The 57,671-nt window shown below is 35.0% G+C and carries 49 protein-coding genes and 1 pseudogene (1 of these 50 running past the window's edge); 18 read left to right on the plus strand and 32 right to left on the minus strand.

Translation table 11 applies throughout. The features are described from left to right. Positions 1-62: 62 nt before the first annotated feature. The 5 genes and pseudogenes from hisE to AVL50_RS04750 all read left to right on the plus strand — a co-directional run. Positions 63-335 (plus strand): annotated as a pseudogene (gene hisE / locus AVL50_RS04730) (phosphoribosyl-ATP diphosphatase); the annotation flags it as partial. Between the two features lie 66 nt (positions 336-401). After that, complete coding sequence (locus AVL50_RS04735) at positions 402-752, plus strand: hypothetical protein (protein WP_062615330.1); 351 nt, start codon at positions 402-404, stop codon at positions 750-752. Between the two features lie 399 nt (positions 753-1,151). Continuing rightward, positions 1,152-2,657 carry a helix-turn-helix domain-containing protein gene (locus AVL50_RS04740; RefSeq protein WP_256366103.1) on the plus strand — a complete coding sequence of 502 codons (1,506 nt, stop codon included), beginning with the start codon at positions 1,152-1,154 and terminating at the stop codon, positions 2,655-2,657. A 278-nt stretch (positions 2,658-2,935) separates the two neighbouring features. Next, complete coding sequence (locus AVL50_RS04745; protein ID WP_062615332.1) at positions 2,936-5,536, plus strand: TonB-dependent receptor; 2,601 nt, start codon at positions 2,936-2,938, stop codon at positions 5,534-5,536. 6 nt (positions 5,537-5,542) lie between these two features. After that, positions 5,543-6,394 (plus strand): DUF4249 family protein, encoded by an 852-nt coding sequence (locus tag AVL50_RS04750; protein WP_062615333.1) that lies wholly within the window; start codon positions 5,543-5,545, stop codon positions 6,392-6,394. On the opposite strand, the gene AVL50_RS04755 is transcribed toward AVL50_RS04750, so the two are convergent. Genes AVL50_RS04755 through AVL50_RS33475 form a run of 3 tightly spaced genes read right to left on the minus strand, consistent with a single transcriptional unit; the run spans position 6,389 to position 8,475 of the window. Next, positions 6,389-6,931: a hypothetical protein gene (locus AVL50_RS04755; RefSeq protein ID WP_062615334.1), complete on the minus strand. Its 543-nt coding sequence runs from the start codon at positions 6,929-6,931 to the stop codon at positions 6,389-6,391. The two genes, AVL50_RS04750 and AVL50_RS04755, sit on opposite strands and share 6 nt — an antisense overlap. A 2-nt stretch (positions 6,932-6,933) precedes the next feature. Then, a complete protein-coding gene (locus AVL50_RS04760; RefSeq protein WP_157491143.1) occupies positions 6,934-7,797 on the minus strand; it encodes a hypothetical protein in 864 nt (287 codons plus the stop codon). A gap of 6 nt (positions 7,798-7,803) precedes the next feature. Continuing rightward, a complete protein-coding gene (locus AVL50_RS33475; protein WP_063850538.1) occupies positions 7,804-8,475 on the minus strand; it encodes a hypothetical protein in 672 nt (223 codons plus the stop codon). A 205-nt stretch (positions 8,476-8,680) separates the two neighbouring features. Between AVL50_RS33475 and hpt the strand changes: the two genes are divergently transcribed. Then, positions 8,681-9,229: a hypoxanthine phosphoribosyltransferase gene (gene hpt, locus AVL50_RS04770; RefSeq protein ID WP_062615336.1), complete on the plus strand. Its 549-nt coding sequence runs from the start codon at positions 8,681-8,683 to the stop codon at positions 9,227-9,229. A gap of 135 nt (positions 9,230-9,364) precedes the next feature. Here hpt and AVL50_RS04775 read toward each other — a convergent pair whose 3' ends face one another. From AVL50_RS04775 to AVL50_RS04865, 19 genes are all read right to left on the minus strand, one after another. Continuing rightward, positions 9,365-10,303, minus strand: a complete 939-nt coding sequence (locus AVL50_RS04775; protein WP_062615337.1) for an NAD(P)H-dependent oxidoreductase — start codon at positions 10,301-10,303, stop codon at positions 9,365-9,367. A gap of 62 nt (positions 10,304-10,365) precedes the next feature. Continuing rightward, on the minus strand, positions 10,366-10,806 hold the full coding sequence (locus AVL50_RS04780) for a MarR family transcriptional regulator (protein ID WP_172826759.1): 441 nt from the start codon (positions 10,804-10,806) through the stop codon (positions 10,366-10,368). Positions 10,807-11,292: 486 nt separating this feature from the next. Next, positions 11,293-12,579: a DEAD/DEAH box helicase gene (locus AVL50_RS04785; protein ID WP_062615339.1), complete on the minus strand. Its 1,287-nt coding sequence runs from the start codon at positions 12,577-12,579 to the stop codon at positions 11,293-11,295. Positions 12,580-12,603: 24 nt separating this feature from the next. Then, the gene (locus tag AVL50_RS04790) at positions 12,604-12,813 is read right to left on the minus strand and encodes a YwbE family protein (protein WP_062615340.1); all 210 of its coding nucleotides are present in this window, start codon (positions 12,811-12,813) and stop codon (positions 12,604-12,606) included. Positions 12,814-12,822: 9 nt separating this feature from the next. Then, positions 12,823-13,344 (minus strand): peptidylprolyl isomerase, encoded by a 522-nt coding sequence (locus tag AVL50_RS04795; RefSeq protein WP_062615341.1) that lies wholly within the window; start codon positions 13,342-13,344, stop codon positions 12,823-12,825. Positions 13,345-13,440: 96 nt separating this feature from the next. Continuing rightward, on the minus strand, positions 13,441-13,959 hold the full coding sequence (locus AVL50_RS04800; protein ID WP_062615342.1) for a peptidylprolyl isomerase: 519 nt from the start codon (positions 13,957-13,959) through the stop codon (positions 13,441-13,443). A gap of 287 nt (positions 13,960-14,246) precedes the next feature. Next, the gene (locus tag AVL50_RS04805; protein WP_062615343.1) at positions 14,247-14,687 is read right to left on the minus strand and encodes a hypothetical protein; all 441 of its coding nucleotides are present in this window, start codon (positions 14,685-14,687) and stop codon (positions 14,247-14,249) included. Continuing rightward, positions 14,684-15,109 (minus strand): hypothetical protein, encoded by a 426-nt coding sequence (locus AVL50_RS04810; RefSeq protein ID WP_062615344.1) that lies wholly within the window; start codon positions 15,107-15,109, stop codon positions 14,684-14,686. The genes AVL50_RS04805 and AVL50_RS04810 overlap by 4 nt, the downstream gene beginning before the upstream one ends. Before the next feature lie 224 nt (positions 15,110-15,333). Beyond that, positions 15,334-16,242 carry a lysophospholipid acyltransferase family protein gene (locus AVL50_RS04815; protein ID WP_082795661.1) on the minus strand — a complete coding sequence of 303 codons (909 nt, stop codon included), beginning with the start codon at positions 16,240-16,242 and terminating at the stop codon, positions 15,334-15,336. Positions 16,243-16,539: 297 nt separating this feature from the next. Next, positions 16,540-17,934: an MATE family efflux transporter gene (locus AVL50_RS04820; protein WP_062615346.1), complete on the minus strand. Its 1,395-nt coding sequence runs from the start codon at positions 17,932-17,934 to the stop codon at positions 16,540-16,542. 53 nt (positions 17,935-17,987) lie between these two features. Beyond that, the gene (locus AVL50_RS04825) at positions 17,988-18,851 is read right to left on the minus strand and encodes a pirin family protein (RefSeq protein ID WP_062615347.1); all 864 of its coding nucleotides are present in this window, start codon (positions 18,849-18,851) and stop codon (positions 17,988-17,990) included. A gap of 38 nt (positions 18,852-18,889) precedes the next feature. Beyond that, on the minus strand, positions 18,890-19,705 hold the full coding sequence (locus AVL50_RS04830; RefSeq protein ID WP_062615348.1) for a pirin family protein: 816 nt from the start codon (positions 19,703-19,705) through the stop codon (positions 18,890-18,892). Next, the gene (locus tag AVL50_RS04835; protein WP_062615349.1) at positions 19,683-20,237 is read right to left on the minus strand and encodes an NADPH-dependent FMN reductase; all 555 of its coding nucleotides are present in this window, start codon (positions 20,235-20,237) and stop codon (positions 19,683-19,685) included. The genes AVL50_RS04830 and AVL50_RS04835 overlap by 23 nt, the downstream gene beginning before the upstream one ends. Before the next feature lie 2 nt (positions 20,238-20,239). Next, positions 20,240-20,665 carry a MarR family winged helix-turn-helix transcriptional regulator gene (locus AVL50_RS04840; RefSeq protein ID WP_044207338.1) on the minus strand — a complete coding sequence of 142 codons (426 nt, stop codon included), beginning with the start codon at positions 20,663-20,665 and terminating at the stop codon, positions 20,240-20,242. Between the two features lie 147 nt (positions 20,666-20,812). Further along, a complete protein-coding gene (locus AVL50_RS04845; protein ID WP_062615350.1) occupies positions 20,813-22,606 on the minus strand; it encodes a cytochrome-c peroxidase in 1,794 nt (597 codons plus the stop codon). A 113-nt stretch (positions 22,607-22,719) separates the two neighbouring features. Then, complete coding sequence (locus tag AVL50_RS04850) at positions 22,720-24,396, minus strand: PhoX family protein (protein WP_253764253.1); 1,677 nt, start codon at positions 24,394-24,396, stop codon at positions 22,720-22,722. 329 nt (positions 24,397-24,725) lie between these two features. Continuing rightward, on the minus strand, positions 24,726-26,612 hold the full coding sequence (locus AVL50_RS04855; RefSeq protein WP_172826760.1) for a DUF4139 domain-containing protein: 1,887 nt from the start codon (positions 26,610-26,612) through the stop codon (positions 24,726-24,728). Between the two features lie 312 nt (positions 26,613-26,924). Then, positions 26,925-28,544, minus strand: a complete 1,620-nt coding sequence (locus AVL50_RS04860; protein WP_062615352.1) for a hypothetical protein — start codon at positions 28,542-28,544, stop codon at positions 26,925-26,927. A gap of 6 nt (positions 28,545-28,550) precedes the next feature. Next, complete coding sequence (locus AVL50_RS04865) at positions 28,551-29,099, minus strand: DUF1697 domain-containing protein (RefSeq protein WP_063850539.1); 549 nt, start codon at positions 29,097-29,099, stop codon at positions 28,551-28,553. A gap of 187 nt (positions 29,100-29,286) precedes the next feature. Here AVL50_RS04865 and AVL50_RS04870 point away from each other — a divergent pair, with 187 nt between their 5' ends. Continuing rightward, the gene (locus AVL50_RS04870) at positions 29,287-32,658 is read left to right on the plus strand and encodes a two-component regulator propeller domain-containing protein (RefSeq protein WP_062615354.1); all 3,372 of its coding nucleotides are present in this window, start codon (positions 29,287-29,289) and stop codon (positions 32,656-32,658) included. A gap of 83 nt (positions 32,659-32,741) precedes the next feature. Here AVL50_RS04870 and AVL50_RS04875 read toward each other — a convergent pair whose 3' ends face one another. The 5 genes from AVL50_RS04875 to AVL50_RS04895 are packed head-to-tail and all read right to left on the minus strand — an operon-like array spanning position 32,742 to position 35,932. After that, a complete protein-coding gene (locus AVL50_RS04875) occupies positions 32,742-33,236 on the minus strand; it encodes a GNAT family N-acetyltransferase (protein ID WP_216639010.1) in 495 nt (164 codons plus the stop codon). 5 nt (positions 33,237-33,241) lie between these two features. Continuing rightward, entirely contained in the window at positions 33,242-33,685 is a 444-nt protein-coding gene (locus tag AVL50_RS04880; RefSeq protein ID WP_062615356.1) for a GNAT family N-acetyltransferase, read from the minus strand. Next, on the minus strand, positions 33,675-34,145 hold the full coding sequence (locus tag AVL50_RS04885; RefSeq protein WP_062615357.1) for a GNAT family N-acetyltransferase: 471 nt from the start codon (positions 34,143-34,145) through the stop codon (positions 33,675-33,677). Before AVL50_RS04885 ends, AVL50_RS04880 begins: the two co-directional genes overlap by 11 nt. A gap of 4 nt (positions 34,146-34,149) precedes the next feature. After that, a complete protein-coding gene (locus tag AVL50_RS04890; protein WP_062615358.1) occupies positions 34,150-34,731 on the minus strand; it encodes a YfiT family bacillithiol transferase in 582 nt (193 codons plus the stop codon). 4 nt (positions 34,732-34,735) lie between these two features. Further along, positions 34,736-35,932 (minus strand): DUF255 domain-containing protein, encoded by a 1,197-nt coding sequence (locus AVL50_RS04895; protein ID WP_062615359.1) that lies wholly within the window; start codon positions 35,930-35,932, stop codon positions 34,736-34,738. A gap of 313 nt (positions 35,933-36,245) precedes the next feature. On the opposite strand from AVL50_RS04895, the gene AVL50_RS04900 reads away from it, so the two are divergent. Beyond that, positions 36,246-37,589 carry a DEAD/DEAH box helicase gene (locus AVL50_RS04900; protein WP_062615360.1) on the plus strand — a complete coding sequence of 448 codons (1,344 nt, stop codon included), beginning with the start codon at positions 36,246-36,248 and terminating at the stop codon, positions 37,587-37,589. Between the two features lie 83 nt (positions 37,590-37,672). Here the strand turns inward: AVL50_RS04900 and AVL50_RS04905 are convergent, their stop codons facing one another. Beyond that, on the minus strand, positions 37,673-38,860 hold the full coding sequence (locus tag AVL50_RS04905) for an aspartyl protease family protein (protein ID WP_082795665.1): 1,188 nt from the start codon (positions 38,858-38,860) through the stop codon (positions 37,673-37,675). Positions 38,861-39,025: 165 nt separating this feature from the next. Further along, entirely contained in the window at positions 39,026-39,985 is a 960-nt protein-coding gene (locus AVL50_RS04910) for an aldo/keto reductase (RefSeq protein ID WP_062615362.1), read from the minus strand. A gap of 316 nt (positions 39,986-40,301) precedes the next feature. On the opposite strand from AVL50_RS04910, the gene AVL50_RS04915 reads away from it, so the two are divergent. The 3 genes from AVL50_RS04915 to AVL50_RS04925 all read left to right on the plus strand — a co-directional run bounded on the left by AVL50_RS04915 (position 40,302) and on the right by AVL50_RS04925 (position 45,508). Beyond that, on the plus strand, positions 40,302-41,186 hold the full coding sequence (locus AVL50_RS04915) for an ABC transporter ATP-binding protein (RefSeq protein ID WP_062615363.1): 885 nt from the start codon (positions 40,302-40,304) through the stop codon (positions 41,184-41,186). Positions 41,187-41,199: 13 nt separating this feature from the next. Then, positions 41,200-44,769 (plus strand): M1 family aminopeptidase, encoded by a 3,570-nt coding sequence (locus tag AVL50_RS04920; RefSeq protein WP_062615364.1) that lies wholly within the window; start codon positions 41,200-41,202, stop codon positions 44,767-44,769. Between the two features lie 166 nt (positions 44,770-44,935). Further along, entirely contained in the window at positions 44,936-45,508 is a 573-nt protein-coding gene (locus AVL50_RS04925) for a hypothetical protein (protein WP_062615365.1), read from the plus strand. A 64-nt stretch (positions 45,509-45,572) separates the two neighbouring features. Here the strand turns inward: AVL50_RS04925 and AVL50_RS04930 are convergent, their stop codons facing one another. From AVL50_RS04930 to AVL50_RS04940, 3 genes are all read right to left on the minus strand, one after another. Next, on the minus strand, positions 45,573-46,874 hold the full coding sequence (locus AVL50_RS04930) for a porin (protein WP_063850540.1): 1,302 nt from the start codon (positions 46,872-46,874) through the stop codon (positions 45,573-45,575). Between the two features lie 694 nt (positions 46,875-47,568). Then, positions 47,569-48,402, minus strand: a complete 834-nt coding sequence (locus AVL50_RS04935) for a PASTA domain-containing protein (protein WP_062615366.1) — start codon at positions 48,400-48,402, stop codon at positions 47,569-47,571. A gap of 11 nt (positions 48,403-48,413) precedes the next feature. Next, the gene (locus tag AVL50_RS04940; protein WP_062615432.1) at positions 48,414-51,119 is read right to left on the minus strand and encodes a D-alanine--D-alanine ligase; all 2,706 of its coding nucleotides are present in this window, start codon (positions 51,117-51,119) and stop codon (positions 48,414-48,416) included. 234 nt (positions 51,120-51,353) lie between these two features. On the opposite strand from AVL50_RS04940, the gene AVL50_RS04945 reads away from it, so the two are divergent. The 7 genes from AVL50_RS04945 to AVL50_RS04975 all read left to right on the plus strand — a co-directional run. Then, on the plus strand, positions 51,354-53,180 hold the full coding sequence (locus tag AVL50_RS04945; protein ID WP_062615367.1) for a DUF885 family protein: 1,827 nt from the start codon (positions 51,354-51,356) through the stop codon (positions 53,178-53,180). Positions 53,181-53,330: 150 nt separating this feature from the next. Beyond that, positions 53,331-53,969 carry a hypothetical protein gene (locus tag AVL50_RS04950; RefSeq protein WP_062615368.1) on the plus strand — a complete coding sequence of 213 codons (639 nt, stop codon included), beginning with the start codon at positions 53,331-53,333 and terminating at the stop codon, positions 53,967-53,969. Between the two features lie 29 nt (positions 53,970-53,998). Further along, complete coding sequence (locus AVL50_RS04955) at positions 53,999-54,973, plus strand: M28 family peptidase (RefSeq protein ID WP_082795667.1); 975 nt, start codon at positions 53,999-54,001, stop codon at positions 54,971-54,973. Positions 54,974-54,988: 15 nt separating this feature from the next. Continuing rightward, complete coding sequence (locus AVL50_RS04960; RefSeq protein ID WP_062615370.1) at positions 54,989-55,411, plus strand: hypothetical protein; 423 nt, start codon at positions 54,989-54,991, stop codon at positions 55,409-55,411. 82 nt (positions 55,412-55,493) lie between these two features. Beyond that, positions 55,494-56,084: a glutathione peroxidase gene (locus AVL50_RS04965; RefSeq protein WP_062615433.1), complete on the plus strand. Its 591-nt coding sequence runs from the start codon at positions 55,494-55,496 to the stop codon at positions 56,082-56,084. A 78-nt stretch (positions 56,085-56,162) separates the two neighbouring features. After that, positions 56,163-56,738, plus strand: coding sequence for a methyltransferase domain-containing protein (locus AVL50_RS04970; protein WP_062615371.1), 576 nt, complete (start codon positions 56,163-56,165; stop codon positions 56,736-56,738). 27 nt (positions 56,739-56,765) lie between these two features. Then, a protein-coding gene (locus tag AVL50_RS04975) for a GAF domain-containing protein (RefSeq protein ID WP_062615372.1) crosses the window boundary here: on the plus strand, positions 56,766-57,671 show its 5' portion. Its footprint extends 153 nt past the window's final position; only the first 906 of its 1,059 coding nucleotides appear in the window; the start codon lies at positions 56,766-56,768; the stop codon falls past the right edge of the window.

The following is a 57,671-nucleotide window of genomic DNA, read 5'->3' on the forward strand; positions in this document are numbered from 1 at the left end:
GTGTATTAGATTAAGATTACACTAAGTTAACAAAACAATTACACGTTACTATGTCGATAAAATTTCTTGAGGCTTTAGAGCAGACCATCAAAGACAGACATGATTCTCCTTCAGATACTTCTTATACAAGTAGTCTTTTTGCAAAAGGAATCAATAAGGTTGCTCAAAAAGTAGGTGAAGAAGCGGTAGAATTAGTCATCGAGGCGAAGGATGATAATGAAGAATTATTCCTAAATGAGGCGGCCGATTTACTGTACCATTATATTGTACTTTTACGTGCTAAAGGTTATGGTTTAGAAGATGTTACGAAAATTTTAGAAGAACGTCACAAGTAAATTATTAAGTATGCTTGATTTTGATTAAATTACTATTACAAAACAACATACTACCCAAGAAAACACATGAAAACCTTAGAGTCTATATCATTTCGAAATTTCGAGCTCATAGAGGAGTACCTCAATGGAAAACTGAGTCCTGTAGAAAGCCAAACGCTTTTGAGACGACTTACGATTGACCATGAACTGAGGGAGGATTTTGATTTGGTAGTGGAGATGAGCACAGACATGGTTTCTTGGCCAATCGAAAAAAAGAATAGAATACGAATTGCTTTTGCTACAAGACATTCCAAAGCTGTAGTTTCTCAAAACAAGGCCAACCTTGCTAAAGATCTAGTGGCTTACGGCACTGCAACTATTGCGGCGGCAGGTTTATTGGTATTTGTCAGTGGCTTATTTGTATTCTTCGCTTCATAAATTCGTTATATCGAAAAAGGCTACCTTCTGAAAAGGTAGCCTTTTTTTGAAAACGAAAAATTATATATCTGATTATCAGCGTAAAATATCTTACTGAGTAGAAATTCTTACAGTAACAAATCAGTGTTTTGTTATTTGATATTACAAACTTAAGAAAACGAAATACTAAATGAAAGCGAAAATTCGCAAAAAATCCGATTTTTCATTAAATCTGTGCTATTTTTACATTTATTAGCCACCATAAAGTATTTTTGATCGTTATCAGATAGTATCTTGTTGCTATTGAATAGAGGAGGAGGTACTTCTACAAATGTTTTTCGAGTGTTGTGGATCATTTGTATTGGTGCTGAGTGTTTTATAAAAATCAAATTTGAAACCAAGTTAGTCAATATACATCCTGTGATATTAGAAGAAAATATACGCCTTATTTTCGGTTTGAAGGTCCGAATGCATAGGCAAGAACAGAAATTATCATTATCGGAATTAGCAAAAAAGGCTGAAATGTCCGTTTCCTACATCAACGAAATTGAGAAAGGAAAGAAGTACCCTAAAAGAAATAAAATAACATCACTGGCGGCTGCTTTAAAAGTATCTTATGATGAGTTGGTTTCTTTGAAGATCTCCAAAAAACTAGGGGCTATTTCAAAGTTATTGAACTCTAATATTCTTCAGGAACTTCCTCTAGATGTTTTTGGTCTTGAACCAAGAAACCTCTTAGAGCTGATGTCAGATGCTCCATCCAAACTTTCTGCCTTCATCAATACTATTGTTGAGATTTCAAGAAATTACAACCTTACAGTAGAAAACTTTTACTTTTCGGTGTTACGTTCTTATCAAGAAATCCATGATAACTATTTTGAAGAAGTAGAAATTGCGGCAAAGGAATTCAGAAGAAAGATCATAGATGACGACAAGCCGTTGGAGATCCAACTACGTCAGTACTTGACAACGTTCTGCAATTATAGAATTGATGAAGAAAGCCTTTCGGAACATGAAGCTTTAGACACATTGAGAACGGTCATTAAAGTTGAAGATGACGGCACAAATGTCTTGATGATCAATAAAAAGCTGAATGCCAGAAGACGTACGTTTATATATGCTCGTGAAGCAGCCTTTCAGGTGTTGAACCTTCAGGAAAGATCAATGACTTATTCATGGATGCAAGTCAAATCTTTCGACATGCTTTTCAATGATTACATGGCCACTTATTTTGCTGGAGCCTTTTTAGTACCTGAAGAAGCATTGGTAGAAGATCTGCAAGAGATTGTGCACAGCAATAGTTTCTCTAACGAGAAAATGTTAGACCTCATTGCAAAGCATAATACTTCTCCTGAGACTTTCCTTCACCGTCTGACAAGTATTCTTCCAAAGCATTTTGGCTTAAGCAAAATTTTCTTCCTGCGTCTGGATCATATTCCTGGTTCCAACCGCTACTCATTGACCAAAGAACTTCACCTTGATGGATTACATAGCCCTCACGGTACGGTACTGAGTGAACATTACTGTAGAAGATGGGTTTCTTTAAAGATTTTTGAAGACCTAGAACAAGCGAGATCAGAAGGCAAGGAAGATGAATATATTTGTGATGCTCAAACTTCAAGGTATATCACTTCCGGTAAAGAATACTTCTGTATCAGCGTTGCAAGAGCATTGCCATTGGTAGATGAAACTATTGATACAAGTATTACAATTGGATTCTTGATCAATGATAATTTCAGAGAAAAATCCAAATTGTGGCAGTCCGAAAAAGTAAGGATGGAGTTCGTAAATGAAACCTGCGAACGTTGTCCATCAGTAGACTGTCAGGTAAGGGCTTCTGATTCTATTGTATTGAAAAAAGAACAGCAAGAAAAAGAAAGAATTGCTGCTTTAGAAGCAATTTTAGGAAAACCTGTTGTATCTTAGGCGGTGAATAATTCTACTGTTAAGGTTTTTATAGATCAATTGCATCTAATAACATACTAAAAAGGCGAAGAGATTCAAGGAATTATTCAATTCTTAGAGTTTCTTCGCTTTTTGAGCTCTACATCAATTTTGAAACCTCAATATTAGATGGATTTCAAGGTATACTCTTATAATTTAAATTGAGATCACTCAATCTCTAGTACTGTAGATTTTTTTATCGTCAAATCTTAGTGACTTTACACACAAAACATATCTTCTTTTTCATTCTTTTCATTTTTATGAATGGCACCCTCCTTTTTGCTCAAAATAGAGGGAAGGAAAAGTATGATTTTGATTTTGATGAAGTCAGCTGGGCAGAGGCGATTACAATGCTTTCTGAAGCACATGATTTAAATTTCATCTACAGTGATGATAACCTTCCGGTGGTCAACCGTTTTACCTTCCAAAAGAAAAACGCCAAACTTGATGAAGTGCTTACGGCTTTATTCAATGGACAATTTTTAGGCTATAGAATCGATGGCAGTGATGTAATTATCTCTGTGAACCGAATACCGCTTGATTCAAGGGAAGGGCGAAGACTCACCCGATATCCAGTCAATGGTATCATAAGGGATTTATACTCTAAAGAAACAGTTATTGGCGCCACGATCTTCTTTGAAGATATCTCCATTGGTACTGTAAGCAACGTCAATGGCTTCTATTCCATTTCTGTTCCAGAAGGAAAATACCTCGTTTCTATCAAATCTTTGGGCTATACAAATGTAGATACACTCATTGAAGTAAAGGGGGAAACGGAATTGAACCTTAACCTGAAAATCAAAGAGACAAAGTTAAGAGAGATTGTAGTGCTTTCGAGTAACTCCGAAATCTATGACGGTATTTTGCAACTGAGTAATATTACGACTGTTACTCCCGAAGCCACCAATGAACTTCCACTTATTTTGGGTGAGGGAGATGTAATGAAATCGTTGCAGCTCATGCCAGGCTTCAAGAGTGCCAATGAAGGAAGTTCAGAAATTTCCGTACGCGGTGGCGGCACAGATCAGAACTTATTTTTAATTGATAATGTGCCTATTTACAACGCCACTCACAGTTTAGGGTTTTATTCTATTTTCAATACCAACTCATTGAAAAATGTTCAAACCTACAAAAGTGGTATTCCAGCTCAGTACGGTGGCAGAGGTTCTTCTGTCATCGATGTGCATCTGAAAGAAGGTAATAATCAGAATTATCGATTTTCTGGTGGAATAGGTACCATGTCGGCAAATGCCACTATTGAAGGACCTATCATTAAAGACAAAGCTTCATTTATTATATCTGGTAGAAGACCTTACACGGACTTACTTTCAAGTACTACAAGAGGTGACATCAATACGGTTCTTTTCTATGATCTAAGTTCAAAGCTTAAGTTCCAACTCAATAAGAAAAACGTACTGACGGTGTCAGGGTATTTCAGCAGAGATAAATTGGCCTTCCAAAATGTTTCTTCTAGTGAATGGGGCAACAAAACAGCCAATGTAACTTGGTCTTCTTTGCTTTCTCCTAAAACATATAGCAATCTTACTTTTTGGTACACCAACTATGATGTAGCTAATATTGTGAATACCATTCCAGAAACGAGTTATAGAACTACCTACGCATTGGATGATTATGGATTAAAATACAAAGTGGAACAGTATTTCACCCCTGACATGACGCTAAAAACAGGTGTTGAGAGCATTCTCCACACCTATAACCAAGGTAGTATTACACCTTTTGATGAAGAATCTATTGTGACACCCAATGATCCTCAGGACATCAGAGCAGTGGAATCGGGTCTATTTGCTGACTTTGAATGGAACATGAATGAGAAAGTGAAAGTAGGACTTGGAGTACGTTATTCAAGGTTTGATAATGTCAGAAACGAAAGAGAGTACATTTATGATATTGAACCCTTCCAGCTTTCTGCCGATAGTATTACGGATGGCAATATTGTAGATACAGTACGGAATTCGGGCATCAGCTTTGACCATTCTCATCACAGTATTGACCCTAGGGTTTCTGTCAGCGTGGCCTTGACTCCACAGCAGTCGGTTCGAATTGCCTATGATAGAATGACGCAATATGCACAAGAATTAGCATTGACTACTCTTCCTAGTAACTCTGGTGTATGGATTCCTTCCAACAAATACATAAAACCATTGATCAACAACCAGTATTCAATTGGTTACCTCACAAAATCAAGAGACAATATGTATGACTTCTCATTGGATGCTTATTATAAAACATCTGATGATATTCTGGAATTTAAACCCAACGGAAGGTATGTTGTCACCGATCATGTGGAAACAGACGTCACTTCGGGTACTGGACAGAGTTATGGGGTTGAATCAATTTTTAGAAAAAGAAAAGGAAAACTAACGGGATCTGTCTCCTATACTTACAGTTTTTCTTTTATCAAAATACCTCAAATCAATGATGGCAACTGGTATCCTACAGATCAGGATCAACGGCATGTTTTCAACATATTAGCCTCTTTCCAAATCTCAAAACAGATACAGTTCTCTGCTGTATGGAATTATGCCTCAGGGCGTCCATTTACCGCTCCAATCGGAAAATATTATAAAGAAGGTTATGTGGTACCTATTTATGGGGATCGAAATGGTGCAAGACTGCCAAGTACACATCACTTAGATATTTCTTTAACTTTTTATAGGAAAATGAGTGAACAGAAGAAAAATGAAAGTAGTTTCAACTTTTCTATCTATAATGTTTACGCTCGTAAAAATACCTATTCTTATATTTTTAGAAGTAAAAGAAACAACCCTGAAGAATTGGAAACTGTGAAGGTTTACTTATTTAGTATTATTCCTTCCTTCAGTTACAACTTTAAATTCTAAACATCAATGAATTATAAAAACCTAATTATAGTAGTAGTATTGGCAATATGGGGTTGTGAAGAACCCATTAGGCTGGATCTTCCGAGTGGTGAGCCAAGCACTATTATTGATGCCAATATCTCAGAAAGTAATGTGGTTTCAAGGGTTGTCCTGTCCAAGTCTTTAGGTTTTAATGATACCATTGATTTCCCTCCTATTGAAAATGCCAGTGTGGTATTGCAGCATACAAAAAGTGAAACCTCCTTTTCATTCAATTACGTCAATACACTAAGTGTTGGTGCTGTCTATGAAGCACAGAATGAAGTACAGCTTATCACTAACGACTTTTATTTTTTCTCCGTTTACTTACCTGGCAGTATTGAGGACCCCGATACACTGTATCAAGCAACGATGAAAATGCCTACCAAAGTCCCTGTGGATGGAATTGGCTTTAGAAAATTGGATAATGAAGTAGATCAGCATGTTTTAAGGATATTTTTCACGGATCCAGAAGGAGAAAGAAATTTTTACAGCTGGAGGGTTTCTCAGAAAATTAATGGGGAGTTTGTCATCTTATCAACCACTAAAGTACCACTTTATACCGACCAGGGAATTGATGGAAAATCGGTATTTGTAGAATTCAGTGGAAAGAATTTTTCACTCAATGATACGCTTCAAGTGCATTTCAAGTCACTGACCAGAGATGCTTATGATTATTATAGATCGCTGAATAATTTGATTGATGTTTCGGGAACCAACACCTCTGCGGATAATCCTAGAAGTAATTTTGTGAGCAGTGCCGGCGATAGATCCTTCGGTTATTATTCTTTGGAAGGAGTTGACGACACTGAAATTTTTGCAGTAATTGATTCTCTATAAAGACAACCGTTTAAAATATTTTTTCAAAAAAGGCTGAGCAAACTTATACACCTTAAAGCCTCCTCGGATCAGATATGGACTGATATACTCTTTGATTTTTTTTCTGAATTGAACTGAAACATAAGCCATCACAGCGGTGACAATGATTTGCACCATATTTTCATATTTCAAAGCATAAAGCATTGAGATAGTGTTGGCTAATGTCATTAGAAAATAAGACAACGCATCCCAAAATTCCTGATTGGTTTGCATCTTGAAAAAAGCAAACTCCACCTCATACCAATGCCTTCTTAAAGTCCTTTTTATTTGGCTGGAATTCAGTTGAATTTCTGAATCTGTCATCTTAGGAATATAATTAAAGACATCAGCATCCAATTGAATCACAGTCATGAAACTGTACTCCCCTCCTGTTTTTAAAAGCAGAGGGGTATTGATCTCTACCCCTCCGTTTTGGAAAGTTTCAACCAGCATCTCCGCCGCATCTTTTGAAGCTTTGAGTTGCTTAAGTTTTTCATTAAATACCTTCCAATTCACCATATCTATGATTCAGTTGTTTTGTTATTTCCAAAAATGGATGAAAATGCTTTTCCTGTTAAATCTGTGAGAACTTTGAAGAACGAAGACCAGTGACCTGTTGCTTCATTGGTAGAATTTTGATGAAAATTCATCACCATTGTTCTCAACTCTGGAGGAAGCTTTACAAACTTTGGTGTCAGGTAGGAAGTTACGTCTCCATCAATCTGCACTACAGTTTGAAGCAAAACCTGCTGTGTACCCAATTCCCAAGCTTTACGGATCTGCGTAATTTGTTCGGTTCCAAAATCCAATTCTTCCACTTCGTTCATTTCACGAAGCAAAATATCATTGTTCCATTTATGAGAGCCAATCTGTGAAGGATACCTATCATATTGCCCCACACCACCATCATTGAATTCAGCATCATAACCTCTTTGCCCTTGCTTTGTTTCAATGGCTAACTTCGTACGTTGCATTTTGAACATTCCAATAAAGTTGGCACTTTGCCTTTCAATTCTGTAAAGCATCTGAATCCTTTCTTTCAAACTTTCAGATTGCTCTTCCGTTTGCATTCTAGGCAACAGTGACTCGTAGTATCTCTTTCCTTCCTGAGCAGCTCTTTTCACTTCATAAAAAGAATATTCACCCGCTCCTTCAAAACGCAACAGAAACTTCTCTTTTCCTGAAGCATCCACACAAGCAGGAACACCTTTGGCTTTTTCACAAATACCAAACTCAATCAGTGTTTTTCTATACCTTTCTATGATATCTCTTAATGCCAAACGCTTGTTGACGGGCATTTTAGCACCTGTTGTATTCTCCTTTAAAATGGTATTAACTTCCAGCGTTAATAACTCATTGGCGATAGACTTTAGGGATTTCTCCATTGTATTCTATTCTTCCTCTTTTTTAGTATCCTCCTCATTATTGTCTTCTGAAGCTGATTGGTCGTCAGAAGAAGTGGCTGCAGGGGCATCATAATCAATTGGAGGAGTATCCAATGCTGGTGCGTCAGCTGTAGGTGCAGCCGCTGTAGAAGCTGGGTCAAACGCTGCTGCTTCATAATCAGGGGCTGCTGCCGCAGTCTGAGACGGGTCAAACGCTGTTTCTTCAGGATTGTATGACAACACCGGCTGTGCAGGTGCAGAAGGGAAAGCCTGTTGTGGAGTAGCCGCTGCACTGCTGTAAAATGAATCCGCAGGAGGAACGTCTATTCCTTTGGTCTTGGCATAAAGCTCAAACAAACTATAAACGGCCTTGATGTTGTCATTAATAATAGCATGTCCATGTTGTTCTTTTTGGGCATGAAAATCACGAACCCATGCATATCTATCTTGAACCAGATCATTACTTACATAAGAGGTCACATCACCTTTCAGTAAATGAATTTTACTATTCATTACTTTATAGTCCGTTCCTTCTTTTTTGACGATCTCGTCTTTTTCTCCATTGACATGGAAATCACCTACAATGGTTTTTATATCTAGAGTAACTAAGTTGTTGATATAATCTTCAATATTGTTGACAAAGTTCTGAAAGAACCCAACATTTTCCTGATCTGACATAGATATGTATTAAGGGGTTAGAATTTGATTATAAAAATGCGTATATAAATTTGAATCAATTGGATGAATTTTCCAAAAATTTAAGATAAAGTAATCATTTAGGAAATACTCACAATTATTATTGACCTCACTATAGTATATTTGTCTTTTACTTTCTTAATCTATAAAGAAAGATTAATCAAAATAGTCTTATAGAGAAACACTCATGGCTAAAGTCACAAAAGTATTAGATAAAGAATTCGTTCCTTTTATCAGTAAAGAGGAAATTGCGAAACGTAATCAAGAGATTGGACAACAAATCACAAAAGATTACGAAGGAAAAGATGTATTGATGGTCAGCGTTTTGAATGGCTCATTCATGTTCACATCAGACCTTGCAAAAGAGATTGATTTAGAAATTGACATCTCATTTGTAAAATATTCCTCTTACCAAGGTACTGAGAGTACTGGTAAAGTAAAACAATTGATCGGTTTTAATGAAGCTGACGTTAGAGGTAAACACGTGATCATCGTAGAGGATATTGTGGATACTGGACGTACTATGCAAGCTTTATTGAAAGATCTTGAGGTAATGGAACCTGCCTCTGTAAAAGTTGCCGCTTTACTTTACAAGCCTGAAGCTTTGAAAATTCCTATCACAATTGATTATGTTGGTTTTGAAATCGACCCTCGCTTTGTTGTAGGTTATGGATTGGACTATGATCACTTCGGTAGAAATATTCCTGAGATTTTAGTTTTGAAAGACAAAGCATAAGCCTCTCTAAAAACGATATATTAAAAAGGCTTTCAGATTTATATTTTCTGAAAGCCTTTTTGTATTTCTAAATGCTCCTAATATTGTACACTCGTCGATTATTTAGAATTTACAACCATAGGTTCGTTCATTTCATTAAAGTGGTTTTACAATATATTCATGAATTTTCACTCTGCCATCTCGAGTAATTTCCACTTTCCAATCTTCCTTGACATTCAAATTTAAAGGTTCTCCACTTGTTAATTCAGCTTCTAAGCTCACATTTAAATCAACATTATAAAGACCATTACTTTCTGTAACGACAATCGATTTGATTGAATGCTTGTTATTCGGTTTTATTGTTTTTCTGATGCCGTCGTACCACTCTTTAAAACCTTCATGACCAATAAATTTTCCTTCAGGAAATTGTAAAACTGTATCTTTTAGAAGATGGTTAGTGAAATACCCTTCATCACCTAAAACATCAAACTGAGCAAACCACTCTTTGATAAAATCTTTAATTTTTTGTTCTGGATCAGCATTCGATAAAGTATTTAATGCTTCAATAATGCTATTCAATTGTTTCTCGGCTCTTTGCTCTACAATCTCTTGCGTATTATAAACACCAGGCACGTAAACCATTCCATGCACATAAATTGGGTCTAAATAATTCATCTGAGCCATATAAGCCGACTGTTCTAATGGCTTGAAGAAATCTTCAATTCTAAAATGATTATACCCTAATGGTGAATATGAATCACTTGGTCCTCCTACTGTAATGCTTAGTAAAAAGTTTTTATTTTTTAATTTGTCTCCTTCAGGTCCATAAGCAAAATTAAAGGAAAACACCTCATCAAACCATAATTTTAATATGGCAGGCATATTATACCAATAGAAAGGGTATTGGAAAATAACCGTATCTGCTTTTAATAATGCTTCTTGTTCCGCCTCCACATCAATTTTATAATCAGGATATAAACTAAATATATCTCTCACCTCTACCTCTTCTACTTTATCTTTTAAGTTTGCTGATATGTATTTGTTGGCAATTGATTTTTCTAAATCTGGGTGTGCTACAATCATTAATGTTTTCATGTCATTTTTATTTTTAGTTGTACATACAAATATTTTTATAAAAAAATAGAGAGTTGATTTCTCTATTCGTTTTCTCCTAAAGCTTGATTGGCTTTGTGAATGTCTGCAGTCAATTTAACAGCTGTTTCTTTTCCTAAAACCTCACAATATTTATCAAAAAGATCTGCCAATGCTTGATCTAATTTCGGCTTCATTTTAATCCCTTCATCTGTTGGGTGAATGTATACTGTTCTACCTTCTTGCGAACGCTGCACATATCCCATCGTAATCAACTTATCAATAAACCGAGTAATTGTAGAAGGTTTCAAATTCATTTTATGACTGATTTCACCTTGGCTCAAACCTGGTTCCTCGATAATCAACAATAACAAATGAGCATAAGAAGTCTGCAAACCCGTCACTCTAAATGCATCATTAGCAATGTTTCCGATGAATCGGGAAAGAGAATTGGCTACGAAATACAAACAGCATTCCTGAAAAGATTTACTTTGATCACCCATCATGTTTATCATTTGATTGATACAAAACTACACAAATTAGTTGTATATACAAATATATTTATGTTAATCACTTAAAAATAAAGTGATACCTCTATATTAATATAAGGAATAGAAGAAATAAGTTAAAATCCGTGCACCATGACTGAAAGTCATGGGCTTATGGGAAGCTGTTCTATTTTTCAACTTTCATAATAAACTTGGCATATCCAAATACTTACAGTTTTTATAAACATTAAAATCCGGATAAGTCAAATATTATAATAAAAAGTGGATAGATGAGTTATTTTCCCAAAAGCCCTTAACTTCAATTATGGGTCTATGAGACACCCGTTTTTACTTGTCCTAATACTTAAAAATTTGGAGAGTTTTATGATGTGATAGTTCATAAGCCACAAGACATTGTTGCTCTTCAATTGAAATTTCAAGCAAAAAAAGTCCCACAATTTTACAATCATGGGACTCTATTTTATCTTCAAAAGAAACCGAAAGTTACTTTTTATTTCTCTTTGCTAATTTCTTTTTCTCTTTCTTTCTGTTGGATCTCTTTTTGATTTCCTTGTAATCTGTTTGGTCTTGAGCGATTTCTTTCATCACAGATTTCCAGTCAGTAGATTGTTCCGCAGAGAAACCTACAATATTGGCATAATCACCTCTTTCTAATCTATGAACGGCGATTTCTTTGCCCATAAAGTCTTCAATCTCTTCCTTCAATTCTTTCTCCTGTTCATCACAGAATGAAATAGCATCTCCTTTTTCCATCCCTCTACCTGTACGACCAACACGGTGAACATAGTTTTCAGGAACGTCAGGCATATCATAGTTCACTACAATCTGAACGTTTGGAATATCGATACCACGAGCAGAAACATCAGTAGCAATCAGCACTTTTACCTTGCCTTCTTTGAAGGTTTTCATGGCATGAGTACGTGCTTTTTGGTCTTTGTCACCGTGAATCGTCACCGTTTCCAACCCTACTCTTTCCATGGCTTTATGTACTCTCTCAGCTCTTACTTTTGTTCTTACAAAAACAAGAATTTTCTTTTCTGGGTGTTCACGGATAATGTTTTCCAAGAAGAAACGCTTGTCATCCATTTTCACATAGCTCAATGCATGACGTACATTTTTAGAAACAGGATCTTTTGGGGAGATCTGAATTCTAATCGCATTTTTCACTAAAGAATAAGCTAATTTTTTGATTTGCTCATCAATAGTCGCTGAGAAGAAAAGCGTCTGTCTGTGCTTTGGTAAAAAGCGAATGACATCTTTGATATCCTTGATAAAACCTTTCTCCAACATGTGATCGGCTTCATCCAATACCAAGATTTCTGTTCTGCTTAAATCCACGTAGCCTTGATGCTGTAAATCAAACATACGGCCTGGAGTGGCAATCAGGATATCAACACCAGATTCTAATTTTTCAATCTGTTTGTCTTGTTCTACACCACCATAAATACATAAAATATCTAGTTTAGTGTATTTGCCAATCGTTTCGAATACCTCTGTGATTTGCTGAGCGAGTTCCCTTGTAGGAGCCATCACCAAAGTACGAATACTCTTCTTTCTATTTCCTTTGTTTGGTTTGTTCAACAGGCGTTCCATTACAGGAATAGCAAACGCTGCCGTTTTACCAGTACCGGTTTGGGCAATAGCCAGCACATCCTCTCCTCTTAAGATAGGAGGGATAGATTTAAACTGAATATCTGTTGGTTTCTTAAAACCTTTTTCTTCTAAGCTTCTCTTTAAGCTCGAGGAAATACTGTATTTTTCAAACTTCATTATGAATGTACTTTGGAGTGGTTATTAAAACTCTCCGTCTTCAAGGATTTCTTTTACTCTTCCTACCTCACCCGTTTCCAATCTCACTTTAATACCGTGAGGGTGAAAAGAAGATTTTGTCAATATTTTTTCAACCCAACCTTCAGTCAATTCACCTGTTCTCTGATCTGCCTTGAGAACAATATTTACATGACCTCCAATCTTAATGTTGTTTCTTTTTCTTCCGTCGTCCATAAAAGCGTTTTATTTTGAAGGCATAATTTCAACCCCCTCACCATCAAAATCAGATTCTTCTTTTGTTGGTTTTCTTACTTCTACAATCTCTCCGTCAAAGAATAAATCCATTCCTGCCAACTCATGATTCAAATCCATGATCACATCTTTTTTGTTGATCTTGGTGATTTTTCCATCATAAACATCACCATCCTGATCTGCCACAGAAAGGATATGCCCTACTTGAAGCATAGCTTCCTCTTCTTCCTCATCAGCAAAACCAAAAGCATTTTTCGCCACTTTTACTTCGCTGTATTCTTTGATTACTTTACCGTAAGCATCTTCTGCTTTTAGCGAAATTTGAAATTTATCTCCTTGTTTTTTACCTAAGAGAGCATTTTCAAATTTTGGAAGCACACCACCTGCTCCTACATAAAATAAGAACGGATCATCTTTAGGTGCTTCTTCTATAAAATTCCCTTCAGCACTATCTCTATATAACTTATAAGTCAGTGCTACTACTAATCCTTCTGAAATACTTAATTCTCCCATTAGACTTTTTATATTCTTAATCCTAATACAAAACAAAGCTTTCTTTCGAATAAATCCCTCGGAAGAAAGCTTTGCATTATTTGTGTTATACCACTTCTATTGAAGACCTTCCAAACCTTCCATGTTATCCACTTGAACGGCTTCTTCTAATTCTTCTTTTGTTGCGTCTCTAACGTCAATAATTTCACCTGTGAAATACAAGTTAGTACCTGCTAATGGGTGGTTGAAATCCATCACTACATGATCATCATGTACTTCAGTTACTTCACCTTCCATTGGCATTTCGTCAGGACCAACCATTGGCAATACATTACCAACTTTCAAAATTTCGTTTTGATCTATTTCGTCTTCGATATTAAAAACTTCCTTAGGAACTTTTACTACCGCAGCGTCTTGTCTCTCACCATAAGCATTCTCCTTAGAGATGCCAAAAGAAAACGTATATCCTGCTTCTTTTCCTTCTAATTCAGTTTCGAATTCTGGCAACACATCCATGTGACCAAATAAGAATTCAAATGGATCGTCTTTTTCTACTTTTTGTAAAAGAGTTCCTTCTGCAGTTTCCTCACTTAAGCTATACACTAAAGTGACAACTTTATCTTTTGTTGCTTTCATTTTATATTTTTTTTGTAAAGGTACTAAGAATTAATCTGTTGAGTTAAGATTTTATTCGATAAGAAAGATTTATTGTGAATTAAGGAAGGATTTGAGGGGAAAAATGCTGTTGGGATTGAGGAAAAATAAAAAATAGGTAAACATCTTCGCCTGAATGTCTACCTATTAGTGGGTAAAGATCAATTTCTTACCGTTCCGGTAATAGTTAATTGCCTATTTAATACTACTTGCTTATGCTAAGTTCATAAAATATCTAATGTAAAAACATCCCCACTTTTGGGTATTTTTTAGATTTTATTGATCATAAAAACCAAGCTCGAGTAAGAAAAATCTCCGTCAAACTCATCTATGGTAATCACAACGTTACAGCCATTGTATTTCAGTTTGTAATGTTGCTTTTTTTGAGCAGTATCAATGGTCCTTTCAAAACCTGATTGATAATATTGTTCCATGAAAGATTTGAAGCGAATGAAATCTCCTTTCATTACTTTGGAAGGATTAATTCCTCCATCTCTTGAGGGCACAAATCCCATTGATCTTATTACTTTATTTTTATGGGTATAAATAAAAAGTGTTCCGGGCAATCCTCCTATATCCATATTGACCATATCTTTTCCTTCTAACTTTTCCCCTATTTTATAATCTGAGAATTCCTGGGCATATAAAACTGTAGAATAAGAAATTTGAATTACTAGTAGCAGTACTATTGTTTTAAAGACTCTATTCATAATTTATTAAGCATCATACTCATTGAGTAAAGGTAAGGAGGAGAATTTATTTCATAATCACAAGTGATAACAATCTGATTCCCTTCATGTTTACCATAATAATAAATTTTATTTTGAGTATGGTCAATATTCGATTTGAAATCTGTATTGTATTTACTCTTTATGTCATCAAAAAAACTATCGAAATCCTGACTTGATACTTTTGACGGATTTTTTCCATCATTGGAAGGTACAAACCCTAGTGCATAGATGTAGCCGTATTCGTTTGGATATAAAAAAACAACACCTTTTACTCTTCCAATTGTCATGTGAATCATATCTGCACCTTCCAACTTCATTCCTAGTTTATAGTCGGCAATATTTTGTGCACTGCTAAAAATAGATATAAAAATAAACAGGCTTATCAATAATAGGTTTTTCATGATGATATCAAAAATAATTTGCTGAAAGATTTGGAACCTAGAAAGATGGAGAAGGAAAAATAATGTGTACTAAAACATGAAATCATGTATCTGCTTCCTAATAGCATCTTTCTACTACTTAAGTATCAAAACAGATAGATTTTCTTTTTGTAATGATACTTCAAACACTGTCAACCAAAGTAACAAAAAAGGGAACAAGATTTTCAAATCTTACTCCCTTTCTACTACGTCTTTTCTACTTCATTTCGAGTATATTTCCATCGATTATGCGACCAAAGCCAATCTGCAGGTGATTCTTTGATATTGGCTTCGAGTAATTCAGCATATCGCCTTGTAATCTGACTGCTTCCTTTTACAAATTCATCTCCTTCTTGAAAGACAGGAATGATTCTCCCTTCATAATATCCTCTTTTTGTTCTTGTGATGTGTGCATAATAGACCGGCATTTTTGTCATTTGAGTGATAATTTCAGGTCCTGAAAAAAAGGCTGTCTCCTGACCGAAAAAAGGTACCCACTCTCTTTTTTTATCATAACCCGGAGGCGATTGATCTGCCACAAGACCAAAGGAGAACATTTCTTTACGTTTCATCCTCACCAAAATCTCTCTCATTGTTTTAGCCATTGGAATGGGGTATCCACCAAAGTTGGCTCTGATGTCTAGCATTAATTCATCAGTGAATTTACTTGACAAAGGCTTATAAACTCCACCGAAATTGAAATTCAACTGGCTTGCATAACCCGAAAGTTGCCATTCCCAGTTGGTTATATGACCTGCCAGTAATAAAAAGGGTTCATTGTTTTTGATGTGTTCTTCCATTTTTTCAGGATTCTGCACTTTAAACCTTTTCTGCATCTGTTCCCTTGTCATACTGTAGGATTTGATGGATTCGAAGCCCACGTCTGTCAGATTAAGGTAAAATTTGAATAGTAACTTCTTTCTTTGCAAGGCTGACTTTTCAGGAAATGCGATCTTTAAATTATGTAGTATCAGCGACCTTCTATAACGAATAATGCTGCCCATAAAAAATGCAATACTGTAAGAAAGAAAGTGTATAAAGAAAAATGGTAAACGAGAAAAAAGTTTAATAAAAATCATTAGTCTATGTCTAAAAATTAAGTACTCTAACATCATGTTATAGTACTCTTAGGTTATTTTCCGGTATCTATTTCTATTATTAACTGAAGATAATTAAATTATAAATAGCAAGGATGATAGATAAGCTTACATAAAATATAACAAAGCTCAATACCCTCAAAATTAACCAAAAAAAAATTAATTATTAGCTAATAACAAAGTCTGAAAACCGATATTTATTCCATTGATGTATTCAAAAACATCAAACTGACACCACATAAACGTGAAATGATCCTGCCTTGTTTCGCAGAAGAAAGTGAAGAAAAAAGAACACCTGCTCAATAACACAGCGATTTATCGATAAAACAAACCTTGAATATCGCTTTTATAATCTTTCCAGATTTCGGCATTCTGTAAGTCAGAATTCATTTCTTTGTATTTTTTTCTCATGAAAATACTCGCGTATATTCCTCCTAAAATATTACTTAAACTCAAGCCAATAAAGATCCCTTCGATAGCAAAGAAATATGATCCAATTAATGTTAGAGGCACAGTCATGGCAAATGATTTGATCAGCATAATTTTTAAAGAATCTTTGGTCATTTGTAATCCATTGAATGTAGAAGAGGTCATAATAAAGAATCCATAAAATACGTAAGAGGCCCCCACCAAACGGAAATAAGAAATAGTATAATCAATAATAGCTGTGTCTTCACTGAAAAGAGAGGCCAAAGGAGCGATGAAAAGGTATAAACCAACAGCCAAAGCTATTCCTAAATACGTTGATGTTTTTCCACCAAAAACAATAGCCTCATCAATTCTTTTATTTTGTTTTGCTCCAAGATTTTGAGCAATAAAAGGTGTCAATGCTGTTCCTACTCCTAAAATTCCTATCAACATCAACATTTCAATTCTACTACTCACACCAAACGCACCCACGGCCAAAGCTGAATGGGAGGCAATAATATAAGTTAAATACATCTGAGTGACGGGAGCCACCATTTGTGTTAAAGTGGTCGGTAAACCCACTTTCATAATTTGCTGAATTAAGTGTCGAACGGGCAATGTTGCAATGGGGTATGAAAACTTTATCACTCTATCTCCTAAAAACAAAATGAACATTCCGATAATCATAAAAAACCATGACAATACGGTAGCATATGCAGCGCCACTGATACCATACTCTGGAAAACCAAATTCACCAAAAATTAGAGCGTAGTCAAAAAACAAATTAACCACTCCTGCCAACGCCATGATCACTTCCGGCATCACTACATTTCCTGTAGATCTTAGAATACTTCCTGCCATAATTCCAGTGGTTAGAAATGCAATTCCTGTTAGCAATGGCAATATGTATTGGTCTATCAAAGGTAAAATTTCTTGAGGTGCACCCAACATTAAGAAAATGGGGTTAGAAAAATAATACACTATTGAAGCCACTCCTACGGTCAGGATAAAACACATCAATAAACCAATTAAGGCATACTGTTCTTTTGCAGTGTCGTTCTTTTCTCCAACAGCTTTTCCTACTAATGTGGAAACTCCTACTGCTAGCCCCATAAATAAACCTACAATGATAAAATAGAGTACAGATGAAAAGCTTAACGCGGCCAAAGCTTCCCCGCCTAATTTTCCTACGAAGTAGGTATCAATAACTTGAAATAAAAACGTTGAGAGCATTCCGATACTGATAGGAAAGCTCATTTTGAGTAATACTTTACTGGTTTTATCTTTTAATATATCTGCCATGAGTGAAAGTAGATGAAGTGTTTTTTAAAAGTGGATGAGATAATAAAAATGAATTAGAAAGTAGTAATGGCACCGAATAATCCTTTTTGGTAATCGATATTGGCCTGGGTGATTTCATTTTGAGAGCTCATTACAAAAGGTCCCCCATAAACTACGGGTTCTTGCAATGGTAAACCTCCTAAGATTAGAACTTGAGCACCTTTTTCTGTTTCAATTGCTAGTTGATTTCCCTCTTCAGAGAGCGTTGCGGTTTGGAACTCAAATAACGTTTCTCCATTGATTTTCACTTTTCCTTCTAAAACATAAACCATAAAATGGTAACCTTCTTTCAAGCCTGTGATCAGCATATGACTGTTAGGTTGTCCGATCCAATGTGCAATTTGTGTTTTGGATTTGGTAGAAATTTTCCCTTCTATTTCATTCAATGTACCAGTGATGATCCTCAAAGTACTTTTTCCTTGTTCCAAAACAGGAATTTCGTTTGTGGAAAGATTTTGAATTCCAGGAGCAGAAAGCTTCTCATTTTTTGGATTATTGATCCAAAGCTGTACTTCATGAAACCTCCCTGTATTAGGATCACTGAACATGTCTCCTCCATGAATAATTCCCGATCCAGCATTCATCAATTGTACTCCTCCTGATTTCAAAATGGCTCTGTTACCCAATGAATCCCTATGGTTCATTCTTCCTTCAAGCATAAAAGTGATCGTTTCAAAACCTCTATGTGGATGATCATGTCCATCTCCATTTAATACAAAATCCTTTCCCACAAACTCAGGACCTATGTGATCCAGCATTAAAAAAGGATCGGTAGTTCTCATGGCATTCGTTGGAAATGCCCTTTGTCCTCTGACGCCAGGGATAAGGCCGTCTATATTGGCATATCCCTGGACTGATTTAATTTCTTTACTTAACATACAACTATTGTACATACAATTGTTATGATAAAAAAAGGCTAAGCTAATTCCATTGCTATTTTTTGGATACGTTTTTTTGAATTATTCAAAGCCTGTATAGAAGAGTGAATGGAACCCGCTCCAACTACAATGTGCTGTTCTGATGGAACTGTCAAGCCTACCACAAATTGTGCATCTTGTTCTGCTTTGAAATGCAATTCGCCTTCATTTTCTTCCAAAATACTAAGGTATCCCAAAGAGATTTCCTCGTTATGTAATGTAACTTTTCCTTCTCTTGGAAAAACAAAACCTCTTGACTGGCCTTTTGGTGTTGGAATACTAATTTCTTCCCCCGCTTTCAATGTTACATCAAGATAGGTTAAATCATAAGGTACTTTTAATGTTGCTTTATGACCTTGGTATTCACCTGCAATGATTTTCACATTATCCACCACTTTCATCTCTTCTGGCTGAACATTTTGATAACCTGTTTTCCCTTCTTCAAGATGTTCAGGTAACTGCAACCAAAGTTGGTGAATGGCTAAACTCCACTCTTCATTTTCTTCCTCCAATGGTTTTCTGTAGCCTTCTGCATGGAAAATTCCCCCTCCAGCATTGATCCACTGTACTCCACCACTTCTAATAATATTATCATTTTTACTAGAATCTTGATGGACTAAATCTCCTCCTTCAAAATAAGTGATAATTCCAATTCCAGAGTGAGGGTGCATTCCAAAGAACATGCCCTCATCTCTTCTTTTATTTTTTCCAGCATCGAAAAAAACGAAAGGTTGTAATTCTCTTCTAGTACTTGGATTTAGAATGAATTGAAAACCGTTCCTTCCCGGTTGCTTACGCTTCAATTGACGTTTCATAAACTGCTTCTTTAAAGTTTGAAAATTCAGCATCAAATTTTGCTTTCAACTCCTCTTCTACAATTCCTTCTGCTTCTGCGAAATTTTGTCCGAATGACGGTAAAGAAAAACTTCCTTTTACGTCTGCTCCAGCATAAGGTAAAGAGCCTTTGGCAATATTAATTACGCTTCCTGCACCTCCTGGACCTGGCGAAGTTGACATTACAAAAGTTGGCTTATTTTTATAAACAGAACGGTCTGCTCTTGAAGCCCAATCAAAGATGTTTTTATAAGCCGCTGAGTAATTTCCATTGTGCTCTGCAAAACTGATCACCAAGGCGTCGGCCTCTTCAATAGCGTTTAAGAACTGTGTTGCTTCTGCAGGAATTCCTGAGGCTAATTCTTTATCAATACCATAAATCGGCATTTCATAATCATTCAAATCTAAAACCTTTACTTGAGCACCTTCTAATTGTTGCCCTGCCCATTGTGCTAATTGCTGGTTGATTGAATTTCGGCTGTTTGAAGCTCCAAATACTACAATGTTTTTCATAATTATTCTCCTTTTAATTTTTTGATTAATGTTGCTAATGTTTCTAATTCTTCTTCAGATAAATTGCCTTGGAACTGCTCATGGAATTGTCCCACTTTGGTATCCAACTTTTGTAACTCCTCCAACCCTTTCTCTGTAATGGTAATGTCCATTTTTCTTCTATTTGTAGGGCATTCTTTACGAAGTACAAGTTGTTTATCCAAAAGCTTATCGACAATCCTTGTAACATTACTTGATCGTTGAACCATTCTTTCTTGTATCTCTTGAACAGTAATAGGATCTCCTTTTTGTCCTTTTAATATTCTCAACACATTAAATTGTGGTTCTGTAATACCATATTCTTTCAGGTCCTTTCCTACTTGATCAGTAATCCAATGTCCTGTTACAATGATCTGATGAATTGCTTTATAATATTTTTTTGAATGCATTTATTTGTTTAAACGATTAATGTACATACAATTGTATAAACGTTTTTTTGTAATTGCAAATATTTTTTAATTATTTTTTGCTGAACATAAAAAAAAGCTCATTTCTGAATGAAATGAGCTTTAAAAACCTAATAACTCGTCGTGAAATTAGTAATTCACCTGATCCGTTAAACTTTCCATAAAAGCCACTAAATCGTTTAGCTCTTTTTCAGATAAGTTTAATTGATCTGGCGGTAAAGTTTGATTTTCGAGGTGAATACCGATTCCTTCACCCCCGCCTTGATTATAGAATTTCAAGACTTCGTCTAATGTTTCATAAACGCCGTTGTGCATGTAAGGTGCAGTTTTGCTTATATTTCGGATGGTTGGTGTTTTAAAGGCAAACATTTTGAGAGGTGCTTTTGAAATCTCGTAGCGCCCTTTATCAGGATCAACTTCAGCACTTTCCCATTCTTTTTTAGATGGAACACCCAAAACCTCCAATTCACTATGATTGAATAAAGGTGGAACTGTACCATTAAAAATTGGGGCAAAATGACAAGTACCGCATTTTGCTTTTCCCATAAATAAATTGAAACCGTTGATTACAGCTGTACTCAATTCCACTTGGTTTGATGTAATCCCTTGATCAAATTTTGAATTAAACGGACTCAAACTTCTCACATACATAGCAATTGAATTACGAATGCTTTTAGAATCTGTATTTTCATAATGCTTTTGTAATACTTTTGTGTATTCTTCATTCTTTTGCACCACATCTACCACCTTTTCCATATTGGAGTGAAACTCATCTTTATTTTTTACTACATCCATGATTTGATTCTCCAACAATGATTTTCTTGAATCATAAAACTGTGCAGCCTGTAAACCAGCATACATTAATGTAGGTGAATTTCTTTTGTTGGATGCTCCAGTATTTGTAATAGATTTTGGCAGTCCGTCTGTAAATGCTTTCTGAGGATCATGGCAAGTAGCACAGCTCATTTTTCCATTGGATGATAGTTTTTGATCATGAAAAAGCTGTTTTCCCAATGCAACTACTTCTTCATTATAAGCTATACTATACCTTGATGAAAACTTGTTGATATTGAAGGTATTTTTATCAAATAAAGAAGTTGCATAATAGTTTATTTTCTGTTCAAAAGGGAATTCTACTTCCCAATCCTTGATTGTCTTCACCCACAACCCAAGCATAGGATGCACAGATTCTTTGATAAAGGTGAAACGGTCAAATTGATCAAAACTCTTTGCAGTAGATAACTTGTTTTTAGCCAACACAATACTTTCGTTCCACTCCTCTAATAACTTTTTGTCTTTAAAATAATCCTTACTTATTGACAAAAGGAAGGCAATGCCGTCATAAGCATGTTGATTTTCCTCTAAGCTGTTTAAATAAACAGGAGAATCGAAACCGCTAATTCCAAGAGAAGTGATTCTTACTAATTCATTTCTCACCATCCATAATAGATGATAAGGCTTCAATACTAATATCTTATTATTGTTCAATTCCAAGTTTAAAGTATTGATCATCAAGCCTGCTTGTCTGTGTACTTCATTGACATCCAAAGAGTCTGAAGCGTACATTAATTCTTCTATTACCTGAAAACCGATGGCTTTAATGACTTTATCAGAATTATCAAATTCATCGACGTGTGGTAAATTAGGTTGATTGAGGGTTTTATAGTCTTTAGCAGCATAAAAAGACATGATCGGCTCCATTCTTTTAAATGAAACTCTTGCCACATCAAATTCCTTTTTCAACATTTCTGGATCTTCTAACTTTTTAATCGTCTCCAGAGAAGTAAGGCAGTTATTTAAATTTTCTTGATAATATTGGATTAGTTGCTCTTTCTGTTTCTTGATAATCTGCTCCCTGTTAATTGTTGAATTACATCCCCAAATAGTCATTGTGAAGATTGCTAGTATTATTACGTTTTTCATCAGAGTTCTTATTATAGCATTTGAAAAAATGCTCGAGCAATAAAAACTATTGCTCGAGCTAAGTGCTAGAACATATGTGATTTGGTTGTTCTAGAGCTTATTAGGTTTATACATTAACGCTCTAAACCTTTCACTACAGTTAAGATACTACCTTCCATAGCATCACCATGACCTGTAGGGTTTTTGAACGACTCATCATACCATGAGTGAGCTTGTTGAATCAAGATGAAAGTACCTTCCATTCCCAACTCATCAGAAACATCAATCATACCTGTCAACTCCCACTTACCCCAACGGTCAGCAGCCGAAGCATATCCGTTGTCTAATCCTGTAGAACCTCTGTGATCAGACTCTAATACTACTTTTAATAGACCAGTATTTAAGTTGTACTGGTATAAGTAAGCATCGTGCTCTTTTTCAGGAGCATCAGCATAACCATTTGGATCTTCTTGGATGTATAAGAAGTTTGATGTTGCTAAAATGTTGTCAGGGCTATGTAATCTTTTAGCCTTACCTGTAAGATCATCTCCGTTTAATACTACTGAGATTTTACCTTTCAATGGATCATTCTCATCTAATACGACTTTGTAAACTCTACCGTATTTAGTTCTTGTGTCATTGTAAGCTGTACGACCAGTAGCAGTGAAGTAGATTTCACGGTTAGCTGCTGCTGAACCTCTTCTGTAGTCAATGTCTTCCACACGGTTGAAAGCCATAATGTTTTTGCTGATTGCTTCTTCGTTTAATGCATCATAAGTTCTTTCTTCTAACTCTACGAAAGTTACGTCAAACTCACCTGCACCCTCAGCTACTAAATCATTGTCAGTTACAGTACCGTCACCTACTTTCAAGGCATACAATTTACCGTTGTCAAGGTCACCTACAGTTTCAGAAACATACATTACTAACTGTCCACCTGCGTCACTGTGAGAGTCATCACCGATCATTACAACTGTTTTGTTAGGGAATGCATTTTTGTTTAATGGAACTGCATTTTCAATAGTCCACTGTCCCATTGACGTTAAAGTTCTAGCCGTACCTGCTTCTGAAGCATCTCTGAATGGATCTGTAGCATATACATATCTAGCAGAACCACCCCATTCTCCACCGCTAAGGTATAATGGACCAAATCCGTGTTCTTCAGGAGTAATCAAAGTACCTGAACATTGAGCTGTACTTGCAGTTGCTTCAGCATTCAAGATGATTTCACCTTTTACAGGCTTGAAAGTTTTGTCAAATGAGATACGAGCCACTGAGTAGTGTGCTTCAATGTTATTGATCAAAGTGAAAGTACCGTCATCATTGCGTAAAAGACCAGCACCGTCAGCCATTGAACCATAGAAGAAGTCTGGGCTTTGCTCTAAAGCATCTTCTGAAGAAAGGATAGAATAGATTTCTAAATCTTCAAAACCTGAGTGACGCTTTAATAAGTGAGGAGTCATTGAGTGATTTTTCAACTCAACTACTGGATCTGCTGCTACAATCGGGAAAGTAGAAACAGTACCATCTGTTAAAGTGATTGTTAGTGTTCCTGTTGCTTCATCAAAAGTGATAGATTGGATACCTACACCTTGCTCTCCTAATAAAGGCTCATCAAAAGTGATAGTTGATCTTTGGCCATTTTCGAATTCTACAGTTACTGTTGTACCATCTTCAGATACTGTATAATCTACTACTTTACCTGTTCCGATGATCTCTTGTGGATCTTTAGTTTCTTCTTTTGTCTCACAAGAAGTTAAGCAAGAAAGTAGTGCTGTCACGTAGAACAAAGAGATAATAAGTTTTTTCATTGTTACGATGATTGGATGAATGATTAGTTTGTTATCACCGCAAAAGTAGAGAGAGTAAAATTGGATTTAGTTAAGCTAGATTTACATTATTTTAATGCATTCATGAATAAATAACAAAGCGCAACACCTTACATTTTACATAAAATTAACCTTTATTTTCTCAATGTAAACTAATATTCATGTCAACCACTTCATTTTAAGTAAATATTCATTCACTTACTCAATTGTTTTGAAATTCAGTTCTCTATTATGTTAAAACAAAAAGCAGTACACATTACTTTCTTTAATTTAATGTGTACTGCTTATCTAAATTTAATCTAAATTGTTATTTACTCAAGAATTACTTTTTCCTTCTTCGGATACTTCACTGTATACTTAAATGACTTTTTACTATTCTTTCCTGGCTCAATTTTTTCTTTCCATTGAATAAAACCATTACTTTCATTCAAGTTACCTCCTGATTTTTTTTCTGTCTCCACTATAATTTGGCTATTGACAGATACAGGTACCTGATCGTAAAACTCAATTTTAATTGAAGACGACTTTTTGTTTCTGATTTCTAGTTCAAACTCTCTACTGTCCGTCTTCGTAGATCCTATTGATTTCTTCTTAGCCAGTTCATTTACTTTATTTCGATTAACGACGATAGATTTATCCCTGCCCAGTGATATATCCAAAGTATCTGATAAAGTATTGGCTTCAACTAATGTAGTACCTACATATCCACCTTCTAAAAATAAATTCGCTTCACCACTTAATAAATTGTATTGATCCCAAGATGGAATTTTTGCAATCAAGAAAGCAGATTGATCCAGTTTCGGAATTGAGAAGTATTGATAGTCTACAGGTATCTCGTATTCCTTCATATTCACAGCAATGCTTCCTGCACCAGACTTGATCGTATATTTTTTATCAATCTTAAAGTCTACTGTAGTTGTATTGACTTTCATCTCAGAAGTCATTTTTACAGCTTCTTTTTTCGGTTGAGGCTTTGAAGTATATGCTGCTGCCTTTGGTCTGTTTTTACCGCTATTTCTCCCAGTATTGCCATAACCTATCACCACCATTTCGTCTAATGTTTGAGTATCTGCTTCTAAATAGAGAATATAATTTGACCTATCAATTGGTATTTTTTGAGTTATAAAACCTATGTACTGAACTGAAAAATGTGTTGCTTCTATGGGTTTGGTAATAGAAAATCGCCCATCAAAATCTGTTACTGTACCAATAGTTGTTCCTTCAAAAACAATATTAACTCCTGGTAATGGTTCACCATTCTCATCATTCACTACACCTGTAATTTTATTTCCAACATAAGCCTGATACTTTTTATCTGCTGTCCTGGTATACCTAGCATAGTTTAGTTCCCATTTTTGCAACTGAGGTATCACACCAGATTGAGCAGGCTCACCGTTGGATAATGTCAAATCCACGTTCTTCCATTCTATTCCTGTATTTTGATATACACCTGCCTTGTATTCTAATTTCAGTGGTTTTGTAATATCATCTGCTCTGATATCATACTTTGGTATCCAACCGGCATCCCCAATAAAATAAGAAGCCTCCAAAGTGATTGTCTGTACCGCTTTAGATTCTATTTCAACTATAATTTCACCTGATCTAAACTGTTCAACACCACCAGCCTGTTTAAAGTGATAATTTAAAGTAGCCTTTTCTTCTTCGAGTTGTTTCTGTTTTTTCTCCAACTCTAAATACTCATTATTAATTTTTGTGATTTGAGTTTCATATAAATTCAACATCTGTGTCAAATCAGTAGAATTTACTCCCTTTTCTGCACTTCCTAGTTTATTATTGCTAGAGATTAAAACTTCTTTTTGACGAAGTAGATTTTCTCGTTTATTGATTTGCTTCAATTTAAAATCTATTTTCTCTATTTCTACCAACAAACTATCAGCAGATAAATTATTGATAGGTTTTTCCGTCACATTAATATTAAACTTAGAAGAGAGAATCGTAAAATCTCCTTTGCCCTTTACCTGTAAACTGTTACCGTCTATAGAAGTAGATAGTTTATTGAGTGTCAGTCTGTATTTTCCTTTGGCCACTTTTATTGAACCTTTCCTAGAAAGTTCGGCTCCTTTCAGAAAAACTCTAGCTGATTTAATGGTACTTTTCATTTTCTTTTCTTGAAAAGACTGCCCCATTACGTAAGTTTGAAAAAGAAGAAAAAAGAGAAGTGTGATTGTAGTTTTCATATCCATTTATTTCAATAAGTACAACGTCAAAAATAAATCATAGTTAATTCTAATTTATTTTTTGTGAGTACAACGCTAAAAAACGAATTAATAGTGGTTCTATTGAAAGTTTTTTGAAGGAGGTAATCGCAAAACAATAAATAGAATTAGTATTAGATAATTTTGAATTTGTACTTAGTTTCTTAATTACATAAATGCACTGCGAGCTAAACCATAAACGTCTATCATTTATATTTACAGTGTATTCAAGATTCAATATACAAAAAAGCCTGACAGGAATCCCATCAGGCATATTATTTTGTATGTTTTATTTTATTTCAAATCAATGGTTAAATTCTCAAAGTCAACAATGTCCACTATTTCTGAATTACTATCATCATATCTTACCGTGATACTATCACCAACTGCTGTAATCGGCAATTCACTTGAAATCATTGAAGATCCAATAAAGAGTTTTTCCTGCTTGTCTCTTACCATTAAATAGTAATTGGTATTACCATTTCTGATGTCTTTACTTATTCTGGTCACAACAGATGTGATTTCGAAAGTATTGGCGTAAGTGCTTGGTGACACTGAATTACCTTTACTGTTCAAGCTGTTTTTATATGATCTTAATGCTTCCTTGATTGTATTTCCTACTCCAACAATTGTGTAATCTTCTACAGAAACCATAGCAATCATTTTAATCAAGCCCGCTCTGTCTTTTAAAGACATCACATAAGTTGGCATTCCATTGATATTATAAGTAATTGGGAAAGAAGCTACATATCCTTTCTCTTGCACCTTACCCATCGCTGATTGTCGAGCGGCTTGTTCAGTAGCACCAATCTGACGGTACCAAATTGTTTCTTTGGTTCTGGTGTCTACCAAGACAAAACCCACTGTTCCTTCATCACTTCCCACAGAGGTTAATCCTGTATACCAATACGCTCTATTGTTGGCTCCATATACTAGAGAAATACCTTTAGTAGTGGTTAGCTTTCTTTCATTAGAGAAATTAAAATAACCTAATACATACTCTCCCCAATCATCTAATTGCTTTACAATAAAGTCTTCCGGCTGAATTCTATCAATCCAAATTGGAGCCTTATCAATTTCATATTCTTTGATTTCGCCAGTAGTAACATCAACTGTTAAAACGCCTGTGGCATTTCTACCTGAAAATCCTACTTTCTTATCATATAAAGTCACAATCCAATACGGTTTTCCATCATCATCTATCTCAAAAGAAAAATCAGTAAACCCTTTTGTCATATAACCATTGAAATAAATATGTCTATGAAGATCAGTAGAGAAATAAGCACCTGGCTGATATTTGATTTGTACACCTTTTCCTCCAACAGTTTGAACCAACTCAACATCTCTTTCGTTGGTAGCTGAAACCATCACATAGCCTGGCGTTCCTTCACGGTTGTTGTTCCATTTGAAAATACCAGAGTGTAACAATGGTGCGACCCAATACAACTTTCCATTGACTTTCTGAATACTAAACTCCCCCAATTCTGCCTGACTTCCTAAAGAAGGAATGGACCCTAACACTTTGTCTCCCAAACGGTGAGCCATTGCGTTATCCACAATTCTAATTTCATCTGTGGAAATTGGAGCTACATGATCTGTGAAGTTTTCACCTGCCTTTACCTCTCCAATCAAGTCTCTATAATCTTTACTTCTGAGCAAAGCCCAAGAAGTGGTAAAAGGCACCACTGTCACGTATAGAAGTCCTAGAATAAGAATGGAAAGCGTTACTGTTTTTACAGGCGTAATTTTCCTACTTTGCTCCACAATTGATTCAATAGACAAGATAGCACCTGCTACTGCTAGAATAGCAATGATCCAGCCCGTAAAATCAAATCTTACAGTAGGAAGAAATAAGTAATACAATAAAAGTAATAGGATAATCGATATTGAAGCATAAGTGATAGTTTTTTTCATTTGACGCTATGTGTTTTGTTGATCATCGTGTAAAGCAATCAACTTTTCTACTGTTTTCCAGTTTCTAGTGGTTGCTTCTACACCTAATTTCTTTTCAAAATACTGATTGGATAACTTGGATTGACTGTATTTTCCTTGACACTTGATGAAAACAAAGTTTTCATGGATCAAAAATTCATCTCCATTGACGGGAGAGACAATTTGCTCTAATTTATCTTTTTCAGGAATTGTAGAGAGCACCGTAAGGTGTAGACTATCTATTAATACGTTTCCCCTAAAATAGGGGTTGAGTTTTACAACATTTTTTAATATTTGTAAATCCACTGTAATTACAGGAACATCAAAGCCGTATTTTTCATGAATATCAGTTTTAATTTTCTCACTCAATTCTAGTAGATTCAAAGAGGACTCATATTCAAATAAAACGTTTCCAGATTGAATATAAGTTTGTAGTTTTTTTAATTGGTGTTGAGCATAAATATCTTTTAAATCAGCCATTAATATTTTCCTTCGGCCACCAACATTTATCCCCCTTAATAGACTTATGTATTTCATTTTATGTAATGTTATTTCAATTCTTGCTTAACATTACCTACAATAACATTATTTTTTTTCAATATTCCATTTTTTATGTTTAGATTGAACCTAAGTAATATAAACAGCAGAATCATTTAGAATTTTCAATCAAAAATTGATTTTTTTATAGATAAAACACTTTTTAAATCTACTACTACATTTTTTAATGAAACAACTGAGCCTACTACTCTTTACATTAGTTGTATCTTTTCAGTTATATGCCAAAAATCCAATACCGAAAAGAGTACATTTTGTAACGTTAGACAAAAGCATAGCCTATAAGGATGTAAAAATATCCAAGGTTAAAGCAATACTGCAAGACGAAAAAGATTTTCTTTGGATAGGAACACAAGAAGGTCTCCTCAAATTCAATGGTGAAAAATTTGATGTGTTCACCAGAGAAAATACAGATCATGCTATTCCAAATAATGACATCGCCTCACTAATTCAATTAAGCAATGGTGAAGTTTGGATAGGCACTTATGGTGGTTTATCCTATTATAACCCAGTTTTAGAACAGTTCAATACGTATTTTCAGAAAGATATTGATTTTAATGAACTATTAGTTTCTGATTTTCTGGAGGATAAAAAGAAAAACCTTTGGATGGCAACTTCAGAAGGTGTTTTCGTCAAGAAAAGTAGTAGTTCTTCTTTTGAAAAAATTAAAACTGATATTGATATAGGAGAAGCTACTTCAGTGATTGAAGATGAATACAATACCTTATGGATCGGCTCTTCCAAAGGGTTATTCTATATTGATAAGAAAGGAAATGTAGAAAAAGTCGGTGCATTTGACAACGTTAATGTATTATCGTTAGCACTTTCTATAGATAAAAAAGAAATTTATGTAGGCTCATTTCAAGGGTTGCATGCAATCAATGCCTACAATAAGAAAAAAGTTGAGATTAAATTATCTCAAGAAATAAAGGAAGACGTTATATGGAGTCTTTACACTGATATGAACTCAGGTATAGTATGGGCTGGCGGTCAAAAAGGATTAATTAAAATTTCAGGAGAAAGAATTGAAAGAATTCATTCCTACACGAATGGTGTACAAAAGAAATACAGAATCTATGACCTTTTTGTGGATAAAGCGGGAACATTATGGATTGGTACCGTATTCAATGAAATTTTAAAATATGAAACAGCAGAGAACAGATTTGAAACTTTCCGTAAGGTAGAAGGAGATGATAAATCCCTTTCGTCCAATGTTATTCTGTCTTTTCTGGAGCTAAGAAATGGAGATTTTTGGATCGGTACTGACGGTGGTTCAATTAACGTGCTGAAGAATGATAAAGACGCCAATTTGTATTTTGAACCTCTTCTAAAAAATGATCCTTTAGAAAACAGTGTCATTTTAAGTATGGTGGAACATCCCACAAAACCATTGGTTTATATTGCTACTTACACTTCGGGTATTCAGGTTTTTGATTTGAAAAAGAAGAAATTTCTAAAGCCTTTCAATCAGCAAACGACCAATGGAAAAATGTTATCTGATGAGATAAGACATCTTTCTTTTGATACTAAAGGACTATTATGGGGAGCCACAAAAGGCGGTCTTGTACTTGTCAATACAGACACAAGACATATTGATGTTTTTACACATGATAAAAATACAGAAACTTCCATGAGCAATGATGCTGTTCTGGAGGTGAAACATGACAATTCTGGGAATCATTATATTACCACATTTAGAGGGGTAAATATCAACAATGACCAAAACCTAGCTCATTTTGAACATATAGAAATACCTGGTAAAGACCAGAAAACGGCCACTTCTTTTATTGATAAAAATGGAAAACTATGGATAGGCTCTTTCAATGAAGGACTTTTTGTGTATGATCTTTCTACAAAAGAATTTATCAAAAGCATAGCAAAACCTGAAATCCCTTCTAATAGCATTTTCAAAATAGAAGAAGACAGTCAAGGCGACTTCTGGATCAGTTCTTCCAACGGTCTGATCAAAATGGATGTTGACACTTATGAGAGTAAAGTTTTTGGTAGAATTGATGGTTTGCAAGATGACCAATTTGCATATGGTTCCTCTTATACTACAAAAGAAGGATTGATGCTTTTTGGTGGAGTCAATGGTTTTAGTGCTTTTTATCCTGAAGATATCATCAGCAATCAATACAAACCGAAGCTTGCAATACAGAGCTTGTTTATCAACAATAAAGAATTAAAGCCAAGCAGTAAAGAATCACTTATTGAGAAGAGTATTCTTTTTACGAATAGAATTCATCTGCCTCACCATAAAAACAATATTAAGATAAGTTTTGTAGCCTTAAATTATACCTACTCTGGTTTTAATCAATATAAATATCAACTGGAAGGCCTTAATGACGAATGGGTTGATAATGGAAATTCTAATGTGGCTCAATTCTCTAATTTGTCTCCAGGGAAATATACTTTTAAAGTTATTGGCAGTAATAATGACGGCATCTGGAATGATGAGCCGGTTACACTGGATATCATTATTACACCTCCTTTCTGGCAAACATGGATTTTCAGGGTTTTAATAGCCATTGGAGGAATATTGATTGTCGTTTTGATCATTAATTATAGAACAAGGCAATTAGAAATTCAGAAAAACATCCTCGAAGCTGAGGTGAAACATAGAACCAACGAATTGGCAGAATCCAATTATACATTACAGGTTCAACAACAAGATTTGCAAGCAAAGCACGAGGAATTATTAATTCAAGCAGAAGAAATTTCTAAACAAAGAAAATTCCTCACCGAAAGAAATGAAGAGCTGCAAACCGCCAACTCAACTATCAATCATCAAATGCAAACTATACAGGATAGTATTCGTTATGCTCAGAATATCCAATCCGCTATTCTCCCTTCCAAACAGGAGTTACAAATTGGAAATGATGTTGAGGTAATTTATAAACCAAAAGACGTAGTATCTGGCGATTATTATTGGGCTTTCAATCACCATGGCTACCAATATAGAGCTGTAGTAGATTGTACGGGACACGGTGTTCCTGGAGCATTTATGTCGATGCTTGGCTACTCCATTTTGAATAAAGCCATTAATCAGATCAATACATCAGACCCTGCCAAAATCTTAGAGATTTTACGTAAAGAAATCTACATCTCATTACGCCAAGAAGTCTCTAATAATAGTGATGGCATGGATATCATCTTAATGGCAAGATCACTAGAACAGAAAGAAAAAGTTCTATTTGCTGGTGCAAAAATTCCTCTTGTTATTTGGAGAAAAAACAAAGGTGAAGTGGAGGTGTTGCCGACAGATAAATCCAGAATTGGTGGTACTCACCGCTCTACTAAAAAGGAGTTCAATATTTATTCTACAACAATTCAGGAAGGCGATTGCCTCTATCTATTTACTGATGGTATTGTGGATCAAGCCAATCTAGATAAGAAAAAGGTAGGTTCTAAACAGTTGTATAAATTAATTGAAACAATTGGTGATAAGGAATTGGACCGTCAGAAGTTTGCTTTTGAGCAATTATTAGAAAAATATACTCTACAAAGGGATGATGTTACCATGATCATTTTCAAGGTATAGTACATGGAAAACTAAGTCTTAAACTATTAAATAATTCCATCAGCTTAGAAAAAATTCTGAGCTGATGGAAACTTATTGTCGTTTTAATACTCTGACTTTAAGATTGACATTATAATTTTGTCATGAAACTGATCATCTCTCAGCGCGGCATTTCTTAAAACTCCTTCTTTTTTAAAGCCTGCTTTCTGATAAGCTAGCACTCCTCCTTTATTGGGTACAGACACTGTCAGCATCAATCTTTCCAAATTCTTTTCTTCAAAAGCTATCTGAATAATTTGCTTTGTTACTTCAGTTCCTACGCCTTTTCCCCAATAAGATTTGTCTCCTATAAAAATATAATACTCTCCCGACTTATTCACGCTTGATAAATTGGATATTCCTGCATAGCCCACAAACTTACCGTCTGTGTAAATTCCCAAGGAAAGTGTTTTTGTATCTCTCAATACTCCTTTAAACCAAAAATCTATCTCCTCTTCAGTATTTAATTTCTGAAAAAGAGATAGAGAATATCGGATTACTTCAGGATCATTGAGCCACTGATAAAAAGGAATAACATTCTCTTTCAATAGTGGTTTCAATTCTATTACTCTACGTCCCAATAGTAAAAATTATGTTCTGTGTCTAATTTAAAATCTACAGCTGGATACAATTGATTTCCTACTGTATTTGTTTTTTCTGTTTCAAGAATCAAACCTGCAGCCTCCGACATTTTCGCCAGATTTTTAGCCTCTCCCATCAGGAGTTTTGAAGCTCCTTTTCCTCTGTGAGAAGGTGAAACAAATAAGTCATTGAGTAACCAAAGCCTTTTCATTCTTGTAGATGAAAAAATAGGATAAAGCTGTACAAACCCCACTAGCTGACCATCATCTTCTACTACATAAATGGTACTTTCTCCTCTTTCGGTTCTATCCTGTAAAAATTGTTTTGCTCCTTCAAGATCGCTCTCCTGCTTATAAAAAACTCTATAGGCATCAAACAATGCCGCTAGTTGATCAAAATCTGTAAAATTTGCTTTTCTAACTTTCATAGGACGGAGATTTTAATTCTTTTCTAAAACAAACACTATCTTCATTGCCTACATATTGGCCATAATTTGGTGTTTTATCAAAGCCATATTTCTCATATAAACCAATAGCTTCTGGCAACATCAAACCTGTTTCTAAAACCAGCGCCTTCAGATTCATAGCAACACCCCAATCTTCCAATTCTTGAAGGACTTTTGTAGCCACTCCCTTACCTCTTTGATCTTGAAGAACATACATTCTTTTCACTTCAAAAACTCTCTCTTCAAACTCTTTCATGGCACCACAACCCACTACTTTTCCTTCACTGTACGCCAATACCACATGGTCAATATCCTCTAAACCATTGTACTGCATATAAAATTCATGATCATCGCCATTTCTAACGGCAAGGTCTTGATTCAGCAAATTTACCAAATGTAAAAAATCACGGTGCTTTGCGTCTGTTTTGATCAGAGTAATCATAATCTCATTTTGCTTCTAGGTTTTCAACTATTTCAGGGAAAACATTACGGTATTTTAGAGCTTGTTTGATATGGCCCAAATGATGATTGCAATGCCACGCATAAATGCCAATATTCTCTTTTAAAGCCGTTTGCTCTCCAGATTCTGGATGAAAAAAAGTTCGATCTAACTCTTCCTCACTCAGCCTCTCCAACAAATATGTCCATTTTTTATGAAGAAATTCAATCAAATGTAAAGTATCTGATAAATCCTCCTCCTGGCTATCAACCAACTCTGCCCATCGGTCTTCAAAGTATGGTCTGATGGATGGATTTTCTTCTGTTAAAGCCAACTTAAAGCGGATATAACTATTCATATGACTATCCGCACAATGATGCACTACTTGTTTTATCGACCAACCTTCAGGCCTGTAAACTAAATTCAGCTCGTCTTTAGTAAGGTCTTTGACCAGTTCTTTCACCCTTTTGGGAAATAAACGAATTTCATGAATCCATAAATTAATTTGATTCTCTTGGATGTATGAAGGAACTTCAAATTGTCCAAAAGGGTATTTTAATGCTTCGAGTGTAGTGTGGGAGTTGTTCATAAGATCAGTGTACTTTTATATTGCTTAATAACTGAGAGATTGCCTTGGTATCTCGCCCAGTTTCTTGATAATGTTTTTGCACCATTCGTGCCACATTTTCCGAATCCTGATATCGGCCTAATTTATAATACAAGTGGGCTTGAGTGTCTAGATAGCTAAATGACTTTTGCTTGGAAATACTAAATGTCACCCACTTCAACGCCTCTTCCAGCTGTTCGGTTTTATCAGAATGCTGATAATAATACCAAGCCCAATCGTTGCATTTATTCAGTTCAGACGGGTTGGGTTTTGATTGTATATACCTGAAGTTATTCTGAATAGAGAGAAACGCCTTTTCATCATTCCCCATCGACAGGAAAAAACGTGGCTCATAACTGAATGCCATTCGAAGAGCAATGGTATTGGGAAGCACCTTTTTCAATTGTTCCATTTTCTCTTCAAAGGACTGAATATCTTTAACCTTCATGGAAGAGGAAAGTGTATTTTTGGCCAGTCCTCTATAGATTTTATTCATTTTTTGAGGTGAATAAATATCCGCAAATAATGGCTTGTATTGCACAAAAAAGCGGAATGCTTCTGAGTTGACATCGGAATTATACAAAATCTGGCTCACTGCCGATTTCACCTTTTTATTATTTAAATCTTCTGGTTTTAGTAATGTGAAAAGCTTGTCATTGGTGGAATGATCCATCACGCCTGTCTCATAAGAAGCAAGGGTATAATTCAAGTATTCATTAAGAGACAGGTCTTCTCCATCATCGACTTTCTGCCTTAAAGTATAAAGCTGTGTACTTGGAGAAAGTGCTTCTTCTCCCTTCTCTAAAAATACGTTAACCGGTATTTTTCCTTTTGCCTGATGCAAAATTTTTCCGTTTGAAGAAAAGTACAAGTGGGCTGGAAACGACCTGATATTATAATTGGAAACGATGAAACTTCCCAAATCAGAATGAACACTCACTTTATAGCTTATAAAATGTTCATTATAAAATAGGGCTACTTCCTTGTCTCCGTAGACATGTCGGTCCATTTCCTTACACGATTCACAATGTGGAGTAAAGACTCCCACGTAAACTTGTAAATTTTTCTGTTTTGCCTCTTTTAATAATTCTTCCCATTCTCCTTCATAAAAATCAACCTTTTGAGCAATAAGAGGGTGTATCATGAAAAACCCTATTAATAGTAATAATTGTTGTTTGATCATTGGTAATGGCTTGCTAGAGATTCCCGATATAAATACTACAAATTGATTATCAGTACATTTATAAAGCTAATTCCTCATTCGTTTTAATTGGACATTAAAATAAAAATCAAAAAACGTACGACGTAAATTACATGTTGTAAGAGATTGAAAAGATCAATATGAAATAACTGACAATCTATTTAAAAGTGTAAATGTTTATCAACACAAGATACATTTTTAGACCATGCGTGTCAATGAGTGTTATAAATCTTCTTTATTTTCTGACTTTATTCCACTTAGAATGTAACTTTGTAGAAACATAAATTTTGAGAAAGTGACATTTGACGAATTAAAGCTAAATAAGTTTATTCTAAACGCGATTAATGATTTAGAATTTATCAACGTGACTCCAATTCAGGAGCAAGCCTTTCCGGTGATTGGAGCAGGGAAAGATATGATTGGTATTGCTCAAACAGGTACGGGTAAGACCCTGGCCTATCTTCTTCCGATTCTTCAAAATTTAAATTTCTCTAAGCAATATGAACCTAGAGTTTTGATTATTGTACCAACCAGAGAACTTGTAGCTCAGGTTGTAGAAGAGGCCAAATCCCTTTCTAAATATCAGTCTTTGAGAATATTGGGAGTGTACGGCGGTGCTAATATCAACACTCAAAAACAATATGTCAATGAAGGCGTAGATATTTTGGTAGGTACTCCTGGTCGAGTATATGATTTAGCGTTGTCAGGTGTCTTGAAACTCAAAGCAATTCATAAGTTTGTGATTGACGAAGTGGATGAAATGTTGGACCTTGGTTTCAGACCTCAGCTTACCCGCTTGATGGATTTGCTACCTCCACGCCGTCAAAACATCATGCTTTCAGCTACTATCACAGACGATGTAGAAGAAATCATTAAAACTTTCTTCAGAAAACCAACAAAAGTTGAAATTGCAAAAACAGGTACGCCGGCGGATAAAGTAACACAACGTGCTTATCATGTACCTAACTTCTTCACAAAAGTGAATTTACTCGAATACCTTTTAGCTCATGAGCCAGAAATGGAAAAGGTGCTAGTATTCGTTAGAAATAAAAAGCTTGCAGATCGTCTTTTTGAAATGATTGAAAAGCTTTTCCCTGAAAAGGTAGGTGTGATTCATTCCAACAAATCTCAAAATTACCGTTTCAGAATGGTAGACGAATTTGATGAAGGAAAATTGAAAATCCTTGTTGCTACAGATATTATTGCCAGAGGTCTTGATATTAAAGGCATCACGCATATCATCAATTTTGACACACCTGAAATACCAGAAGAATACATTCACAGAATTGGCAGAACAGGTAGAGCGGATGAAAAAGGTTTAGCCATAACATTCATCAATGAAGTAGAGCAAGAATACCAGATGATGATTGAGGAATTGATGAAAAAGCCAATTCCACTGGAGCCAATGCCTGAGGAAGTGAAAGTATCAGACATCTTCACTGAAGAAGAAAAGCCTAAACTTTCTACTAAAAATTACTTTGTCACTAAGAAAACGAACTCTCCTTCTGGTGGCGGTGCTTTCCATGAAAAAGTAGGCATTAATAATCCTGAAAACCAAACCAAGAAAGTACATAGAGGTCCAAAGAAAACCAAGCCGGTCAACAGAGGAAGATTGAAGAAGAAATTCAGAAAAAAATAATTAAAGTGAGGGTAGACTAAAATTGTCTACCCTTATTTATTTAGTTATGAGTGAGAAAGAATAATGTTTTTTACTGTACCTCATTAACTATTCACCTCAAAAGTAATTTCATGACGTACACCATCCCTTTCAATCAATAAAACCTTAGTATTACTATTCCCTGCATTGATTAAATATTCACACCATTTTTTTTCATCAATTCTCTCGAAATTCACACCGTCAATAGCTATGATTTTATCTTGAAGTTGGAGTCCTTTCTTCATGGCTATTGAGTTTTCATAGACGTTTCTGATATACACTGCTCCATCTCTATATCCTAAGGCATAACCCAGCTCATTTTTTATCTTTTTAGGGATATTATTTCTTTTAAATAGAATTTCTTTATTGTTCCAATCCAAAATGATATGATGGTATTTGAAAATTCCCGTGCCCAATGTATTACTGTATTTGCCTTCAAAAGTAATTTTTTGGTTTTCAAAATCCAGTCCATTTCCTAATGAAAATGACTTGATCGTTCCGCTATAAGATAGCTTAGGCACTTCTTCACCATAAAGGCCAACACTCGTCACACCATAACCTTTATGTACTTTTTCAGACTCTACTTTTTTTACGTGTTTTTCATCCAACTGTACTTCTCCCCCAAACCCATAATCAATAACCGTATTAAGGACTTTATTTTCATTAATATAAGTGGTAAGAGAAGGTACTCCACCAAATCCTTCAAAGAATTTGACAGAAGTAAAACCCTCAGTAGATTTTTTTAGTTGTGAACGATCATTCGCTATCACAATTTCTTTTCTCTCATAGTCAATAAACCAAGTGGCGTGACGGAACAAGTTACTACCAATTAACCCGTCCACTCCAAAGCATTTGACAGTAGGTATTGCATTCAAGTCCATTACGATAGCACCAATATCCGAAAATGAAGTATTACCGATTTCAAAATGCTCCACTTTTGTAAATTCCTGTTCGATATAGTTATTATCAACATCGTATATCTTTTCTGTCATGAGAGTTTCCAAACCAAGCCTGTTTTTCATTTCTGGAGAAATGATGGATGCCATAGCCCCTGTATCAAATATAAATTGATAAGGTTTTCCCTTTACTTTAGCTTCAATAATGATGAGCCCCATTTTGGTTTCAAATGGAATAACAGTTCGGAAATTATCGTCAGTCTTTCCTGAATTAATAATGGATGCCAATTTAGGGTTGCACCCAAAAAAAGAGAGTAATAGAAGTAAGAATAGAATTGTTTTTTTGTTGTATAGCATAATAATAGTTTGTTTACATCATCTTGACACCAGTCATTAAAAATTGGTTGAAGAATAAAACTTTATTCAAAAAGCTTGAAAGAATTCCTTCTCCTAAAAAAGGATGAGGTTTTAAACAAAAAGTCTAAAACCTCATCTTCAACATTATATATTTTTCATTTCAATTCAACTCTTTCCCCAAAGGAATTCAAGAGTATAAGGACTTCCTCCTGATGTAAAAATCGAACCATCAACAAATCTATATTTCTCATTGAGATCTGCTATTTCTCTCAAATCCCAAGGCGTTAATTTAATCTCAGGTGAAACAAGGTTCTGACGCAACCTATCTTCATGAACAGACTTTGGAATAGCAACTGTTTCTCTGCGGTTTGCCCATGCCAACATAATTTGTGCAGGGCTTGCGTCATGCTTCTCTGCTATTTCTTTTAGTAATTCATTTTCCAACAAAACAGGAGGATTGGCCCCATCTTCAAATGATAAACTGTCCCTTGTTCCTAGTGGAGAATAAGCCGTTAAAATAATATCGTAAGCATCCGCATATTCCATCATTTTGCGTTGTTGGTTTAAAGGATGCATTTCAATTTGATTCACAACTGGAGCAATCGTAGCATTGGTCAAAATGTGTTCTAACTTTTCAATACTGAAATTGGACACACCAATAGAATACGTTTTTCCTGCTGCAACCAAAGCTTCCATTGCCTTCCAAGTCTCCAGAATTGGTGCTTCTTCCGCCGTAAGAAACTCTTCTCTTTTTTGAGTAAACTGTACCCCTGGTTTATAAGCAATGGGCCAATGGATCAAATAAAGATCCAAATACTCCAGTTTCAGGTCTTTTAATGTCTTATCTATTGCTTTAGGAACATCTTCTTTTAAATGGGCATCATTCCATAGTTTAGATGTAATGAAAAGGTCTTCTCTTTTGACAATTCCTTTATCAATACACTCTTTGATGGCGTCTCCCACTTCTGGTTCATTACCATAAATAGATGCACAGTCAATGTGTTTATAACCTAATTCAATTGCTTTTTTGACAGCGTGAAATACTTCACCTGGTTCCGATTTCCAGGTGCCCAACCCAATGGCGGGAATTTCCCTTCCGTTGTTTAATTTAAAGGTTTTGCTCATGTGTAATATAGTTTCCTGAGTAGTTTTTGCCCTATGAATATACGACTGAATCCGCTGATAAAAAAGGACAGTTTTTAATTTATCTCAATAAAAATTTCAAATGAGCAAGAAACAATTCAAGAAAACTTCTTAGCTTTGAGTGCTGAGTATCTGTAACTAACATTATTCTTCATAAAAAACTAAAAGGTTTAAACTATCAATTGAGTGTGTTGAACGCATACTTGAAGTGTCAAATTATCCATAATATCTTTTACTTTCGAATAATATCAGCATATACTCATTTTGTTCTTTTTTTAATCTAATATAACTCAAGAGAATGGCTAGACTAAGCATTTCAAATCTCACAAAAACCTATAACAATGGCGTTAAGGCCTTAAATAATATCAGCATCGAAATAGAAAGCGGAATGTTTGGTTTGTTGGGCCCCAATGGAGCCGGTAAATCTTCTTTAATGAGAACTATCGCTACCTTGCAAGTACCTGATGAAGGCAGTATCAATCTCAATGGCATTGATGTACTCAACGAACCGGAATCATTACGAAGAGTATTAGGCTATCTCCCTCAAGAATTTGGAGTATACCCTAAAATATCAGCGGAAGAGCTGTTAAACCATATTGCCGTACTGAAAGGGATCTCAAAAGCAAAGGAACGTAAAGAGCTTGTAGGTTATCTTTTACAGAAAGTCAATTTGTATGACAAAAGAAAGAAAGCAGTAAAAAGTTTCTCTGGAGGTATGAAACAACGTATCGGTATTGCTCAGGCGCTTATTGGAGATCCAAAATTGATTATCGTTGATGAACCGACTGCAGGTCTTGACCCTGGGGAAAGAAACAGATTTCATAACTTGTTAGCTGATGTTGCAGAAAGTGTAATTGTGATTCTTTCTACACATATCGTTGATGATGTGAAAGAGCTTTGCTCCGATATGGCTATTATGAATGAAGGGGAAATTATGTATAAAGGGTCACCTCAAAATGTGTTAAGTGAATTGGATGGTCTTGTTTGGGAAAAAACAGTAGAGCGAAACACTATTGATGCCTACCAGAAAAACCATAAAGTGATTTCGAATAAAATGAATTCTGGAAAGTCTGTGATTCATGTACTTCATCATGAACAGCCTGAAGAAGGGTTTGTTCAAGTGAAGCCCGATTTAGAAGATGTTTTCTTTGCTAAAACATCCGCTTCAATTATTGCAGACTAAAACTTCCATCACAATGTTTAAAGAATTTTACAGCAGAGAAATTAAATCAGGCCTTCAGCAGCCTATGATTTACGTTTTCTCTATTCTATTAGGTTTATTAGCTTTTGGAGCCGTTTCAAATGATCAGATTGTCATTGGTGGTTCCATTGGAAATATACAAAGAAACAGCCCGCACATCATCATGAAAATGGGATTGGTCTTTTCATTATTGGGTCTTTTTATCTCCACTGCCTTTTTTAATAATGCGGCTTTACGAGATTTCAACAATAATTTTGATGATATCTTATTCACTACCCCAATTAGAAAAAAGGATTATTTCATGGGTAGATTTCTGGGTGCTTTCTCATTGGCTATTTTACCATTTTTAGGTATATATCTTGGTTTTATACTCGCTACATTTATAGCTCCAGCTATGGGGTGGGTAGATCCAGAAAAAATGGGGCCTGTGTCTATTGCAGGGTTTATGGCCAATTACTTTTTAACCATTATTCCCAATATCTTTATTTCTGGGGTTGTCATTTTCTCTGTAGCCTCTATTTTCAGGTCCACAGCCATTTCTTTTTCTGGAACGATGGTCTTGTTTTTAGGCTATAGTATTGCCCTTTCCTTTAGTTCTGATTTAGAAAATGAAATGTTAGCGGCCATGGTGGATCCTTTTGGGTTATCAGCTTATAATTTGGACAGTAAATACTTTACACCTCAAGAAAAAAATACACTAATACCGGGTTTCAACAGCTTTATTACATACAATAGGCTAGTGTGGTTAATCATTAGTTTTGCATTATTGAAGGTGCTTTACGGTTTCTTCTCTTTTGAAAAGAGATCAGGAAAAGTGAAGAAAGAAAAGGCAAATAAAAAGGACAATACAATCTTTACAAAACCCATTATTTATGGTCACTTTTCTCAATTCACGGATATTGCCCAATGTTATAGTTTTACTAGAATCCACCTGAAAAGCATATTAAGCAGTAATACTTTCAAAATATTAATCCTCTTCAGTTTTGTACAACTCATTGCAATACTGATGGAAGGATATGAATATATGGGATTAAAGTCCTACCCTGTCACTTATATGGTGGTTGAAGATATTCAAAATAGTACTATGATTTTCTTACTGATCATTATGGTTTACTATGCAGGTGACTTGCTATGGGAAGATAGAGACAATCACTTAAATGAAGTCATTGATGCTAGTCCTCATAGTTCTTACGTTTCTCTATTCGCCAAGTACTTTGCAATCAATGTAAGTATTCTAATTATCTATGCATCTCTTTCTGTTTTAGGTATTCTTTACCAATTAGGTTCTGGTTTTACATCTATTGATCTAGGTACTTATTTCCTTGCTTATGCATTGAACATCATGCCTATGATTGCTACATGGTCAGCAGTATTAATGCTTGTTCATATTCTGATAAATCATAAATTTATTGGTTTTGGTGTTTCTATTGTCTTAATGTTTGTATTGGAACTGATTTTGGATGGCTTAGATATCTCCTCTAGAATGCTTGATATTGCCAGTGCTCCAAGAATTACATTCTCTGATATTAGTGATTATGGTCCTTCTGTTATTTCTTCCATTTGGTTTAATGCATACTGGATTGTATTTGGAATAATTGTATTGCTTATCAGCGGATTATTAAGCAATAGAGGAACAAGCCAAAGTCTACTGAAAAGAATCAAGATTATACCTCAAAAAATGGATCCTAATTTCATGGGAGGAATAGGTACTCTTTTTATTGTTTGGTTAAGTATAGCGAGCTTTATCTTCTACAATACTCAAATTCTTAATCCTTATAAAACGGACGATGAAACAGAACTTCTGCAAGTTCAGTATGAACAAAAATACAAGCAGTACGAAGGAATGCTCTCTCCTAAAATTGTGGACGTTGACTACAATGTGAATATCTATCCAGCTGAAAGAAATATTTACACTGTTTCTCAATTAAAATTGGTCAATGAAAATAAGGAAAGTATTGATACTTTGATGTATACTTATAATGATGAATGGGAAATTAAATTTGAAATTCAAAATGCAGTTGAGGTATTGCATGACAAAGAGCTAAATGTAAAGCAGTTTGTTTTACAAAAACCTCTTAAACATAGAGACTCCTTAGAAATTGTTATTCATGCCAATTACATCACAAAAGGGTTCAAAAATAGTCAAGAAAATACCATGATTCTGGAAAATGGAACGTTCTTCAACAACCTTGTTTTTCTTCCTTATTTTGGTTATAACCCTTCTTTTGAATTAAGCGACCGTTTTAAAAGGAAAGAACATAACCTTCCAAAAAGAAAGCGTATGCCTACGCTTAATGAACCTTGTGGTGCTGAATGTGAACAGAATTACCTTTCCAACGGTCAGTCGGACTGGATTACTTTTGAAACGACAATCTCCACATCTTCAGATCAAATGGCCATTGCCCCTGGTTCGTTGATTAAACAATGGACTAAGAACAATAGAAATTTCTATCACTATAGAGTAGATCATAAATCACAGAATTTTGTTTCTTTTAATTCTGGTAAATTTGAAGTCGCAAAAAGACAGTGGAAAGATGTAAGTATGGAAGTCTACTATGATCAAAAACATGGTGTAAATATTGATAAAATGCTTGATGCTATTGAAAATTCATTGGAGTACTATACAGAAAACTTTGGGCCATATTATTTGAAGCAGGCTCGAATCATTGAATTTCCAAGGTATGCTAATTTTGCTCAAGCATTCCCCGGCACTATGCCTTACTCTGAATCTTTTGGTTTCATCGTAGACCTAGAAGACGAGGAAAAGAATAATGTGGTAGATGCTGTTATTGCTCATGAAATGGCACACCAATGGTGGGCTCATCAAGAAGTAGGCGCCAATGTACAAGGAGGCACAATGCTGACAGAAAGCTTTGCTGAGTATTCTTCATTGATGGTTATGAAAAAGGCATCTGACAATGATGATGTGAAAATGAGAAACTTCTTAAAATATGATTATGACAGATACCTGAAAGGTAGAAGTTATGAATTAGAAAAAGAATTACCGTTGAGAGAAGTGGAAAACCAAATGTATTTGCATTATGGTAAAGGCAGTGTTATTATGTACGCCCTGCAAGACTTTATTGGAGAAGATAGCGTAAATGCGGCGTTGAGAGATTTCTTAACAGAATACAAATACAAGGCACCTCCATACCCCACTTCCAATGATTTCTTAAGACATCTTCAACCAAGAGTACCAGATTCTCTTCAATACCTTATCGTTGACTGGTTTGAAGACATTACGCTGTATGATTATAGAATCAAAGAAGCTAATCTTAATGAAATTGACGCTGAAAACTATGAAGTTTCATTACAAGTAGAAGCCAAAAAGTTCAAATCAGATTCTATTGGGAATGAAATCAATATACCAGTCAAAGATTGGGTGGAAATTGGTTTTTATAAGGATAATGATGAAAAGGAATTGTTTTATACTGAAAAAATATTCCTTGAAAAGGAATCCCAAACCATTCAGATTAAGTTAAATGAAAAACCTGCAAAAGCAATGATAGACCCTAAAAGACTATATGTTGAAAGGGTGATTAATGACAATAGTAAAAAACTATAGTTTCAGTGGCGAAGTGCTCTTATTTAACTTCATAAAATAAGAGGAACTGCCCTATCATTTTTGTAAGAATTACTTGTATTAAGTTCCAATGAGTAATTAAAACGAGTTGAAAAGTGAATGTTTTCTTTAATTTAGAGAAGCATTCACTTTTTATTTCTCAACACCTATGAAATCAATTACTTTCTGTATTCTATTTTCTTTAATTATCTCCCTTACCTTTGCTCAAGAAACCCATGAAAAAATACACGGAAGAGAAGAAGCACATGGTAAATTGAAACATCATAGAGTCGCTCTACTCTGGGGGCACAGTTATGTACCAAAAGGGTTTTCAGGAAATAATCAAACCAATACACTGATTGTACCTACCATTGGATTGGAATATGAATATTGGTTTTCCCACCATTTTGCCATTGGCATTTCTAATGACTTGGAACTTCAGAACTATGTTATCGAAACTCGACATGGAGAAGAACTGGAAAGAGAATATGTTTATATAGGAGCGCTAATGGGATTTATTGAATTCGCACACTTATGGGTTATTGGTATTGGTCCAGGTATTGAAATAGAGCAACACAAAAACTTTGCTGTTTTCAAAACTTCAATTGAAAGAGAATTTCCTATTGCAGGGGAAGGTGGATGGGATGTTACACCTATGCTGAGTTATGAATTAAAGTTCAGAGGAGAAAATGGTTCTTATGATGCCTTTACCTTTGGTTTGGCTATTGGAAAACGTTTTTAATCCAAAAGAGTCACCTTTGAATAACTCAAAAATGACTCTCTTTTTATATTAAAATTAATGCTTATTAGAAGTTAATCTGCATTTGAATTCTCAATAAATTACCCGCCTGATCATTGACTGGAAGTTGAGAATCGATGTACGTTCTGTCTGCAATCACATACATTGCCACAATCTCATATGCTCTGTTAGGTTGCCACTCTACACCAATTTCCAAATCATTTACTCTGTAGCTTCTTGCATCTAGCTCAAACTTCTTACCACCATGATAATACAGGTATCTTGAGAAAGGAAAGAATGTATGCTTGCCATAATTGATTTTACCATACAACATTGCATAACCACCATGTAAGTTCTGTTCTTTCACTCTGTTAGATTCAGGATCATATTCTGGACCAATACCATAGTTATATTCTGCTTGGAAACCAATCGGCTGAGGATACCACACAAAAGTACCTCCGACTCTTGCATCTTTAAAGTTGTGTCCAGCAGCATAGATCACTTCAGTTTCTCCATTGCTGTTTTCAATTTCAGCCTCTAAGCCTTGAGATGTATTAGGTAAAACATATTGACCAGCATAACCATGAACAGAAAGCTCCATGATTTGATTATTATTAAATTGGAAAGGCCATGATACTCGACCTACCAAATGCAGGTTATCATTTTTATCAGGAACGTTAATTCCTTGTCCGTTAAATGCACCAAGTGCAAATGTACCATAGTTACCACTGTGCTTAAGGTTATTTTCTTTCATGTACTCATATACCTTTCTGACTTTACGAGGAGTATGGTATAAAACAGCCATTAGATCACGCTCATTTGGCAAAGCGGAGTTGATTGGGTCTGAACGGTCCAAAGGAATACGAAATTGAGAAGATTGCATGTTTTCGAAGCCGAAAGGAACTTTACTTTGACCCACTCTTATCCAAGTCGATTTATGATGATCAAAATACAAATCCATGTAAGCATCTCTTAAGGTAGGCGAGCCTGCAAAATCAGCTTGCATATAAACATAGACATTGTCTAATAACCAACCACTGACTTTCAAACGAACACGTCGTAATGAGATACCTTTATCAGCACCCCAGTTCTTGTCCATTTGAGGGACTGTCAAATTGGGGTTCGTCTCAAAAAGGCCGTTATATCTTGCTTGAATATAACCACTTACCTTAATTCTATCCGTCCAGTCTTTTGGTAAAGACTTTTGGATTAATCCCTCACCATCTTGATCTGGGCTGAATAAAGAATCAACTTTCACTTCATCGTCAATTGAAGTGTCTTGTGCAGATAATAATGAGGCTGTGTTAAGAATTAAAAGACATGATAAGATTAGTCTTTTAATTAATGATTGTTGTGATAACTGTTCCATCTAAAATCAAGTACTATGTGTTTGCGAGTGCAATGTTAAGGCGATTTATCTTACAATTTTCAATTTACTTAACAATTAATATACAGTTAACACTAGATACATTTTGAGGAAATATTTACAGATCTAATATGTACATTATGTTTCTACTTTTTTTAAATAGCCTAACCAAAAGAATATTAACATTCATTTAAAACTATATTTAACCCCTCAAAATCAGTATTTAAACGTCAACTAGACAATTAATTCTAAATTTAAACATTTACATATGTTAAGTTAATTTTAACTTAACGAAAACAAATTCACATCTTAAATTACATCATGATTAACCCAATGTTTCATTTAGTTTATAATAGCAGGAATAAAAAAATTGAGTAACATTATGTTAATATCTCAAAAATAACAAAGTGTAGACATATATAAAATTTTAAGCAAATTATTGTTGAAGAATGATTAGTGAAGAAAATGGAGATTGATGAAAATTCCTTTATTAGAATCTGTACCATTAGTCACACACATTTAAGAAAATGAGAGAGGTAAAGTATAAATAAACACAAGCCATGAAGTCAAAAGCTTGTTAGGTACAACAACATTTATATTCTTCTTATGAAGAAGATATTTATTACAATTTTTCAATAAAAAAAGCTGCTCCAAAACATGGAACAGCCTCTCTTAAGGTCTTATATATTAATATCAATTATTTCTTATTTCCTGAAAACTCAGATACCCAAAGATCAATTGTTCTTCCTAATCTAATCTTAGGGTATCTACCTGTCTCTTCATTTACTTTTGAATGAGGAGATTGCCTTACTACTACACCAGGAATAGTATCATGTTGTACGTATTGTACTCTACCTACACCCAAGCCTAAACCATACAAAGTAAACTCTGCATCTCCTTCAGTCATACCAATAAGGTTTGGAACTTTTGTCAGCGGGTTACCCATTCCGTCACCTACTACTAAGTCCACTTCAGTACCTTTCAATACTTTAAAACCTCTGATCAATTCCTCTTTTGAAATAGACCTTCCTTTGTAACTTACACCAATAACATTATTGACAAACTTATCTGGCTTTCTTTCAATTGAACCAATTTTCAATCCTAAGTTTTTAATTCTCACCACTGCATTTTTCAATGAACCATCAATCAAATCTGGTAATTTGATAGCAGCAGGTTTTGAAGGATTGACTGTTAAATAGATTTTCCTGTTGTCTTTTACCTTTTCACCTGAAACGGGTGTTTGAGATAAAACTGTTAGATAAGGAAGATCTGGATTATAGTTGACAGCTGAAGAATCAAAGATTTCATACCTTAACCCTGCCGACTCCAATCTTTTGGTAGCATCTTCAATAGATAAACTATCAATATCAGGAACGGTTACAGTCTGACCGTGTTTTGTTGATGCAGGTAGATATAAATAGAAAAACATGATCGCCACTACAAAAGCGGCTACGACCATTAAAACTACATTAATCAATAATGCAGATGGAGTATCTCCAAAAATTAACTTTTTCAGTTTGTCTTTATCCATAATTAATTTAGCTATGATTTAGCTTCAGTTCTTTTTATTCCGTAATCTAAAATACTATCAATAAAATCAAAAGGCTTATAGCCGTTAATTGCCGCTTGGTGGAAAATACAAGTAGCAGGTGTCATACCTGGTAGAGAGTTCACCTCAATGACAATAGTTTCTACTCTTTTCTCCGCTTTCCAAATTCTCACAAAAGCATCAATTCTACAGTAGCCTTGAACATTTAATTCTTTAGCTACATGTTCCAAGTCTTTTCTTACTGCATCAGAGATCCATTGCTGTTCTGCTGCATCTGGAGAAAAACGTGGAGGAGTGATATTCTGACCTTCGCCAGCCAAGAATTTTTCTTCTAATGAAAGAATCTCTCCACTTGCCAAAGCTTCTGAAGGTTCAAATACCTCATAAGTACGTGATCCATCTTCATGCCATTTCGTAAGCATACCTCCTGTAATTTCCAAGAAATGATCAGAATCCAATGGACTGATCAATTCCTCAATCAGAATACATGTTTTACTTGGAAACTCTTCGTTTTTATCTAAATCAAGCTTCAGTCTTAAGCTTTCTTCCACTTCTTCACTTTCTCTGAAAATAGCTTCTGCAAAGTGTTCCAACTGCATTCTTGACTTAATCATCATTACTGCAGAACTACAACCATCATCGGCAGGTTTTGCAATCAATGGGTATTTGAAATCCTTTTCTACTTGATCAATTGCATCTGAAGCATTGGCCAACCAAGCCTCTTTCTGTAACAACATGTGTTCTGCTACAAAAACACCCGATTTACGAAGAATCTCTGTAGTCAGATATTTATCAATAGTAATTTCTGAACTGTCAACATCAGAACCATTGTAAGGAATTCCTTTTACATTAAGGTGCTTCTGAACAGCTCCATCCTCACCTGGCCTTCCGTGCAATGCAATAAATACCGCATCAACTCTTTCTTTCAGAAGATCATAATTCAAAGGTTTTGGATCAAAACAAGCATCCGCCGCGTACTTTTGAGTAATAGGTTTTGCTTTTTGAATGGCTTCCACCAATACGTCGTGCTTTTCTCCGTTCAGGGCCTGATTGATTTTCAACTTGATATCATCAGCATTGTCCTTCAACATAATATTAATCGGCAACTCATACAATTCATGATGATCAGCAGAGCCTGTCAAGAAAATCGGGATAGCCTCATATTTATCTGATGAAGCTAATTTCTCAAAAATGTTTCTTCCACTTTCAACAGAGATGTGACGCTCTGAAGAATAACCTCCCATGATCACTCCTATCTTCTTAGTTTGTTGGTCTGCCACACTCAAAGCTTCAATCTGATGATCCAAATTCTTCAACATAGGCTTCGACACTCTTGTATTTTTTCCTGATCGAATCCTACAAGCTAATGACGTACGGATAATGAAAGTCAAGAATTGTGATGGATTTAAACCAATTTCTGCCGCCTGATGAAAAAAGAAAGACGAAGGCATCATACCAGAAGTAGTGTTCGGATCATTCAAATAGACCGTTCCTTCTTCTGTCACAAAACCATCAATACGAGCATAAACATCAAATTGTAATTTTTTATACAAGTTTTCACAATCTGCCTGAATTTCTCTTACCTTTTCAATCGGCAAGTCAATCGGTGTCACTTTACGGCTCATACCCGGAAGGTATTTCGATCTGTAATCAAAAACACCTTCATTTCCTCTTACAATTTCTGTTGGAGGCAAGGCCAAAGGGTTTCCATTTTCGTCTTCAATAACGATACATGAAAATTCTCTACCTTTTATATGTTCTTCAATCAGCAATGCTTCTTCCGCATCTAAAGATTGAAGGGCTACTTTCGCATTATTCTCTGTGATGAGTTGTTCGTTCAAGTACTCTAATAATGATTTTGGATCGTAAATCACCAAATCGTCATTACCTAGCACATAAACAGGCAAGCCAATTCCAAGACGTACATCCGTGAAATCATGGATGTAACGCACTTTTTCTTCCTCATCTAATTCTTTCCAGTACGATTGTTCAATCTCCTCAATAAAGAGGGACTTTTTCGCTGCCTTAAGAAATGCTTCTGAGTTGTCTTCTTTCACAATACTTACCCCCAAAGAAGAGCCTTGTCTTGGTGCTTTCACCACCAAAGGCATTCCTAATTTAGCTTTGAGGGCTTGGAATGTTGTATTGATTTTATCAGCAGTTAAATCCTCTTCAGTGATCACATCAAAAGAAGGGGTAGTCAACTGTAAATCTGTAAACAGTTTTTTCTGAGTGATTTTATCAATTCCGATGGCAGATGACAACACTCCTGCACCAGAATAAGGAATATTATACCACTCTAGCAGTCCCTGTAAATTTCCATCTTCTCCATATGGACCATGTAACGCTAGAAACGCAAAATCAAAAAGCTGTGCGAATTCATTTGGATTTACTTTCTTTCCAACTTTAGAAGCCATATCACTAGCCTCTTCCTCAGAAAGTTTACCCAAAGATTCCACATACATTTGAAACCCCTGCAAATCGCTTGGAATACTGCTTACCGGTGGATAAAAATCTCTAACAGTACCTTTATATACATATGACCAGTCTAAATGAATAAAATGGCCTAAACTATCTACAAATATTGGAACAGGTTCGAAAAGTTGTTTGTTTAAGTTATCATAAACAGTTCTACCGCCTGCAAACGAGATTTCACGCTCTCGTGAAATACCTCCAAAAAATATCCCTACTTTGATCATGATATCAATTTTTCTGCTTCTAAAGAAAACCAAAGGCTCTTCCTCTGTTTTCTTTAGACAATTACGCCTCAAAAATACAAGAAAAATTATTATCTAATAGCACTATACTACACCTTCTCAGGGTTTGACTATAAAAATAGGATTCATTCATGATAATTCTTTCACTTTCAATTGGATTAAGGGAAAATTTATATGATTTTGTAAATAATTATTTAAACTTTTTAAGGACTTACTATGCGAAATTATTTCAAACTACTACTAACAGCTGTACTTTTCTCCTCAATTTTTTCGAGCTGTCAAAAAACAAATGAGGCCCAAGTCAGCAGAATAGAGCAGCAAAACACTAATCTTGATATCTTTTTTGACAGTGTTTTCAATGCTGATCTTGAACAAAAACCCGAAGCACTCACTTATAGAGGAGACAAACGTTTCAATGACCAATGGAACGATTATTCTGAAAAACGCTTTTTTGAACAGCTCAAAAACAAAAAAAATGCACTTCGTCAAGTCAATGCTTTCAATCCTTCTGATTATTCCAAAGACAGAGCATTGAGCCTGGATTTATTTAAATACGAACTTAATCTTGATTTAGAAGGAGAGCGTTTTCATCACTACGATTATACGTTCAACCAGATGTATGGTGCTCAAAGCAACCCTGCTTCATTTTTAATCGGTTTTCATCAAATCAAATCTAAAAAAGACGCTGAGGATTATATCAGCAGAGTAGAAAGAGTACCTGAAATGATGGAACAGCAAATCCAAAACGCTATTCAAAGCGAAGAAGCTGGATTCCTTCTACCCAAATTTCTCTTTGCCAAAGTATTAAGCGACTGCAATAACCTTCTGGAAGGACAACCTATTTCAAAATCGGAGAAAACACACCCTATAGCACAAGATTTCTACACTAAAATTGACGGTATTGAACTCACTGAAAAGGAGAAAAATGATTTAGTCAAAAAATTTGATCTTGCTATGAAACATAGCTTTGCTCCTACTTACAGAAAACTAGTTAAAACACTAGAAGAACAAGAACGCAGAGCAAATAATGACGCAGGAGTATGGCGTCTGAAAGATGGAGATGAGTTTTATGCCTATCGCTTGAAGAAAATTACTTCAACCAACTTCTCTGCAGAGCAAATTCATCAAATGGGACTAAGAGAAGTGGCTCGAATTCATGGTGAAATGAAAAAAATCAAAGAGAAAGTAGGCTTTAACGGAAACCTTCAAGAGTTTTTTGTTTTCATGAAAAAAGATCCTCAATTCTATTACCCTAACACGGAAGCAGGAAAAAAAGCCTACCTGGCAGATGCCACTTCTATCATTGATAATATGAGAAAACAATTGGATGGGCTATTTATCACTAAACCTAAGGCGCCTATTGAAGTAAAAAAGGTGGAAGCTTTCAGAGAAAAAACTGCAGGAAAAGCCTTTTATAATGATCCAGCAGTTGATGGATCACGTCCAGGATACTATTACGCTAACTTATACGATATGAACCAGATGCCAAAGTATGAGATGGAAGCATTAGCCTATCACGAAGGTATTCCAGGGCATCATATGCAGATTGCTCTTACCAAAGAACTAAAGGGACTCCCTGAGTTTAGAAAAGAGGCACATTACACTGCATATATTGAAGGATGGGGATTATATGCCGAATTTATTCCGAAAGAGCTTGGATTTTATAGCGACCCTTATTCTGATTTTGGGCGCTTAGCCATGGAACTTTGGAGGTCTTGCCGATTGGTTGTAGACACTGGTATTCACGCCAAAAAATGGACTAGGGAAGAAGGAATTGCCTACTATGTCAATAACACTCCTGCCGCTTATGGCCAGTGTGAAAAAATGGTAGACAGACATATTGTGATGCCAGGGCAGGCTACAGCTTACAAAATAGGTATGATGAAAATTCTGGAACTGAAAGACAAAGCCAAGCTTGAAATGGAAGAAAAGTTTGACATCAGAACTTTCCATGAAGTGGTTTTATGTAACGGTCCTCTTCCTTTATCAATCTTAGAGAAATTGGTGGACGAGTACATTCAAAAAAATACCGCTACTTTATAAGAAATAATTTAGTAATTCCATTCATATCCATTACATTAGAAATATTTTGAACCTAATGTAATGGATTTTTTTATGCACTTTTCTTTTAAAACAGTACTAATATTCCTCTTTTTTTCAACGCTGAATTACCATTGTTCAGCTCAAAAATCAATGAAACTTATTTCCTCATTTGCACAGTTTTTAGAAGAAAAGTCAGATAAATCTATTTACCCTGAACAGTATCATTTTGATTTTGCTTTTACTGTAAAACAAATTTCACCAACAGAAAGTAAAGACTTTTATATTCTAGTTCCAAAACAAGAAAAATACTTTGCCATGACCTCCGCTTTAGATGCTCGTGACATTATTGTTTTTGATATTGAACTAGATCAAATGATTGTCATTTGTAATCTAGACAGCAGTCAATATGCGATTTGTGGCCCTTTGTCTTTTTTTGATACCAATAAAAACACAGACATCAAATATAACTTCATAGAACAGCAACCTAATGTATATAAAGATGATAATCATAATTTAGAAATTGTACTCACACAAGACTCTGAATTCAATAATTATGGATTAAAGAAAGGTTTTTGGATGATAATTCAAGAATCTTCGACCTTAGATATTCCTTTATCAGAAAAAGGTATTATTTTAAAAGTAAAGAAGCTAGATAAAAAATCCGGTAAAAATACTAGCTATGACATTACTGAAAGAAATGATATAAATATCAACTATTCCATAAAAATGAGTAGACTATTAGATTTTAGTATTCTAGCGGATTCCACTTTTATTAAGCAGAAAGATTAACCACTCACTTCACTTAAGTTATTAACCAAATGCTCACACTTATCTATATTTTAGGATTTATTGTTATTCTATTGCCAATTGTAGGAATTTACTTTTTGTATATGCCTACTCATTCTGTCTATTCCGACAAAACCGCCAATGATATACAATCCAGTCCTTCAGAATTAGAAAAACACGTAAGAGCACTTTGTAATACAAGTGATTATAGAAACTATAAAAATAAAGAAGCTCAAAAAGAAGCCACCGATTACATCTTTGAACAGTTGAAAAGCTTTGGCTATGCCCCCCATATTCAAACCTTTGAAGCTGCTAATGAAGAGTATAAAAACATTATTGCATTTTATGGAGATCCAAATCAAGAAAGAATTATTGTAGGTGCTCATTATGACACCTTTGGTGATCAGCAGGGTGCAGATGACAATGCCAGTGGGATAGCCGGTATGATCGAAATTGCTCGTTTACTAAAGCAACATCAACCAAAAGTGGACTTCTGCATAGAGTTAGTAGCCTACGCTAATGAGGAAAGGCCTTTTTTCACCACGAAAGGGATGGGAAGTTATGTACATGCAGAACGTAATTTAAACAATAACGTGAAAACGAAGTTAATGGTCTGTCTGGAAATGATTGGTTATTTTGATGATCGCTCTGGCAGTCAAAGTTATCCTATTAAGTTTCTAGATAAAATTTATCCCAAGGAAGCCAATTTTATTGCAATTGTTGGAAACCTTTCCAACCACTTTGTTGTAAAAGAATTGAAACACGCCATGAAAAAAACATCGAAGACACCTATATATTCCATTAATGCTCCTTCAAGTGTAAGAGGCTTGGCCAATTCTGACCATAGAAATTATTGGCACTTTAATCAAAATGCTGTTATGATCACGGATACATCCTTTTTTAGAAATCCTAATTATCATACCAAAGGTGATACTCCAGAAAGTTTAGATTTTAAAAAAATGAACGAAGTAATTAAAGGTACCTTTTACGCTATAACTCAAATTTAATCTTAGAAAAATACTATGAAATACTCCGAAAAGTACAAAAGTGATTTCCAAAAAATTGAATGGGATGATTCTTCTAAAATTCTAAAAACAACTTGGAATACTCCTATTAATATTTCTGAAGAATTATATAGAAATGAAGTATTACAATACCTTAGAGTAACAGAAGAAATGGCTCCAAAATTACTTTTAGTAGATGCTATTAGAGCTTATTACAACGTCCGACCTGACACTCAAGATTGGATAAATGAGCGTAGTGTAATCCTAAACAAGAAAATTGGTTTACAGAAAATGGCATTTATTGTTTCTTCAGATATTTTCTCTCAAATGTCCTTTGAAAAGATTCTTGATAAAACCACCAGCGAAATAGATCTTTTTAAATTACAATACTTCGACGACGAGCACAATGCAACCGATTGGCTTATAAACTCCTTGGATTAATTATATTTTATACATAAATTTACAATTATTATCAATGCTTATTACTAAACATTATTTGAACACTACTAAATCTATCAAACCTATGAAACATATTTTTACGATAGCTCTGCTTGCTTGTTGTGTAGCCTTATTGGCATGTACAAAAGTTCATAAATCTAGTCCAGAATCTACTTCTTTTGATGATAGAAAAAGAGAATCTCAATTTTACAATTTCAAGTTGAAAAAATTAAATGGAGAATATCTTGACTTTCAAACGCTTAAGGGTAAAAAGATTTTAATTGTAAATACAGCCTCAAAATGTGGATTTACACCACAATATGAAGCTTTACAAAAACTACATGAAAAGTATGGTGAAAAATTAGTGATCCTTGGCTTCCCTTGCAATCAATTTGGAGGACAAGAACCTGGATCAAGTGAAGAAATTGCTTCCTTCTGTAAGCTGAATTATGGCGTTACTTTTACAATGATGGAAAAAGTAAACGTTAAAAAAGGTGATGATCAAAGTCCATTGTATAGATGGTTATCTGATCCTGAAGAAAATGGATGGAATGATGAAGCTCCATCATGGAACTTCTGTAAATATTTCATCAACGAAAAAGGCGAACTAAAAGACTTTTTCAATAGCAATGTTAAGCCTACAGATACTGATTTAATTAACGCTATCTCAAAATAATTTTTTAAATCATTGGAACAAAAACCTTTCATCAGTAAGTTCAGTTCAAAGGCTTATTGATGAAAGGTTTCTTAATTTATGGACAAACAATACTGGACAGAAAAATACAAAACCAATAATACCGGCTGGGACATTGGTTATGTGAGCACTCCTCTCAAAGAATACATTGATCAAATAGCAGACAAGGAATTAAAAATACTAATTCCTGGTGTGGGCAATGGCTATGAAATAGAATACCTATGGAAAAATGGGTTTAAAAACTGTTTCGCTCTGGACATTTCAGAAACCCCTCTTCAAAATGTCAAACTTAGGTGTCCTGATTTCCCTGAAGAACAATTGATCTGTAAAGATTTTTTTCAGCTAGAAATTGATAACTTTGATTTGATATTGGAGCAAACCTTTTTTTGTGCTTTGAATCCAAAGCTTAGGAAACAATATGTGGAGCAAATGTATCGTTTACTGAAAAAAGGTGGTAAATTAAGTGGGTTGCTATTTGATTTTGAGCTAACAAAAAATGGCCCACCTTTTGGAGGTAGTAAAGAAGAGTATTTATCTCTTTTTGAATCAAAATTTGAGATAAAAACACTAGAAAGATGCTACAACAGCATTCCTCCAAGAAGCGGGAATGAATTATTTTTTAGTATTGAGAAGTAGCTAAAAAGGTATAGAAATTTTCTAAAGATGAATAAACAAATTGGTATTAAAGTTCTTTGGCTTGATCAATATGCCAGATTAAAGGAAGAAAACAGCAGGTTGAGAGCAAATCTCGACAATGCTTTAGAGTATTGTAATGCCCTGCTTGAAGAGAAGGAGGATTATGAATTCAGTGAGAAAGAAGAGGAACCTTTATTGGAAGCAATCAACGCCTTGAGACTTCAAAGAAAGGCATTGAAAGTCATTGAAGAAGAAAGAGCATGGGTTTCTGAAGGACTAACTAAATTTGTTGACATTCTTAGAACCTCACAAAGCAACCTTGAAGAACTTTGTGATCAAATTATCAATAATCTTGTTTCTTACCTTGGCGTTACACAAGGCGGTTTATTTATTGTAGATGACAACATAGATGACAGGAAAGAGTTGATGCTGATTTCTGCTTATGCTTATGAAAGAAAGAAGTATATCAATAGAAATGTAAAACCAAGAGAAGGTTTAGTAGGACAAGTTTTTATTGAAAAACGCCCGATGTTCTTGAAAGAAATTCCTGAGCAATATGTCAATATTTCTAGTGGATTAGGTCAAGCAAGACCTACCAACTTATTCATTGCACCAATGCTGATGAATGAAGAGGTTTATGGGGTGATTGAATTGGCTTCATTGAAGGAAATGCCTGAATTCCAAAGAGAGTTTGTACTGAAGTTAGGTGAAACAATCGCTTCTACAATTGCAGCCACTCGTAACTCTGACAGAATGAAAACTTTATTGGAAGATTCTCAGGTACAAGCAGAGCAAATGAGAGCACAGGAAGAGGAAATGCGTCAGAACGTAGAAGAACTTCAAGCTACTCAAGAAGAGATGCACAGAAAGCAAAAAGAAATGGAAGCGGTTAATGTCAAAACCAAAAATAATGAAGAGGTTTTGAAAAAAGCT

Source organism: Flammeovirga sp. SJP92, assembly GCF_001583495.1.
Classification (GTDB): Bacteria; Bacteroidota; Bacteroidia; order Cytophagales; family Flammeovirgaceae; genus Flammeovirga.

What these genes read in the sequence shown, in the direction of transcription:
- AVL50_RS04815 (WP_082795661.1), bottom strand. Translation starts at nt 16,242, where the DNA reads ATGATGTTAGAGTACTTAATTTTTAGACATAGACTAATGATTTTTATT.
- AVL50_RS04795 (WP_062615341.1), bottom strand. Translation starts at nt 13,344, where the DNA reads ATGGGAGAATTAAGTATTTCAGAAGGATTAGTAGTAGCACTGACTTAT.
- AVL50_RS04880 (WP_062615356.1), bottom strand. Translation starts at nt 33,685, where the DNA reads ATGAAAGTTAGAAAAGCAAATTTTACAGATTTTGATCAACTAGCGGCA.
- AVL50_RS04855 (WP_172826760.1), bottom strand. Translation starts at nt 26,612, where the DNA reads ATGAAAACTACAATCACACTTCTCTTTTTTCTTCTTTTTCAAACTTAC.
- AVL50_RS04915 (WP_062615363.1), top strand. Translation starts at nt 40,302, where the DNA reads ATGGCTAGACTAAGCATTTCAAATCTCACAAAAACCTATAACAATGGC.
- AVL50_RS04805 (WP_062615343.1), bottom strand. Translation starts at nt 14,687, where the DNA reads ATGAATAGAGTCTTTAAAACAATAGTACTGCTACTAGTAATTCAAATT.
- AVL50_RS04970 (WP_062615371.1), top strand. Translation starts at nt 56,163, where the DNA reads ATGGACAAACAATACTGGACAGAAAAATACAAAACCAATAATACCGGC.
- AVL50_RS33475 (WP_063850538.1), bottom strand. Translation starts at nt 8,475, where the DNA reads ATGTCAGATCAGGAAAATGTTGGGTTCTTTCAGAACTTTGTCAACAAT.
- AVL50_RS04960 (WP_062615370.1), top strand. Translation starts at nt 54,989, where the DNA reads ATGAAATACTCCGAAAAGTACAAAAGTGATTTCCAAAAAATTGAATGG.
- AVL50_RS04870 (WP_062615354.1), top strand. Translation starts at nt 29,287, where the DNA reads ATGAAACAACTGAGCCTACTACTCTTTACATTAGTTGTATCTTTTCAG.
- AVL50_RS04845 (WP_062615350.1), bottom strand. Translation starts at nt 22,606, where the DNA reads ATGAAAAACGTAATAATACTAGCAATCTTCACAATGACTATTTGGGGA.
- AVL50_RS04810 (WP_062615344.1), bottom strand. Translation starts at nt 15,109, where the DNA reads ATGAAAAACCTATTATTGATAAGCCTGTTTATTTTTATATCTATTTTT.
- AVL50_RS04885 (WP_062615357.1), bottom strand. Translation starts at nt 34,145, where the DNA reads ATGATTACTCTGATCAAAACAGACGCAAAGCACCGTGATTTTTTACAT.
- AVL50_RS04790 (WP_062615340.1), bottom strand. Translation starts at nt 12,813, where the DNA reads ATGGACGACGGAAGAAAAAGAAACAACATTAAGATTGGAGGTCATGTA.
- AVL50_RS04825 (WP_062615347.1), bottom strand. Translation starts at nt 18,851, where the DNA reads ATGTTAAGTAAAGAAATTAAATCAGTCCAGGGATATGCCAATATAGAC.
- AVL50_RS04800 (WP_062615342.1), bottom strand. Translation starts at nt 13,959, where the DNA reads ATGAAAGCAACAAAAGATAAAGTTGTCACTTTAGTGTATAGCTTAAGT.
- AVL50_RS04890 (WP_062615358.1), bottom strand. Translation starts at nt 34,731, where the DNA reads ATGAACAACTCCCACACTACACTCGAAGCATTAAAATACCCTTTTGGA.
- hpt (WP_062615336.1), top strand. Translation starts at nt 8,681, where the DNA reads ATGGCTAAAGTCACAAAAGTATTAGATAAAGAATTCGTTCCTTTTATC.
- AVL50_RS04935 (WP_062615366.1), bottom strand. Translation starts at nt 48,402, where the DNA reads ATGGATAAAGACAAACTGAAAAAGTTAATTTTTGGAGATACTCCATCT.
- AVL50_RS04745 (WP_062615332.1), top strand. Translation starts at nt 2,936, where the DNA reads ATGAATGGCACCCTCCTTTTTGCTCAAAATAGAGGGAAGGAAAAGTAT.
- AVL50_RS04930 (WP_063850540.1), bottom strand. Translation starts at nt 46,874, where the DNA reads ATGGAACAGTTATCACAACAATCATTAATTAAAAGACTAATCTTATCA.
- AVL50_RS04905 (WP_082795665.1), bottom strand. Translation starts at nt 38,860, where the DNA reads ATGCTATACAACAAAAAAACAATTCTATTCTTACTTCTATTACTCTCT.
- AVL50_RS04965 (WP_062615433.1), top strand. Translation starts at nt 55,494, where the DNA reads ATGAAACATATTTTTACGATAGCTCTGCTTGCTTGTTGTGTAGCCTTA.
- AVL50_RS04750 (WP_062615333.1), top strand. Translation starts at nt 5,543, where the DNA reads ATGAATTATAAAAACCTAATTATAGTAGTAGTATTGGCAATATGGGGT.
- AVL50_RS04865 (WP_063850539.1), bottom strand. Translation starts at nt 29,099, where the DNA reads ATGAAATACATAAGTCTATTAAGGGGGATAAATGTTGGTGGCCGAAGG.
- AVL50_RS04860 (WP_062615352.1), bottom strand. Translation starts at nt 28,544, where the DNA reads ATGAAAAAAACTATCACTTATGCTTCAATATCGATTATCCTATTACTT.
- AVL50_RS04775 (WP_062615337.1), bottom strand. Translation starts at nt 10,303, where the DNA reads ATGAAAACATTAATGATTGTAGCACACCCAGATTTAGAAAAATCAATT.
- AVL50_RS04820 (WP_062615346.1), bottom strand. Translation starts at nt 17,934, where the DNA reads ATGGCAGATATATTAAAAGATAAAACCAGTAAAGTATTACTCAAAATG.
- AVL50_RS04950 (WP_062615368.1), top strand. Translation starts at nt 53,331, where the DNA reads ATGAAACTTATTTCCTCATTTGCACAGTTTTTAGAAGAAAAGTCAGAT.
- AVL50_RS04780 (WP_172826759.1), bottom strand. Translation starts at nt 10,806, where the DNA reads ATGATGGGTGATCAAAGTAAATCTTTTCAGGAATGCTGTTTGTATTTC.
- AVL50_RS04785 (WP_062615339.1), bottom strand. Translation starts at nt 12,579, where the DNA reads ATGAAGTTTGAAAAATACAGTATTTCCTCGAGCTTAAAGAGAAGCTTA.
- AVL50_RS04895 (WP_062615359.1), bottom strand. Translation starts at nt 35,932, where the DNA reads ATGATCAAACAACAATTATTACTATTAATAGGGTTTTTCATGATACAC.
- AVL50_RS04940 (WP_062615432.1), bottom strand. Translation starts at nt 51,119, where the DNA reads ATGATCAAAGTAGGGATATTTTTTGGAGGTATTTCACGAGAGCGTGAA.
- AVL50_RS04850 (WP_253764253.1), bottom strand. Translation starts at nt 24,396, where the DNA reads ATGAAAAAACTTATTATCTCTTTGTTCTACGTGACAGCACTACTTTCT.
- AVL50_RS04760 (WP_157491143.1), bottom strand. Translation starts at nt 7,797, where the DNA reads ATGGAGAAATCCCTAAAGTCTATCGCCAATGAGTTATTAACGCTGGAA.
- AVL50_RS04920 (WP_062615364.1), top strand. Translation starts at nt 41,200, where the DNA reads ATGTTTAAAGAATTTTACAGCAGAGAAATTAAATCAGGCCTTCAGCAG.
- AVL50_RS04910 (WP_062615362.1), bottom strand. Translation starts at nt 39,985, where the DNA reads ATGAGCAAAACCTTTAAATTAAACAACGGAAGGGAAATTCCCGCCATT.
- AVL50_RS04835 (WP_062615349.1), bottom strand. Translation starts at nt 20,237, where the DNA reads ATGAAAAACATTGTAGTATTTGGAGCTTCAAACAGCCGAAATTCAATC.
- AVL50_RS04925 (WP_062615365.1), top strand. Translation starts at nt 44,936, where the DNA reads ATGAAATCAATTACTTTCTGTATTCTATTTTCTTTAATTATCTCCCTT.
- AVL50_RS04955 (WP_082795667.1), top strand. Translation starts at nt 53,999, where the DNA reads ATGCTCACACTTATCTATATTTTAGGATTTATTGTTATTCTATTGCCA.
- AVL50_RS04735 (WP_062615330.1), top strand. Translation starts at nt 402, where the DNA reads ATGAAAACCTTAGAGTCTATATCATTTCGAAATTTCGAGCTCATAGAG.
- AVL50_RS04755 (WP_062615334.1), bottom strand. Translation starts at nt 6,931, where the DNA reads ATGGTGAATTGGAAGGTATTTAATGAAAAACTTAAGCAACTCAAAGCT.
- AVL50_RS04840 (WP_044207338.1), bottom strand. Translation starts at nt 20,665, where the DNA reads ATGCATTCAAAAAAATATTATAAAGCAATTCATCAGATCATTGTAACA.
- AVL50_RS04945 (WP_062615367.1), top strand. Translation starts at nt 51,354, where the DNA reads ATGCGAAATTATTTCAAACTACTACTAACAGCTGTACTTTTCTCCTCA.
- AVL50_RS04830 (WP_062615348.1), bottom strand. Translation starts at nt 19,705, where the DNA reads ATGAAACGTCAATTGAAGCGTAAGCAACCGGGAAGGAACGGTTTTCAA.